Raw genomic sequence first — 56,610 nt, 5'->3', positions numbered from 1 at the left:
GCGGTCGCGCGATTGGGTGCGGGCGGGCGGATCGACGCGGTGATCGCGGGGACCTTGTGCGCTTATCTGGCGGTGCCGGCGGTCGCGATCTGGGCGTTCTTCGCGCGTGGTCCATGGCGGGCCTGGGGCGGGGTAGTCGTGCTGGCCGTTTTGTTCGGCGGGCTGGCCTGGATGATCGGGCCGCCGGCGCGATGAGCGCGATCCGTGAGGGGACGCGGCAGGTCATGGCCTGGCTGCACGGCTGGACCGGGCTGGTGCTCGGCTGGGTGCTGTTCGTGATGTGCCTGGCGGGCACGATGAGCGTGTTCAAGCCCGAGATCAGCCGCTGGATGCGCCCCGAGGCGACCGCGAGCGCAGGCAGGGTCGAGGCGATCGCGGCGGCGACCAACTGGCTGGCGGCAAACGCGCGGGGATCGACCGGCTGGTACCTGACCGCGCCCGACGATCGCGGCAACAGTGTCGAGGCGACCTACGATAATGGCGGCGATTTTGTCGCGCGCGCGCTCGACCCGGTCAGCGGCGCGCCGGTCGCGCGCGAGACGCTGGGCGGGGAATTCTTCTACCGCCTCCATTTCGAGCTTCAGCTGCCGTTTCCCTGGGGCCGCTGGCTGGCCTCGATCGCCGCTTTGGCGATGCTGACCGCGCTCGTCACCGGGATCATCGCGCACCGGCGCCTCTTCCGCGACTTCTTCACCTTTCGCCCGCGAAAAGGACAACGGTCCTGGCTCGACGGGCACAATGCGCTGGGCGTGCTGGCCATGCCGTTCCATCTGATGATCACCTTCAGCGGGCTGGTCACGCTCGCGTCATTGAACATGCCCTGGGGGATCGTCGCCAATTACGGCAACGATCTCGCCGCGGCCTATCGCGACCTCGCCCCCGGCGCGGTCGACCGGCCGGCCGCGGGGCGCCCCGCGACGCTGGCGCCGATCGCGCCGATGCTGCGAGAGGCCGAGCGGCGGTTCGGCGCCGCGCCGTTCTCGCGCGTTGCGCTGGCCAATCCCGCCGACGCCGCGTCGGTCGTCACCGTCTATCGCAGCGATGCGGCGCAGATCGGCGCGACCGTGGCAGAGGTCAGTTTCGACGGGCCGAGCGGCCGGGTGATCGGCGCCTGGAGCGAGGCGCGGCCGGCGGTCGGCACCTATGCGGTGATTTATGGCCTGCATATGGGCCGGTTCGCGAGCGGTTTGCTGCGCTGGCTCTATTTCCTCGGCGGCGCGATGCTGACCTTGGCGGTGGCCAGCGGGATGATCCTGTGGGTGGTCAAACGCCGCGAACGCGCGCCCTTGTCGCTGGCGAACCGGATCGTCGAGCGGCTCAATGTCGGGATCATCGCCGGGGTGCCGATCGGCTTCGCGGCCTATCTCTGCGCGAACCGGCTGCTGCCGGTCGGCCTGCTCGATCGCGCGCAACAGGAAGTGACGATCGCGCTCGACGCCGCCGGCCTCGCGCTGCTCGTCGCGCTCGCCGTGCCGCCGCGCCTGGGCTGGCCGTTGCTGCTGGGAGTCCTTGCGTTGCTGTGTCTCGCCGCACCGGTCGTCGGAGGAGGGCTATCCTATCTGTCGCAGGCATTGGCCCGCGGCGACGCGGTGCTGCCCGTGGCCGACGCGTTGCTCATCGGTGCCGCCCTGGCCGCTTCGGTTGGCGTGCGGACTGTAACACGCCGGCGCCCCGATACTCGCCGCACAGTGCGGGCGAGGGCGATCGCATGACCTTCGCGATGTTGGAATTCCTCGGCCTCTATCTGCTCGCCGCCTCGATGCACCCGCATCGCGGCGTCTTGCTCGGCGGCTGGCGCAGCATCGCCACGCCCCGTGCGACCGTGATCGCCGGCTGGTCGCTCGTCGCGCTGTCGTTCGGGCTTGCCGTCGCGGGACCTGCGCCGACCGATATCGTCACGTGGTTCGGCCTGCTCCCGATGGCGAGTGGCTCGATCCTGCTCGGCCTGAGCTTCGCCCCGCATCTGGTCCGCGCGGCGATGATCGCCGGACTAGCGGGCGGGTTGGCCGCGATGCTACTGCACTGATCCCGTCACCCTCGCGAATGCGCTGGCCCGGAAATCCGCGGCCTCCCCGTCAGGCGTCGCCCGGAATGGGCGCCTCCGGGTTGATGAGCCCCGCGCGGCGCAATTCCGCCCAGAAGTCCGCGGGCACGACTTCTTTCAGCGCGGCGCTGTCCTCGCCGATGCGGCTCGGGCGGCTGGCCCCGGGAATCACTGCCGCAACCGCCGGGTGGGCAAGCGAGAATTGCAGGCCCGCCGCCTTCATGCTGATGCCATATCGATCGGCGATTGCCTTGATCCGCGCGACCTTGTCGAGGATCGCGGGCGTCGCCGGCGCATATTCGAAGTTCGGCCCGCCGACGAGCGCACCCGAGCTGTACGGGCCGCCGACGACGATACCCAGGCCGCGCGCCTCGGCCTTGGGCATCAGCCGCTGGAGCGCGCGATCATGGTCGAGCAAAGTGTAGCGGCCGGCGAGCAGCGATCCGTCCGGGTGCGGCCCGTCGAGGTCGAGCAGCAGTTCGATCGGCTCGACCCTGTTCACGCCGAGCCCCCAGGCCTTGATCACCCCTTCGTCGCGCAGGCGGTCGAGTGCCTTGAACGCGCCCTTGCGCGCACTCTCGAACATCGACAGCCATTCGTCGCCATAGAAATCCTGCGCGACGTCATGGACCCAGACGATCTCGATGCGGTCGGTCTTGAGGCGCTTCAGGCTATCCTCGATCGATCGCAGCGTCGCATCTTCCGAATAATCGTTCACGATGCGGTTGGGGCGACCATATTTGAACACGTCGCCCTTCTCGCCGAGATCGCGCGCGCTGACGTCCTCGACCTCGTCGAGGATGATGCGGCCTACCTTCGTGCTGATGACATAGTCGTCGCGCGGACGCGCGCCGAGCGCTTCGCCCATGCGGATCTCGGCCAGCCCCGCGCCGTAGAAGGGCGCATTGTCGAAATAGCGGATGCCGTCGTTCCACGCCGCATCCACCGTCGCGAGCGCTTCGTCTTCCGGGATATCGCGGAACATGTTGCCGAGCGGCGCGGCGCCGAATCCGAGCCGGCTCGGAAGGATCTGCTTGAGAGACATGGTTTCGCTCCATTTTGCTGCGGCGGCCGGGGTTGCGGCAGCCGCCCGAACATTGCCCCTCTCGCCCGAATGCCGCCTCTTTCATCCTCCGGGCGACGAGATCTGCGCGATATGCTGCCGCAGGGCGTTGATGGTGTCGAGCAACTCGATCAGGCTGGGCATCTCATCCGGGCGGTGGCGGCCTGAAGTCGGTCGAGGCGATCCGGTTGCGCGCACCGGCGCGATGAAGCGATAGCCTCTGCCGACGACGGTCGCGATAAACCGCGGCACGCCAGGATCGTCCTCCAGGGCGCGCCGCAGGCTGGCGACATTCACCTTGAGATTGGTCTCCTCGACATAGACGTTCGGCCAGACTCGCGAGATCAGCGTGCGTTTGTCCACCAGCTCGCCCGGCTTCTCGACAAGAGCCGTGAGGATGTCGAGTGCGCGTCCCCCGATTCTGACCGGCGCCTTCCGCTTCAGCAGCAGCTGCTGTTCCGGCCTCAAAAGGAACGGGCCGAATGCAAAGCAGCGTTGCTCCGGCCCGGCGTGGTCGAAATCGGATGCGTATTCCTGTGATCGAATTATCCCGGGAACAGCTTCGGAAGCGGCAGTCGTCGGCATTTCGACACTCCTCGGGGCTTGGCGCATGGCAGACCGATCGGCATCTGGCCCATTACTGGAACGCGTTCGACAGCGGCGCCCTATCCGATAGCGGCAGGATAAGCTGCGGTTCCAACATCGGTCCATGGCCCAAACCGGGTAGGCCAGAATACCCATTTGGGTGATGGCGCAGGTTCGGCGCGCAAAGGGCTGCGACCAGTCGAGATCGCTTCCGGCCGATGCTTCCTCGATGGAACGCCAGGCTAAAGTTCGATGATCCCTCGCTTGGCGGCAACCGTCACCGCGTGCGTCCGGTCCGCGACCCCCAATTTGGCGAAGATGCGCTTGAGATGCGCCTTTACCGTATCCTCCGAAACACCCAGCCTCCAGGCGATCCGCTTGTTCGGATTGCCGGCCGCCACCAGCGACAGGATCTCGATTTCGCGCTCGGTCAGGGCGTCGCCGATCGCGTGCACCGCAATCTGCGTCGCGACCTCGGGAGGGATATGGCGCCCGCCGCCATGCACGGCGCGGATCGCGTCGATCAGGTCGGTCCGCATCGCGCTCTTGAGCAAATAGCCGTTCGCCCCCGCCTTGAGCGCACGCAGCGCTTTCGCGTCGCCGACATAGGTCGTCAGCACCAGAATACGCACCTGCGGATGGTCTCTACTGATCGTCTGGATCGCCTCGACTCCGTCGATGCCGGGCATTTGCAGGTCCATCAGCACCACGTCGGGCTTGGCGGCCTCGATCGCGGCGATCGCGGCGGCGCCGTCGCCGGCTTCCGCAACCACGATCATATCCGACTGCCGCGTGATCGACCCGACGACTCCGTCGCGCAGCATCGGGTGATCGTCCACGATCATCACGCGAATGGGATTGGCGGTCACTGAGTCATCCATCGCTGCGTTCCCTCGCGAACCGACGTCGCCAGGCTAGCCGGATCGGGGCGTGATGTATCGGCATGGGCAATGCCGGCCCTCGATCGTCACTTTGACTAACGTACCCGGGACTTAGCGCCTTCGCCTCACGCGCGTCGACAGCCAGCACCCGCCCTGGGCCGTCACGCTACCGGAATTAACCGCGCTTGACGGAGATGAACAACCGCAGGCCGCCGCGCACGTCATCTGCCGTGGCGCTTCACCCTTGACCGACGCCACCAGGCCAGCCACGCCCACCGGGGCCTGTCGGCATAGGCGATCTCGGCCCCGACCTTCATTTCCACCGACGTCCCGCCGGCGGGATCGGTCGCAATGGCCAGTTGTCCGCCGATCTTCTCCGTCCGCTCGCGCATGCCTACCAGCCCGAAATGGCCGGCGGCGCCGCCCTGGGCGACGATCTCGGATGGGATACCGATTCCGTCGTCGATGATGCGCAGGACAAGGGCCTGGGCGCCGTAAGCAATGGTGATCGAGACTTTGCGCGCGTGCGCGTGGCGGGAGACGTTGAACAATGCCTCATCCGTGATCCGCAGCAGCTCATCGGCAATCGCGGGGTAAATCTCCCGTTGCGGCCCTTCGACGCTTACGTGAATCTCGATCTTGTCCGGCAGAAGGAGCCGCTCGGCGGTGCGGGTGATGACGTCGGACAAGCTCTGGGCGCCGCTCCATCGGCGCAACTCGTGAATGCGGTCGCGCCCTTCGACCACGACGGCATCCGCACTGTCCAGCGCGTCCAGCATGTCGCGGTGCGCCGGCTGAATCGCGCTTATGTCCTGCGCGATGTTGCTGAAGCGCATGATCAGTCCTTGCACGCTCTGCAGCAGGGTATCGTGCAGTTCGCGCGCGATGCGATCGCGCTCGTCCAACCGCTCGATCATCCGTGTCCGGATACGCTCGGCGACGGCGCGTAATCGCAGCGAATAGGCCAGCCACAGCAGCGCCAGCACCACCACCGCCCATAACAGGTAGAATGGCCAACTCTGGAAGAAAGTCGGCGGAATTTCGAACTCCAGTGTCGCGCTCCGTCGATTCCAGACGCCGTCATCGTTCGCCGCCATCAGGCGGAATTTGTAGCGGCCCGGCTTCAGCCCGGTGTAAAAGGCCTCGCGGCGGGTGCCCGGGTCGACCCAGCCGTCGTCCACGCCGTCCAGCTGGTAACGGAACCGCACGCGCGACGGCACGGAAAGGCTCGGCGCGGTGTACTCGATCTGCAGATTGGAGGTGCCCTTGGGCAACTGAATGGGGGCAGTGGCTGCATAGATCCGCCTCCCGGAAACTAGGGACTTGATGATCACGGGCGGTGGGAGGGAATTGAAGGACAGCCGTTTGGGGCCGATGCAGGCGATGCCGAGCCTCGTCACGAACCAGAGACGCCCGTCGGATGCCTCCATCGCCGTTTGCGACGAGGAATCCTGCTGCGCCACGCCGGGCATCCCGTCGTCGCGATCGAACACGCGTACCTTCAGCGGGCGGTCGATATGCGCGAACGCATCGTCCAGGTCGGCGCTCTCGATGTTGACCACGCCGGCGACGGTGTTGAGCCACAGGTCGCCTTCGGACGTTTCGACGATCCCGGCCGTCCGGCTCAGATACGGATGGACGTCCGATCTGAGGGTGATGAAGCGCCGGCCGTCGAACCGCGCCAACCCGAAGTCGCCGCCGGCATAGACATGCCGTCCCCGGACGGCCATCACCACGACGGTTCCGAGCGCAAGATCGTGGCGAGCGGAGAACATGCGACGGGCGGAGCCATCGACCATCTCGATGCGGTCGCCTTCCGCGATCCATACGCGCCCGACCCCGTCGCGGAGCATCTGCATCGGCAGAATGCCTGGGGTCGCGAGGCGTGGCTCAGCCCTCCAGCCATGGCCTGTCCGACAGAACGCCCCTTCGACAGACGACACGCAGATCCGGCCCGCGGCCATTTCGAGGAGAGCAAACGGCCTGCTCCTCGCCCAGGGCAGCGGCACATCCCGTACCGTGGCGCCTGACAGAACGCCCAGCGTTCGGTCCGTGCCGATCCAGGTGCGCGACAGGGCATCCGTATGGAGTATCAATGGCCTCCGTGGAAGGCGGACCAGCTTTTGGGCGGCATGCTCCGAACTTGCTTTGAAGAGAGCGTCGTTCGACGTCACGTACATCGAGCCCGCAGGACCTGCCGCGATCCGGAAACCGTCCCGCGAATCCATGGGAAGCCCGGTGGCCACGACCGCGCTCGTCTCGCGAAACTGGTCGAGGCCGAGGTTGGTCCCCACCCAGACATTGCCTTCACGGTCCTGCAGGATCGGATTGGCGAGGTTGGAGGTCAGGCCACGCTCCGGGCCGAACCGCTCCGTCTTGGTATGCGCATCGAGCACGCCACCTCTCGAGCCAGCGCCGCCGAGACGGAAGAAGCCGCCACTTCCATAGGTTCCCCAAAGGCTACCGTGCCGATCGAAAAGAAGGCTCTGCGCTCGGGGATTGGGCGTTATCGGCGGCACGACCCATATCGTCGTGGATTGGGTAGCCGATCCCGTGATGCGCTGAAGACCGGGCCGGGCACCGGTGGTGAGCCATATCGCCCCGTCCGGCGACTGCTTCAGCTTTGGTCTGTTCCCGGCCGAGGCGGCGACGCGCGAAAAATCGATCGGCGCCTGGGCGCAGCACCCCGAGTTCGCCACCGGCCGCGATCCAGACCGACCCGTCGGCCGCGCCCAGGACGCTGGTCGCGGCGCCGGGAGCTACCCCGCGAGAAGGGCCGAAAATCTCCCATCGACCCTGACGAAAGCGCGCGACTCCGCCTCTGTCATCCTCGCCCAGGGCGGCCCAGACGCCACCCGCGCTGTCTTCGGACAGCTCCAACACGGGGACCGACGGCAGGCTAAGGTCGAACGTGGTGAGGTGGCCCTTACGGAGTCTTGCCAGGGCGCCGGATGCAAAGCCGATCCAAAGGTCACCGGAGCGGGTGGCAACCAGCGAATTGACGTTGAGCGAGGGAAGACTCTCGCCTTTGAGGGGTTGGAACTTCTCGAAACTCGCTCCGTCGAACCGGTAGAGTCCGCCCCCCGTGCCCAGCCAGAGGTAACCGTCGTTCGTCTGGGCGAGAGCCCAGATCTCCGGCGGAGCTCCTTCTCTCGAAGTCCAGGCGGTATGCCGCAATTGTTGCAGGCTGCGCTGCCCGTCCGCCGCGCGCGCGTCGCACAGGCTTGCAAGGACGGGCGCAAGCAACCCCAGCAGGAGGTATTTCCCAGCGGATGGCATGCCCCATATTTCACCCAAAGCCGACGCAGTGTCACGCTGGAGCGGGGGAGACTGGCAAGGTCGGCGGCTTTGCCGTCCGTGACGCCCGCGTCGGTTCCACCAGGCGCGTTGCGGCGACGGTGGCAAAGGGGAAGCAGGCGCCGCGCGATTTCACGCCATGCCGGCGGAAAACGGCGGCCGGTAGCGAGCTATGTTTCGCGCAGGAAGCTTCGCACGATCGCGTTATACGCTTTGGGCTGCTCGCACATCGTCAAGTGGAACAACCCGGCATCACCACTAATCTGGCCCGGCCGGACACGCCGTCGCGTATCGTCTCATGGCAGTCGAGCGTAATCTCGTCGAACGCTCCGGTGGTGAGCAGTAGCGGGTGGGTGATCGCCTTGAGGTCCGCGCGCCGGTCCCAGTCCTTGATCTTGCCCACGATCGTGAACTCGTTGGGGCCATTGAGGACGCGGTAGGCGATCGATTTGGACAGCGCGTCGAAAGAGGCCAGCGCATCCGGCGTCGGCGGCGTGCGCAGCACGAACGCGTCGTAGAAGCGCTGGGCGAGCGCGGCATATTCCGGCGTGTCGGTCTTTCCAGCCTGCTCCAGCGCGCGGATCTTGGTGCCGAAGCCGTCAGGCAGCGAGTCGATCCGCCGCTGCATGCCGGCGATAACCTGCGGCACGCTCGCCAGCGCACCGCCCAGGATCAGCTTCTCGACGCCCTTGCCGCGCCCCTGGCAAAGATACTCGATCGCCAGCAGCGTTCCCCACGAGTGACCGAACAGGATGACCCGGTCGAGACCCAGTGCGGCTCGAACCGCGTCCAACTCCTCGACCGATCGTTGGATCGTATAGATGCTCTCGTCGCTCGGCGCATCGGCCTTGCCGCACCCAAGCTGGTCGAAGAAGATGACCGGCCGCTCGTCCGCCAACGCCTGCATCGACAGCAGATAATTGTGGGCCGCGCCCGGTCCGCCGTGGAGCGTCAGGAGCGGCGTTCGTTTGCCGGATCCGAAGCGACGCCAATAGATCCGGCCGCCCGGTACCGGCGCAAATCCTTCAGCGCTGGGAATGCCCGCTGCCCGCGCGGAGCGCATGGCAGGGAACAACCCGGCCCCGAGCAATGCCGTCCCGCCCTGAACGGCTGCCCGTCGGCTAATCTTCCTGACCATCGTCGCGCACCTCCGTCCCTTGCGCCTCAGCCAACCACGACCGCTTTGAGGCTCAAGGCCCGGCGGTCCGCCAGCGCCCCGACGTTCGCGCGGTAGTGCTGAAAATGCGGGGACGCCTGATGCGCCGCGGCCGCATCCGCGTCTAGATAGAGTTCGTCGAGTACGAAGACGCCGGGCTCGGAGGAATCGGTCCAGAGGTCGTAGCGCAGATTGCCCGGTTCCGACCGGCTGGGCCCGATCAACCCTTCGAGGAGGCTGCGCAATTGGGCTTCCTTGCCCGGATGCGCCGTCAAGATGCCCACGGTTTTCACATTGCTGGTCATCTCGGTTCTCCCGCTACAGCCGATCCTCGTTGTGAAGCTCCGCCGCGGCGGAATCCTGCCCTAGACCAGCACGCCGCGCCGGCGGGGTTAAACGCGGTAAAACTCGGTCAGGCTCGGCTCGACACCGATCCTATCGCCGGTCGGCTGAGCCGGGGAAGTAAGCGGGAATCAAATTCGGAGGGGTCACTTTGAAATTTTGTCGAGCGATTGACCAGTTCGGGATTGAGGATCAGTTTCCGCATTTCGCCGCAATCGGAGGCCAGATGCCCGACGCCCGACAGACGCTCTTCCCCTATGGAATGCAAAAGAATCCCGATGGATCGTGGACGTTTTTCAACCGACGTTACAAGCCTGTAGGAGTTGTAGATGATCAATGGGCTTCTTGGGACGATCCTCGGCATAAGCTCCGATTGAAAGGCTTGACCCCGGCAAAGTTGGCGAAGCTCGATTGGAGCGGCGTTGTTACAGGGGACAGGGTTTATTTCTATAATGATACCTGCATACCAACGCATTCTGCTGCAAATCTGAAGTCGTATTTTGAGAAATTGAAGATTGTGATGGATCTTCGCGAAGAGAGTCCTGACTAGCTTGCGAGCTTTATATAAGACCCGCGCTTTTTGGGTGGTCCTTCCGCATCTGCAACCAACCGAGCAATGTCACCGATTTCCCAAAGGCGATCGGTGATGCCAGCGGCCATCGCCGGGGTGACGCGCAGCGTCTTATGGGTACGGAAAAAATTGTAATACATCATGTGCAGCGCGACCGCGCGGGCGTGGTTCTCAACCTTCCTTGAGAACGCGTTGGTCAGGCGCGTGAATCGGCGGATGTGCATCCGCATGGTCAGGTTTGGGCGATTAACGTAGCTGGTCGAAACGTCCGCGACGTTGGGGTTGCCGGTGACGCAAACTTTCTTTGCGGCGGTGCCGTAGCGGCACGGTGCGGTAATCGTCGGCCCATACATCTCGACCAACTCGTCATAGCCCAAGTCATCAACAAACGTCCCTTCGAACGCTTCGAGATAAGCGCGGTGCCCGTCGCTGGTCAGCAGCATGCGATTGGCAAGGCGCTCGCGCAAATCGTCCATAAACCACATGGCGTATTCCGCGTCTCGGCCGCCAACGAGATACGAGAGGATCATCTTGCTGTCGGCATCAAGCGCCGTCCACGTCCACGTATCGCCAGCGACTTTCGCCGCCTTCGTCTTCGCCACATTCTCTTGCTTGGCATACGTGAACGACCAGATTTCATCGACCAGCACACGCTTGGCTTTGACGTTCCGCACGTTGGCGTCGTGATAAGCGGCGCACGCTTCGCCAGCATCGAATAGTAGCTTCGCGACGGTATTTTTGCTCGCGCCGGTCAGCCGCGTGGTCGCGCGAATACTCATGCCCTCACACAGCATCTGGAGGATTTCGGTTCGGTCGTCGTTCGAGAGTCTGTTCACGGAACCTTCATCTGGTCCTTTCAGAGGCGCTAGTCAAGCATATATGTCAGTTTAAAGCATTTGTTCAATTCGCGTTGTTGACTTTTTGGCAAAGGTGTGCTAGCGGCTGTGGGAATGATGAAAGTAAGGTTCGGGGATGACCGTTTGGCGCTCGTCGAGACTAACCAGGCTCACCGGCTCAAGCTGCCGGTTCAGGTGGTCCAAGTCGCTCGTCGCCGCCTTAGGTTCATTCGCGAAGCGCAAGACGAGCGTGACCTCTACGCCATGGTCAGTTTGCATTACGAAAAGTTGGTTGGAGACCGCGAGAGCCAACGTTCAATCCGGTTGAATGACCAATGGCGGATTCTTTTGGAAATAGACCGAGATTGTCAGCCGTTAGAAGTTGTTATTCTGGAGATTAGTAATCATTATGAGTAAGGGAGACGTATTGTACAAGAATGGCGACGAGCCAATCTTCGACAATTTTGCCGAACCTCCCGGTGTTTACATTCGGGAAGAGTTGGAGGCGCGCGGGTGGTCGCAACGCGACCTCGCTTTCATTCTTGGCTATTCCGAGCAGACCATCACGAAAGTAATTTCCGGGAAGTCCGGTGTCAGTGCCGAGATGGCTAAAGCGTTAGGCGAGGCTTTCGGCACGTCTGCTTCGGTTTGGGCGGGCCTTCAAAAGGAATGGGAGCTTCGCGAAGCGCGCGATCCGGATCCATCCATCAAGGCCCGTGCAGGACTTCAAACCCGATATCCAATCCGCGAGATGATCAGCCGTGGTTGGTTGGAAGAGGCCGAGCAGAGCGTATTGGAAATGCAGTTCACGCGCTTTTTCGAAATGGCCGACAATGACAATGTCAGCTTCGTCGCGGCAGCGCGGAAGACGGATGAGCGGCATAGCCCCGAAGAGTTGGCGTGGCTCTTTCGAGTTCGGCAACTTGCCCGCGCGATTGCTGTTCCGGCCTATGATGCAGACAAGCTGAAAGCGGCGCTCTCCCGGCTACGAGCTTTAATGGTTGACGCAGAAGATATCAGGTTTGTGCCTGAAATATTGGCCGAATGCGGCGTTCGTTTTGTGATCGTGGAGAAGCTGCACAACTGCAAGATTGATGGCGTCTGCACATGGATTGGCGACGAACCTGCTATTGGATTAACCCTTCGTCACAACCGTCTCGATAACTTTTGGTTCGTGTTGATTCATGAGATTGAGCATGTCCTTCAAGGGCATGGCAAGAACGGTAATGAGATTATCGACAGTAATCTTGATGATCCGTTTGCTACTTCGAATTTGGATGCCGAAGTTGAAGCTCAAGAGGCCGTAGCGGATGACGCGGCGAAGAATTTTCCGTTTCCTCACGACAAACTCATTTCATTCTATCGGCGCAAAGCTCCTTACGTGGCCGAGAAGGACGTTATCGGCTTCTCGAGCCTGAACGAAGTGCATCCTGCCATCGTGGTCGGTCAAATTCAGTATTTGAAAGGCGATTACGCATGGCTTCGCAGGTGGTTGGTAGCCGTGAGGCAGCACATCCTACCCACCAGCGTTGTTGATGGGTTTGGGACCATCGCGAAGGCTTCGCTTTAGGATTTGAATAATGGCAACTCGCAGAGAACAAGGCGCAGACATTTTAGATCGTTATCTCGACGAGGTGACAAATGACCCTGCCTCGTTAGATGAGGTAGCCGAATGGGCGCTCGGCAAGGGTCTCTTCAGGCCCGCGCCGATGGACATCCGAAAAATGTGCCGCGAGATTATCGCGGAGGGCGCGCGAGCTCAAAAACGCTTCGACGGAAAACGGTGGTATCGCGCTAAGCACTCGGTTCGCACGAACGTCGGCGGCGTTCAGCTTAATCTGTGGGCAGATATCGACAAGAATGCCTCGCATTCCTTCATGTCGAAATCCATCGGCCAGCGCCGCCGCTCGATCGCAGATGACTGCTTTTCCATGAAAATGGATGCCGATCACTTTAGTGAGGCTCACCCTGACCAGCTCCCGATACAGCCAGTCTTAGACTTCACAGAAGACGTGGCGGAACGGGAGGCGGCCGAGAGATTGGCTCGAGACCGGCGGGATAAGGCGGCCGCTTAAGATTTCTTCCACCTGGCCTGCGCCGCAACACTAGCAATCTCGGAGCGCTGCGCGGGTGTTAACGCCTTTGCCCGTGCAGGTCCGCCTGCAGTCCCAGCCTTCGAAGCACGTTGGGCTGTGGCGCTGGGTTCGCCCTCTTCGACTTCGCCCGTCGCGATGTCGGCAATCAGCTTCGCCAACTGGTTAGGATCGCGTGGGCGCTTAGGCGTCTTGGTCATCCACGACGCCAATCGCCTTTGCCGTTGTCGCGCATTTCGTTCTGCGCGCGCTCGGTGGCCTCTTCCTCGGTCATCCCCTCTTCAACGTAACGCGCGATCAACTCGGCCTTACGCTTTAGAGCTTGCTCTGTGCGCCGCCGAAGCGGCGCGTTCGTTCCAGGTGATCTAACCGTCATGCGCGGCACATAGCGCAGCCAACGCTACTTTGCATGACTGATTTCAAACTGACCCGCTACTCAAGTCCGATCGCCGGGCGATTGATCTCGGGCACGGCTAGCCCGGCCGGCTTCCGGCGCCACGTTTTTCGCTTAACCCAAACTTACCGCAATTCACGACCGAGACCGACGCCGTGAGCGTATCAGACGTGTGACTGCTGTTTCGGCAGATCGCCACAACGGAGGGCGTCATGAGTAAGGGAAAGGTCGTCGTCATCGGCTCGAATGCTACGCGCATCGAGACCAGGGGCGGCTATTGGGGCGCCACCGGCCAGTATCTCAATGAAACGGTCGTGCCGGTGATGGCACTCATCGATGCCGGTTATGAAGTCGTGCTTGCCACGGCGAATGGCGCGCCGCCGACGATCGACAAGGCCTCGGATGCGCCGGCGCATTTCGGTGGCGACGTGCACGCCTATGAGCACGCCAAGGTCTTTTACGCCACTGACCCGTCGATGCAGGGGCGCACGCTGCGCTCGATCCTCGACGAGGGGCTGGACAACTATGATGGGGTCTTCATTCCCGGCGGCCAGGCACCGATCGTCGACCTGATGCAAGACCAGGAGGTCGGAGAAATCCTGCGTCACTTCCACGAGCATCAGAAGCCGACCGCGATGCTGTGCCACGGACCAATCTCGTCGACCGCGGCCATGCCCTATGCACGCGAGTTCCGCGCCGCCCTGATCGCCGGCGATCCGGAGAAGGCCAGGGAATGGGCCGGGGACTGGCAATATGCCGGGTACCGGATGACGGTCTTTCAGAAGAGCGAGGAGAAAGTGATCGAGGACAAGATCCTCCACGCCAAGCTCTATTTCGACATGCCCTACGCGCTCGAACTGGCGGGCGCTATCGTCGATACCGGGCCGGACTTCGAGCCCTATGTCATCGAAGATCGCGAGCTGATCACCGGCCAGAACCCGCGCTCGGATCATCCGATTGCCAAGGCCCTTATCGCCGCCCTGGATCGCAAGCTCGGCCACGCCTGACGGCGGACCGGACCCGATCCCAACCCGGTGATGCGCGCTTCCTGCCCCGGCATCTCCCCGGGGCATCCGGGCCGGAAGCGGGCGACCCGTTCAACCTGGAGTGACGTCAGTGAAACATCTTATTGCAGGAGTGCTTCTCGCCATGGCTACCACCGCTTCCTCCGCCGCTCAGGCCCGCGCGCCCGACAAGCCCGTTTCGATCGTCCTGGTGCACGGCGCGTTCGTCGATGCCTCGGGGTGGAAGTCGGTCTACGACATCCTGACCAAGGACGGTTATGAAGTGCTGGTCGTCCAGAACCCGACCGTCACGCTCGAGGGCGATGTCGAGGCGACGCGTCAGGTGATTGCCAAGGCGACCAAGCCGGTTCTGCTGGTCGGCCACAGCTATGGCGGCGCGGTCATCACCCTGGCTGGCGACGATCCGAAGGTGAAGTCGCTCGTTTACATCGCGGCTTATGAACCCGACGTGGGCGAGTCCGTCTACGATCTCGCGACGAGGCCCCACCCGGGTGAGGAAGCCGCACCCCTCCTGCCGCCGGCGGATGGATTCCTGCTCGTGGATCCCGCCAAGTTTCCAACGTCTTTCGCAGCCGACGTACCCGCCTCCACGACACGGTTCATGAACGCTTCGCAGGTACCCTGGGGCTTGGGAGCAGTTCAGTTCAAGCTCACCAAGGCAGCGTGGAAGAGCAAGCCTGTGCACCACATGCTGACGCTGGAGGACCACATGATTCCCCCCAGTCTCCAGCATTTCATGGCGAGCCGCGCGAAAGCCAAAATCGTGGAGATAAAGAGCAGTCACGCGGTGATGCTATCGCACCCTCAGGAAGTCGCGGCCTTCATCGAGACTGCGGCCGCCGACGCCAACTAGGCGCAACGTCCCGGGCGGCGGCGCGCGCGCCGACCGCCCGGAAACGCCGGTTGAGGGAAGATATTAGATGGTCGATATTTCGCACGCGCCGAACGCATTGACACGCCGCCAGGCAATCATCACCGGCGGTGGTGCGCTGCTCGGCTCGGCGCTACTCGCCGCGAACGTGTCGGCCAGTGCCGTCACCGAGCGTTCCACGCGAAGCGCGAGCCTGACCCAGGTGCGTAACGCGACCTTGCGCATCGACTATGGCGGAGTCCGCTTCCTGGTCGATCCGCTGCTGGGAGACAAGGACGCCTATCCCGGCTTCGAGGGAACGGCGAACAGCCAGCGGCGCAACCCGCTGGTGCCGCTGCCCATGCCGCTCGCCTCGATCGTCGATGTGGACGCCGTCATCGTGACGCACCTGCATCCCGACCATTGGGACGCGGCGGCGCAGGCCAAGCTGAACAAGTCGCGGCCGATCTTCGCGCAGAATGCCGCGGACGCCACCCAGCTCCGATCGGCCGGCTTCTCCGATGTGCGGCTGCTGGGCGAAAATACCGAGTTTCAGGGAGTGCGCCTGTCCCGTACCGGCGGCCAGCATGGCACCGACGCGGCGCTAAAGGCGCTGCCGCAGATCCTCGGCCCGGTCAGCGGCTTCGTCATGCGCCATCCCGCGCACAAGACGCTCTATGTCGCCGGCGACACGATCTGGAATGCCGAGGTCGAGCGCGCCATCGCCCGCTACGCTCCGGACGTGATCGTATTGAACGCGGGCATGGCGACGGTGATCGGATTGGACCCGATCATCATGGGCCCCACCGACGTCCTCGCCGTGCATCGTGCCGCGCCGAACGCCACGCTGATCGCCAGTCACATGGAAGCGGTCAATCACTGCATCCTCAGTCGAGCCGACCTGCGTGCCTTCTCGAAGCGCGATGGCTACGACCAGCGCCTGCTCATTCCCGCGGACGGGGAAACGCTGGCGATCTAGAACGCGTTCTATGAGCCCGCCGCGATCACGCTGATCTCCACCGCATATTCCGGCCCGGTCAGCCGCGCCTCGACCGTCGCGCGCGCCGGCATGGCGTCGCGCGCAACCCACGCGTCCCACACGCTGTTCATCTCGGCGAAGCTGGCGATATCGGCCAGATAGATGGTCGCGCTCAGGATGCGGCTCTTGTCGCTGCCGGCTTCGGCGAGCAGGCCGTCGATATTGCGCAGGATCTCGGCGGTCTGCTCCGCGACGCTCTTGCCGGCATTCTCCTCGGCGACCTGGCCGGCGGTGAAGATCAGGCCGTTATAGGCCGTCATCTGGTTCATGCGCGCGGTCGGGTGCCAGCGTTTGATCTCGGTCATGCGATTGTCCCTTTTGAAAAGCAGGCTCAGGCCCAAGCGGAGTCGGCGAGCTGATCGATGGCGCCGCGGACCGTGTCAACGACGAAGCTCCGCTCCTCGTCGATCAGCGAGAGGCGGGGCGAGCGGGTCCATTCGGGCGCGCCATAGACGATGTTCTCGGCGAGTTTGATGTACTGGACCAGCTTGACATGCGTATCGAGGTGGAAGCTCGGCGTGAGCATCCGGTAGAGCTCGCGCGCCTTGGCGAATTGCTCGTTGCGGCACAGCTCGAACAACGCGACGCACTGTTTCGGCCAGACATTGGTCATGCCCGACACCCAGCCGGTCGTGCCGAGCGCCATGCTCTCGACGATCAAATCGTCGACCCCGCAGAACACGCTGAACCGGTCGCCCAAGGCCACGCGCAGATCGGTGACGCGGCGGATGTCGCCGCTCTCTTCCTTGACGCAGACGATCTCGGGCACGTCGGCCAGCGTCTCAAGCACGGCCGGCGTGACGTCGACGCCATAAGCGATCGGGTTGTTGTAGATCATGATCGGCAGGTCCGACGCGCCCGCCACGCCGCGATACCAGGTGGCGGTCTCGCGCGGATCGCTCTTATAGCCCAGGCTGGGGAAGACCATCAGCCCTTGCGCACCCCAGGATTTGTAGAGCTTCGCATTGGCCCGCGCGGTGTCGAGCGTGATCTCGGCGAGTCCGGAGAGGACCGGGACGCGCCCGCCGACGGTTTCGACCGCGGTGCGGATGACGCTTTCGCGTTCGGCGAGAGTCAGCGAGGCATTTTCGCCGAGCATCGGCAGGACGATCACGCCCGACACGCCGTTGGTCACCAGCCGGTCGATACTTGCGCGAATCATGTCGAAATCGAGATTTCCCGCCTGCGTCATTTTCGTCGTCACCGCCGGGAAAACGCCCGTCCACGCCTCAGCCATGCCCTTTTTCTCCGTCAATTATTGTATTGGATACATATAAAATACAAACTAGGATGTCGATAGCGATTGCGGCAGGGGCTCGATTTCGGCACATCGGCTCCGCAAGCGGCGGCGTTTCGCCAAGGCAAAGGACAGGAAAATGGCAGTGCTGGAGTCGCCATCGGAGCGGCATGAGATCGAGCGGCGGAGCCTCCCCGCGGACATTCGCGAATCGCTGCAGGAACGGATCCTGAGCGGCGAGTTCCGCGACGGCGAGGCCCTGGTCCAGGATGTCCTGGCCGAGGAATATGGCGTCAGCCGGATGCCCGTGCGCGAGGTGCTGCGGCAATTGGAAGCGTGCGGGCTGGTGTCGATGCAGACGCACAAGGGCGCCGTCGTCACCTCGATCCCGACCGAGCAGGTGGAAGAATTGTTCGAACTCCGCGCCTTACTCGAAGCCGATATGCTGGTGCGGGCGATCAGGCGGATGACGGACAGCGATATTGCCGAGGCGCGCGACATCCTGGGCGAGCTCGAGCAATCCTATCGCCGCGGCGACATGGCGAGTTGGGGACGGCTCAACTGGGCCTTCCATCGCCGGCTCTACCTTCCCGCCGGGCGGCCGCAGACGCTGGCCGTCCTCCACGGCATCAATCTCCGTGTCGAACGCTATATCCGCCTGCATCTGTTGGTGACCGACGGCCTCGACACGGCCGAGCGCGAGCATCGCGAGATCCTGCGGCTTTGCGCGCTACGCGACGCCGAAGCGGCGGTCGCGTTCCTGAAGCTGCACATTCTCGATGCCGGGCGGACCCTCGTCATGGCGCTGCGCCAGGCCCGGGCCGCGGATCACTAAAATCGCTTCGCGCCTGAAATTGTATCTAATATCCAATCGGGAAGCTGAATTATGCGCTTGCAACACCTCATCACGGTCGTCGGCGCGCATGCCGAAGGAGAGGTCGGCCGGGTCATCACCGGCGGCGTCATCGCGCCACGCGCATCGTCAATGTTCGAGCGACAACAAGCACTTATGCGCGATCAGGACTGGCTGCGCGGCATGCTATTGTCCGATCCGCGCGGCAGCGTGAACGCCGCGGTCAACCTCGTGACTCCGCCGATCGCGCCCGAAGCGGATATCGGCATGATCGTCATCGAATCGGATTATTATCCTGCAATGTCAGGCTCTAACCTGATGTGCACCGTCACCGTCGCACTCGAAACCGGAATCGTGCCAATATTAGCACCAATCACGCATCTAATAGTCGATACCCCCGCAGGCCTCGTGCACGTCGAGGCCGAATGCGCTAACGGCAAATGTCGTCGCGTGTCGTTCCGCAACGTGCCCGCCTTCGTCATGCATCGCGACGCAGCGATCGAAGTACCCGGGCTCGGTATCGTCTCGGTCGACGTCTCTTATGGCGGGATGATCTACGTGATCGTCGACGCCGAAAAGCTCGGCTTCACCCTGGCCCGCGACGAGGCACGCGCGCTGGTCGAGATGGGCGAGCGGATCAAGCTTGCCGCGGCCGAGCAATTGCCCTCGGTCCATCCTGAGAATCCGGGTATCCACACGATCAACCAGGCCCTGTTCGCCGGGCCGCTGACCGAGCGCGACGGGGTCAAGACCGCGAAGAATGCCGTGGTCGTCTCGCCCGGCCGCATCGACCGCAGCCCGTGCGGCACCGGCAGCTCGGCGCGGATGGCGCTGATGCACGCACGCGGCGATCTCGCGGTCGGCGAGCGGTTCGTCCACACCTCGATCCTCGACACCGAATTCCTCTGCGGGATCGAGGCGGAGACCAAAGTGGGCGGCGGCCCCGGCGTGGTGACGCGGGTCGCGGGGCGGGCGTGGCTGACGGGCGTTTCCTATTACGGCGCCGATCCCGACGATCCGTTTCCGCACGGTTATCGTCTCAACGACACCTGGCTTGCTTGCTAGGCCATCGACAGAATATAGATTGTACTGTAACTGCCATTAGAACAATTCTAGTGAGGTGAAGGTGAGTTCGTCAGTCGGGACAATAGGCTTTGTCGGAACGGGAACGATCGCAGCGGCGATGATCGAAGGGCTGGCGCTCTCCGGCAACGAACCGATCATCGTCTCGCCGCGCAATGCCGAGATCGCCGCCGACCTCGCCGCGCGCTTCCCCAACGTGGCGGTCGCGGCCGACAACCAGGCGGTGGTCGATGCCAGCGACATGGTGGTCCTGTCGGTCCGTCCGCAGATCGCCGATGAAGTGCTTCGCCCTCTCAATTTTCGCTCCGACCATCACGTGCTGAGCCTGATCGCGACGATCTCGCTCGACTATCTCCACGACGTCACCGCGCCGGCCGCTACCGTGACTCGCGCGGTGCCGCTGCCGCCGGTCGCGCGCGGGCAGGGGCCGACCGCGGTCTTTCCGCCCAATGCGCAGGTGAAGGCGCTCTATGACCGGCTCGGCACCGCGATCGAGCTTGGCGACGAAAGCGAGTTCGACGTGTTCAGCGCCGCGACCGCGACGATGAGCAGCTATTTCGCCTTCGCGCGGACCGTGACGTCGTGGATGGAAGCGAACGGGGTCGATGCTGCCAAGGCGCACGCCTTCATGGCCCAGATGCTCGAAGGTCTCGGCAGCGCCTCGCCCGCCGCGCCCGAGCGGAGTTTTGCGCAGCTCGCCGACGAGTATCAGACGCGCGGCGGGATCAACGAGCAGGTGTTTCGCGCAATCACGCGTGACGGCGTGCTGCCCGATCTCGATGCCGCGCTCGACGGCGTGCTGGCGCGGCTGCGCGCGGGCCGCGGGATCAAGGATTGATGCGAGCGGCGCATGACCTGATCGGCGACGTGATCGGGGCGATCGGCGCGCCCGATTTCCTGGCCACGGCGGCCGACAGCGTGCGGCGCTTCGCCGGTTTCGATCTCGCCGCGATTGTCCTCCATCCCGAGGGCGAGCGGCCCAGCGTTCTATTCGACGATTTCGACAGGATCGGTCGGCGCGACGCGATCGAGACCTATGCACGCGTGACGCACCGCATCAACCCGATGCTGGCGCGGCCGGGCGTGGTCCGCGCGCGCGATTTCGCCGGCACCGCGCCCGATCGCATCGCGGCGTTGCGCCCCTGGTTGGTGCCGGCACCCGAGGAGGAACTCGGCTTCCGTACCGCGGGCTGGCCCGAGCGTCAGGAGGAGCTCGGCCTCCATTTGCGCGGCTGGGGCGGGACGATCGAACTGGGATTGTACCGCGAGCGCGGACGGCGGCCGGCGCCGGCGGCGACGTTGCGCGCGCTTGAGGCGATGGCGACGCCGATCGCCGCGGCGTTCGAGCGGCATCGCGTGCTGACCGGCGAGGGTGCCGCGTTGCGCGCCTGTCTGTCGCCGCGCGAGAACCAGGTGTGCGATCTGCTACTGCTCGGCTGTTCGAGCGACGCCATCGCGCTCAGGCTCGGGATCAGCCGGCATACGGTCAAGGATCACCGCAAGCAGATCTTTCGCAAGCTGGGGATCGCGTCGTTGGCGGAGCTGTTCGCGTCGGTGCATTGAGGCGGAGAACCCAATAAGCCGGCGTTCTTAAATCGGATACATTCTCATAACTCGTCATCCCAGCGAAAGCTGGGATCTCAAGCCGTATCGCGTCACTGCCAGAGACCCCAGCTTTCGCTGGGGTGACGGAAGGGCGCGCTGGGGCGACGGGAGGATTCCTCGGATGACGAGGGAAATACGAGTCCCATATCTAAGGCGGCCCCCCTCCCGAGAGGGATGGTATCGCCACCGCAATCCGGCACAATCGCGCGTGCCCGCACGGGGCCAGGAAAGGGAAGACGATGCGCTACGTCCGGATGCCGATCGAGGTCGAATCGCCCGAGGAATATGGGTACGGCAACATCCGCAACAATCTGTCCGAGAGCTCGATCGTCGATCAGTCGATCGGTAGCCTGGGCCTGACCGTCCCCGACCTGACCCTGCTGTACGGCGAGCACCGCGGCAGCGAGCGGTTGCGCTCGCTGATCATCGACGAAGCGCCGAGCCTCGCCATCGACGACGTGCTGATCTGCGGCGGCGCGGCGGGGGCGTTGTTCATCATCGCCACCGCCTTGCTGAGCAAGGACGATCACCTCGTCGTCGTCCGTCCCAATTACGCGACCAATATCGAGACGCCGCGCGCGATTGGCTGCCAGATCGGCTTCGTCGATCTCGAGTTCGCGAGCGGCTTCGCGCTCGACCTCGACAAGGTCGCCGCGGCGATCACGCCCGCGACCAAATTGATCAGCGTGACCTGCCCGCACAATCCGACCGGCGTGATGATCAGCGAGGCCGACCTCTCCGCGCTGGTCGCGCTGGCGGCGGAGCGTAACTGTCTGTTGCTGGTCGACGAGACCTATCGCGCCCTCGCCATCACCACCCGGCTGCCGATCGCGGCGTCGCTGGGCAAGCATGTCATCAGCGTCGCGTCCTTGTCCAAGGCGTTCGGCGTGCCCGGCATCCGCGTCGGCTGGATGATCAACAGCGACCCCGCGCTGATGGAAATATTCCTCGCCGCCAAGGAGCAGATCAGCATCTGCGGCAGCGTGATCAACGAATGGGTCGCCGAGGAAATCCTGGCGAAGCGCGACGCTTTCCTGACCCCGACGCTCGCCGAATGGCGCCGCCGCCTCGACCGCGTCGCCGCATGGATGGCGGGCGAGGAATTGCTCGAATGGGTGCGTCCGTCGGGCGGCGTGGTGTGCTTCCCGCGGATGAAGGCCGACCCGCCGGGCGGCACCGACGCTTTCTATCGCCGCCTGCTCCAGGATCACGGCACCTATGTCGGACCGGGCCATTGGTTCGAGATGTCCGACCGCTATTTCCGTGTCGGCTATGCGTGGCCGACCGCCGACCAGCTCGAAGCCGGGCTCGTCGGCATTTCCGCCGCGCTGCGCGGCTGACCTCCAAATCCAAGGATCGACATGACCGCCCTGATCGACCGCATCCGTGACGCCCATGTCGCGATCCGCCCGCACGTCCTGGTCTCGCCGCTCCAGCGCAGCGACGCGCTGTCGGACGCGCTCGGGTGCGACGTGCGGCTGAAATGCGACCATCTCCAGCCGACCGGATCGTTCAAGCTGCGCGGCGCGACCAACAAGGTGCGGCTGCTCGCGCCCGATCACGCCGAGGTGTTCACCGCCTCGACCGGCAATCACGGCCGCGCCGTCGCCCACGCCGCCGCCGCGTTCGGGATCGGCGCCACCGTCTATGTCAATGACAGCGCGCCGCAGATGAAGCTCGACGCGATCCGCGCGCTGGGCGCCAGATTGGTGACGGTCGAGGGCAATTCGCTCAACGGCGAGTTGCAGGCGCGCGCCGAGGCCGAGCGGCGCGGCGTGCCCTACATCCCGCCGTATAACGACTACGACACGATAAGCGGGCAGGGAACGATGGGGCTCGAACTGATCGAGCAGGCCGACGACCTCGACGCGGTGTTCATCTGCACGGGCGGTGGGGGGCTAACCGGCGGCGTCGGGACGGTGTTCAAGGCGCTGTCGCCAAAGACGCGGATCGTCGCGGTATCGCCCGCGGCCTCGACCTGCATGCTCGACTCGCTCGAGGCTGGCGAGATCGTAGAGACGCCCGAAAGCCCGACCTTGTCCGACGGATCGGCGGGCGCGATCGAGCCGGGATCGGTGACGTTCGAGGTCTGCCGGCAAGTGATCGACGAGACGGTCCGGGTCAGCGAGCTCGAGATCGCCAGGGCGATGCGGCGGCTCGCCGAGAGCGACCGCTGGATGGTGGAGGGCGCTGCAGGGGCCGCGCTGGCCGGGCTGGTCCAGGCAGCGGATCGCTATCGCGGCAAGAAGGTCGCGGTGGTGTTGTGCGGGCGGAATGTGGCGCTCGACACGTATCTGGGGGCGCTGGAGATGGGGCGGGGGTGATTGAGGCCGGCGGGTCCGTTCGCCTGATCGCTAGCTAGGGCGTGGACTCATAAAGCGGTCTGTCGGCAAGCGACCCGGTTGCGGTCGTTCGATCGCCGCCAAAAGGAATGGCGGGAAGTGGGCCGGTTGCTGACAGGCTGCTTTGGGAGGCGGGTCATGACGAAGCGGACAATCGAAACCCGGACCCTCTCGGTGTAAACGAGAGGCTCGATTTGGGCCGGAAAGCCGACATGCAGGTTTCCGAGTGGCGGGCCTATTGAAGCAGACCCCCACGCCGACCTGCTCATCGCAAAAAAAAGCAGCGAGGCTAAGCCCACTCCGCCCACTTAGAACGGTACGTCATCATCCAAATCGTCCGAGAAGCCCCTGGGCTCCGGCTTCGGCATAGCCTCTTGAGGCAACGGGATCGTGCTCGTGGCGAACAGGTCGACGATCTCAAGACGGTCCATAAAGATTATGTGACGACGGCTCTCACGATCCAGTTCACCAATGATGAACATGCGTGCGGGAGGTGTGATCGTTCCGCCCGCGATCAAATAGACGTGATCGACCAGCACTTGCTTGTTCGTCTCGGGGTCGTGAACGGGGTGCTTAAGCGCCATCTGGGCTTGGGTGAGAAGCTCGGCGGCGTTGACGTTCTCGCCCCGGGTCTTTCCCCTAGCGTCAACGGTGCCCTTCTTGACCTGCACCGCAAAAAAGATGCTGTGCCCGGTAGGCAGACGATAGCGCATCCACATATCCTTCCCGAACTCGAGCATATTCGGGTGACCCGGTACACTGATGCGTTGGAAATTCAGTTGCTTGAATAGCGGCGTGAGCACCTTCTCGATCAGATCGTCTTCAGAGCAGACGTCGAGATAGGCGATGAGCAGCTTCTCGCGCTCACGCTCCTTGTCAGTCATCGCCCGACGCCCTTGATGGATGTCGAAGACGACCGCTGTCTTGGTGTTTCTCACATAGCAGTTCTCATCTTCGCCATAGAACGCTTCAAAGCCTTCTGGTCGAAGATGCCGGTTGAGCTTGGCGAGGGCTTCGGGGCGCGCCCGGTCGCCGCCCTCCGCCGTATCATCCTTGAGCATAAGCTCCCGGATCACGAGAAGGAACCGCGTTGGCAGCGAATTTGGTGGTGCGGGATCGGACAGCAACAATCGCAGTTGCTCGGCTGTCCACGGAACGCGGCTACTATTATCGAAAGGTACATCGTGCCCGCAGTCTTGGAAAAATTCGGTGAGTTTCCACGCACTCCGGTACTGGAAATATTCTTCCTGCACGTTCGGATTTCCGCCCGCAACCATGCTGGCCAGCGCATTGAGGTTTCGGTTCGAGAACATTCCCCCAGCCTACCCGATCCGGTAGGAGGCTCAAGAACGTCAACTTCAAGGATCGACGGCCTATTTGCTCGGCGATCGAAATTGGGGCACGTTTCCGATTGGACTTCGTTCGATCACTTCGCCAAGCGCATGTTATGTGGCGACGATGAGCACCATATTTTGGTCGTGGCAAAGCGACCTCGACGCCCGCGTTACGCGCAACCTTATCCGCGACGCGCTCGCCGCAGCGATTGACGACTTGCATGCCGAACTCGACGAGCGGCATGAACTCACCTCCGATACCCAAGGTGTCGCCGGGTCACCTGACATCGTCGCGACGATACTTGCAAAGATCGACTCCGCGGCGGTGTTCGTGGGCGATGTTACCCCAATAGCAGTCGCCATCAGTGGCAAGGCAGTCGCCAATCCGAACGTGCTGATTGAGCTCGGCTACGCGAAGAAGGCGCTCGGCCTCGCCCGTGTGATCATGGTGTGGAACACCGCGTTCGAGGGTGCGACGATCGATCGCCTTCCATTTGATATGCGTGGACGGCGCGCACCCGTGTCATTCCACCTCCCCGTCGGAGCAACGCTCGGAGAATTGAGGAGTGCGCGCGACAACCTGCGTAAGGTCCTTAGAGAGGCGCTACGTTTATCGATCGCGGACGCGGCCCCTGCGCCAGTTCCGGAGGCGATTCCGGAATGGCAGCCCTCAGGGCCGACTAGCGCGGCGTTCTGGTTCGACGACAGGAACCCATTGACTATCAACGAGGGCGGAATACCAGGCTCCAAGGCGGTCCACGCCGGTCCCTACGGATACGTGCGAATCCTTCCCCGCAGGTGGACGGCTGGAGCGGACTTTGCCGAGTGGGGCCGCTATCCAAAAATCCTCGGCGATACCGAGGGTTTTAGCTGGGGAATGACGCGCGGCGGGCAAATCACTTACTCGGGCAGTCTGCGTGCTGCGGAGAAGCGACCTCTCACGAACTTCGTCATGCACTTCAAGACAAACGGCGAGATTTGGGGCGTTACGCCCTTCGTGACGGACGGTGAGCCGGGCGGTAGGTTCTTTGCTGACGCCTTCATTCGGAGCGCGTACCAGTTCATCGAAGCTAATATCGGCTATCTTGGGGCGTCCGGCGCCAACGGCCCGTACGATGTCAGAATGGGCTTGACCGACATCAGCAGCATGCGCTGGACAACGCCAACAGAATGGGGCGGCCGACCAGTTGCGCTTGAGGAGTCGGCGGAAGCGAAGTTGAGTTTAGCTAGCAACACCGAGGAGGAGATCTTGGTCGCCCTAGACAGCGCCTGGGGCCAGATCGCCGAGGCGTTCGGTCTCCCGCAGCCGCCAAGGTCAATACTCGTTAAGCAGATTCGAGGGTTCTGAGCTTTTCCGCGATAAGAGATTGCAGATTGTCGCGAAACCCGACTGATCGAACGGCGGCTATTGGGATCGACCAAACTAAACACGAACGTCCGGAATTGGGGCGCATTGCGGACGATCTGATCCGTACTGGTCGAAGCGCGGCTCCCGACCCAATTGCCGACCTCCCCGGGTCGGCTAGAAAGCGACGATGACGAGGAAGCCAATGTTACTTGCCCTGAGAGGCCGCAAAGATCGCATGTGGCTTCGACTGACGTTCTGTAGGCGCGCGGGGTTATCCGTTCGCCGGCAAAGAATCCGTTTGCGATTTGGGTTCGTCGCGTATTTTGTTGACGTCCCGCCTGAATTATCGACTGCGCAAGCAATGCGAGTTGCGCGCTCGATCGAGCGGCATCGACGATTGTTGAAACTCACCCACGTAACAAAACGCCTGTTGCAGCAGGCTGGAAAGCAAGCATTTCGTGGCCGCCTCGGCTTCCAGCGAGCGCGGAGGCCGAAAGGCAGGTAACCACTCATTCCCAGGCGTTAGCCGGCGATCATCGACGTGGCCGCCCTGAACGGCGGTAAGTGGTGGGTAGCGGACTTAGGCCCGAACGCGACGATAGACCCCGCTAAACCGGACATTCGTGCCGCCGCACCTGCTATTGTCACTGGCGATTAGAATGTCGCCGATCAAGGTGAAATCAATCTTGCAATAATCGTCGTAGCGCGCGCGGTTATCATCACCGTAGCGCGCGCGGTTACCGAGCAGCGTGAGTTTGCCGTCAATTTGTCCAGAATGACGTGGCGGCAAGTCCGTATCGGGGTCGGGTCCCGGCCAATATGCTTCGCCTCCTACGTGTATCATCCCACGCTTGTTCGTGATGCGCACGCTTGGATTTCCCGCAGCCGACCACCGACCAAGCCACGAAGAACGCGCTGGTTTGCTGTTGACCGCGAGCGCGCGAAGCCTGGACTTTTCCACCCATCCCGCCGATCCCGAGTTGCTGAAGAAATAGATACAAACGTAATTGCCCTTCGCGCGTCCGGTGACGACTCGCGCTCCTGGCATAACGTGACCCGGACGCGCTTTTTCGCAGCGGGACGGGTTCAAACAATCGTCCAAATCGTAAAGATAAGCGCGATTTGCGCCGTTTATCACGGCCAGGCCAAAGTTTGCATTTTCATCCGCAAACGTGCCGTTGCGGCAGAGGTACTCATGCCCCCCGGCCGAGGCCGGCGCAGCGACTAGAAGCGCGGAAACAAGGAATGCGCTCGTTAAGACGCTCTCTCTCTCATTGGTAGAGCGTAACCGACTCTAACAGGTGTTCGCAACCGGGGTCGTTAGCCGTCATTCCCGGAGGTCCGCGGCTGAACGGCAGCTATCTCGCCTTCGGCCCCCAGGAGCTGCCGGTCGGCAAACCACCATTTCAGCCGCTCAGCCCTTGTGTTTATGCGGGCGTTAATGGGTTCACGGCCCAGATCGCTCCCAACTTCCCCCGTCACCCCGGACTTGTTCCGGAGTCCAAGCCTCCCAAACGGACTCCAGCCGTTGCGGCACGTTGGATGCCGGGACAAGCCCGGCATGACGAAGTGAGACCGCCGCTATCGATCAGGCCGCCTCTACATTCCGCTTCCGCACATTGGCGATCGACCACAGCGCCGCCGGCAGGAACAGCAGCACCAGCGGCACCGCAGCCACCAGCCCGAAGATGATCGCCGTCGCCAGCGGCTGTTGCAGTCCCGCTCCCCGGCTCACCCCCAACGCCAGCGGCGCCAGGGTCAGTACCGCGATCAGCGCCGACATCAGGATCGGCCGCAAGCGCTTGGCGCCCGCCTCGCGCAGCGCCTCCAGCGTCAGCGGGGCGTCGCGATCGATTTCCGCGAGGAAGAAGATCACCAATTCGGTGACCATCCCGACCACCATGGTCAGCCCCATCAGCGCCGAGATGTTGAGCTCGATCCCCGTCGCCCAGAGCCCGGCGAGCACCGCCGCGGCGGACAACAGGATCGTCGCCAGCGCCGCTCCGGTCCAGGCGAGGCGCTCGAACAACAGGGTCAGCAGCAAGGCGGTGAGCAGGACGGCGGCGGCGAAGACCAGGCTGAGGTCTGCGAAGCTCTTCTGCTGCTCCGCATAGAGCCCGCCATAATCGACTCGGACCGAGGCGGGCAGGTGCAGCCCGCCGACGGTCGATTTCACGTCGCGCATGCCCGAACCGAGATCGCGTCCTTCGAGCCGCGCGGTCACCGCGATGAACGGCGCAAGATCCTCGCGGGTCAATTGCTGCTGGCCGGGGTCGATCGAGACTTTCGCGATCGCGCCCAGCCGGACGGCATGGCCGTCGGGCGCGGTCAGGACGAGCGCCGCAATCTGGTCGGTGCGGCGGCGCAATTCCTCGGGCGCGCGGACGCGGACGCCGACCAGTTGCTCGCCGGCGCGGACATTGGTCGCGGCCGATCCGCCGACCAGCGCCTCGACCTGGCTCGCCACCGCATCGGGATCGAGCCCCTGTTGCGCGGCCATGCCCGGGTCGACGCGGACGCTGACCGCATCGCCCGCGACGCGCAGGCCGTCGACCACTTCGACCACACCGTCGATCTTGCCGATCGCGGCACCGACCTTGGCGGCGGCGTCGGCGAGCTGCTTGGGATCGTCGCCGAACAATTTGATCTCGATCGGTTGGGGCACCGCGGTGAGGTCGCCGATCAGGTCTTCCATCAGCTGGATCAGTTCGACCTCGAGCCCCGGTACCTTGGCGGCGATCTGCTGGCGGATATCGGCCATCACCTCTTCGATCGGCCGCCGCGATCCGCCCTTGAGGCGGACGAAATAATCGCCTTCGTCGGCCTCGGTCAGCCCGCCACCGAGCTGCAACCCTGTGCGCCGCGAATAGCTCGCGACTTCAGGCGTGGCGCGGATGATGTCCTCGACCTGACGGAGCAGGCGGTCGGTATCTTCGAGGCTCGCACCGGATTGCGCTTTGTAATCGAGCACGAAGCCGCCTTCGTCCATCGCCGGCATGAAGCCGGAGGGGACGTGGCTCCATGCCAGGACGCCGAGCACGACCAAAACGGCGGCGACGATGCCGGCGAACAAAGCCGGCCGCTTGAACGCGCGATCGCCCGCCGACGCATAATATTTGCCGAGCCGCCCCATGAATCCGCCGGCGCGCTCGGCGGCTTCGGCATCCTTGTCACGCAGCCAGTGGGCGGCGATCAGCGGGATGACATAGCGGGCGTAAAGCAGCGACACCGCGAGTGCCGCGACCATTGTTACCGCGAGCGCCTGGAAGAAGCCGCCAGTGACTCCGCTGACGAAGGCGAGCGGCAGGAAGACGATGATCGTGGCCATGGTCGATCCGACCAGCGGGCGGCCCATTTCGGCGGCGGCCTCGAGCAGGGTCGGCGGCGTTGTCGCGCGTTTTTCCTGCATCCTCCGCATGATGTGTTCGAGCATCACCACCGCGTCGTCGACGACGAGCCCGACCGCGGCGGCCATGCCGCCCAGGGTCATCATGTTGAAGCTCATATGGAGTGCGAACAACGCCAGGCAGGTCGCGGCGAGCACGGCGGGCAGCATCAGCCCGGTGATCAGCATCAGCCGGCCCGAGCGCAGGAACAGGAACAGCACCAGCCCCGCCAGGATCGCGCCCAGGATGATCGCGTCGCGCACCGCGTCGGCGGCGCCGGTGACGAGCTCGGACTGGTCGTAAAAGGGGGTCACCTTGACGCTCGGCGGCAGGCCGGCCTGCTTGAGCCGCGCGTCGACCGCCTTGACGATCGTCACGGTGTCGCCGGTCAGCGCCTGGCGGACGTTGACCAACACGGCGTTGGCGCCGTTTGAGGTGACCTTGGTGAAATTGGGCGCGGCGGCGGGATGGATGCCTGCGATCTGGCCGAGCGTGACCAGGCCGGCGCCGCTGGTCTGCCCCGATTTGACCGGGATCGCCGCGATATCGGCGACCGAGGCGACGCGGTTTTCGACCAGCACGAGGTAGAGCCGGTGGCGGTCCTCCATCTTGCCGACGCCGCGCACGCTGTTGGCCTTGCCGATCGCGGCGGCGACATCGGGGAGGGTGAGGCCGAGCGCCTGGAGGCGGCCGGGGTCGATATCGACGGCGAATTCGCGCGGGGACCCGCCGAGCACGTCGACACCGGCGACGCCGGGCACCGTCGATAACGCGGGCAGCACCTTGAGCTCGGCGATCTGGCGCAGCGCCTGCTGGTCGAGATTGTCCGAGGTCAGCGCGACACCGAGCACCGGGAAGATCGTCGGATCCGAGCGGCGGACGTCGAAGCGCGTGCCGGCGGGCAGATCGGGCAGGATCGTCGCGATCGCGCCCTGTGTGGCGAGCGTGGCCTGGGCCATGTCGTCGCCCCAATTGAAATTAAGCGCGACCTCGGCCGCGCCGCGGCTGGTGGTCGAGCGGATCCGTGTGACCCCGGGGACGGCGCGCAACGCGACCTCGATCGGACGGGTGATCTCGGCCGCCATCTGCGCGGCGTCGCGATCGCCGGCATCGACCGCGACGACGACGCGCGGATAGTCGATATGCGGGAACAGGCTGACCGGCAGCTTGGTCGCGGCGAGCAGGCCGCCTAGCGTGAGCAACGCGACCGCAAGCCAGATCGACCGCGCGTGCCGGGAGAGCGCGGCGCTCATTTGGTGCGCACCTGCATGCCGTCCTCGAGCGCGGTGCCACCTTCGGTCACGACCTTTTCACCGGGCTTCACGCCCTTGACGATGACGATACGGTCACCGCTGACCGCGCCGGTCGCGACGTCGCGGCGATGCGCGACGCCTTTGCTGACGACGAAGACGAACGGCTGCCCGGCATCGTCGAGCAAAGCGGCATAGGGAATGGTCAGCGCCGCGCCGCCGCCGTTGCTGCCCAAGGTCAACTGGCCGTTGAGCGTGGAATTGGAACCGATCCCCGCTCCCGGCGGCACATTGATGAATAGCGACGCGAGCTTGGTCGTCGGGTCGACCACCGGATCGACCGACAGTACCGGCGCGGAGAAGGGAATGCCGCTTGGCGGCGTGACGCGGAGCGCCATGCCGGGCCTGACGCGAGAGGCCTGGGCAGGGTCGATCCCGAAGCGCGCGCGCAGATTGCCCGACCCGGCGATCGACGCGACCGCCGTGCCCGGCGCGACCAGGTCGCCGGGCGCCGAGGCCACGCTTTCGACGAAACCCGCAGTGGGAGCGCGTAAGGTCAGGGCGCCGTTGCGGGCGCCCAGGCTGGCGCGGGTCGCACCGGCCGTCTGCGCGGCGGCACGCGCGGTTTCGACATCGGCGTCGCTGACCAGCCCATCGGCGCGCAACCGCTGCGCGCGGGCGTAAGCCGCCTGCGCCGCCGCGGCATCGGTCGCCGCCTTGGCGTAATCGAGCTTGCTGGTCGGGCTGGGCGCGAGACGGACGATCACCTGTCCGGCACCCACCCTGGTGCCGACCGGCGCCTCGATTGCGACGACGGTGGCCTCGGCCGGAGCGGCCAGGACATGCTTGCCCATCGCACCGGCCTCGACTGCGCCATAGACGGTCAGCGTCTCGTCGACCGCGCCTTGTTGCGCGGGGGCGAGCGCGACCAACGCGACCGGCTTGGCCTCGCTATCGGCGGCGTCCCCGCCCGAACCGCAGGCGGCGAGCAGGATCGCCAGGGTCAATGCGAGTCCGGCCTTCATTTCCAATCCTCCCTGGGCACGCCCGTCAGCAATTCGAGTGCGATCGTCGCTTCGTCGATCGTCTGTTCCGCTGTCGCCAGCTCGACTTTCTTGTCGCTCAGCGTCCCCTCGGCAGCTTCCGCCGTGGCACGCGAGACGTCGCCGCGGGTTGCGGCGGCACGACTGACGCGGGCCAGCCGGTCGAGTTCGGGCAATTGCGCGCGGATTGCGTCGCGCTGACGCCGCGCCACCGTCACCGCGCTGGCGGCGGCGGCGATATCGGCCCGGGTCTGGAACAGGCGCGCGTCATATTCGGCCTTGAGCTGCTCGCGCGTCGCGCGCTCCACCGCGATCCCGCCGCGATTGCGGTTCCATAACGGCAAGGTGAAATCGACCGTCGGCCCGAGGACCTTGTTGCCGCTGGTGTCGCGCGTGAAGTTGAGATTGAGCGCGAGGGTCGGGAATTGATCGAGGATCGCTTTGTGCACCGTAGCTTCCTGCGCGTCATAGCCTGCGCGCAGCGCCAGCAGGTCCGATCGGTTATCGAGCGCGACTTGCGTCAGCTTAACCGTGTCGATCACCGGGTCCATCTCGGGTGACGGAGCCAGCCGCAGCGTGGTTTCCGGCGGCAGTCCGAGCAGCTTGACCAGTTCGAGCCGCGCCGCGTCGAGATCGCGTTCGGTGGTACGGAGTTTGTCCGCCGTTGCGACCGCATCGGCCCGCACCGCCTGGACATTGGTCGAGGCGACATCGCCCCGCGCCGCCGCGCGCAAATTGCGATCGAGCAAAGATTGCGCCCTGCCGACATCGACCTTGAGCAAAGCGATCGCCACGTCGAGCCGGCGGATGCGCACCGCCTGGAGCCGTGCCTGGCCGGCGGTCTGCCACTCGGCCCAGGCGAGATCGAGCCGGACTTGCTTGGCTTGCGCCTCGGCCGCCCGGCGACGCACCTTGCCGGTGCGCAACGCATTGAGGTCGAGGCCGAGCCCGCTGGTAATCTCGTTTAACGGGTCGGGACCGGCAAGGAGCTTTCCGAATCCCAGGCTGAAGGTCGGATCGGGCAGCAACCGCGCGGCGAACACCTGAGCATCCGAGACGCCAGCCTTGGTCCGCATAGCCTTGAGATCGGGATTGCCGAGCACCGCGATCACCGCGATGGCATTGTCGTCGAGCGGCGCGGCCAGATCGATATTGGTCGGCTTGAGAAAGGGCCGGTCGATCGTCGCGGCATCGCGACTCAGCGCGGCGATATCGGCTTCGGACGGAGTCGTCGCGAGCGGTCGCGGCGTATAGGAAGCGCACCCGGCCAGCAGCAGCAGGGCGAGCGCCGGGCCGGAACGAGGGGCGAGCGATTGCAACATGACTCCTCCCTAGCAAATCTCTACTGACACGGTCCTGACGAATGCGAAAATACAATCTGTCAGCCGAGTGTCAGTGAACCAGGCGCATAGGAGGCTCCGATGACGATCAAAAGGCATCTTGAGGAGCGGCGCTGATGCGCGCGCTGGTGGTCGAGGACGATCCCGATATCGGGATCGACGTCGAACACGGCCTGGCCGATGCCGGGCTGGTGGTCGACCGCATCACCAATGGTCCCGATGCCTGGTTCGCCGGCGATACCGAGGATTATGCGATCGTCGTGCTCGATCTCGGGCTGCCGGGGCTCGACGGACTGACCGTGCTGCGCCGCTGGCGGGCATCGGGGCGGACGATGCCGGTGCTGATCCTGTCGGCGCGCGGCGACTGGACCGAGAAGGTCGAGGGGATCGAGGCGGGGGCGGACGATTATCTCGCCAAGCCGTTCCAGCTCGGTGAACTCGTCACGCGGGCGCGGGCACTGCTGCGCCGTGCCGGCGGCCATGCCGCGCCGGTGCTCGAAATCGGGCGGCTCAAGGTCGATACGCGCAATCGCCGCTTGCTGGTGCGCGATGTCGAGACGCGCGTTTCGCCGCTCGAATTCCGCCTGATCAATTTCCTCGCGCACCAGGCCGATCGCACGATCGCGGTGGGGGAAATCGCCGACCATCTCTACGGCACGTCGGAGATCGGCGACGTCAATGCGATCGAAGCCCTGATCATGCGGCTGCGGCGCAAGATCGGCAGCGACAGTATCGAGACGCGGCGCGGCTTCGGCTATCGGCTGACCGGCGGAGCGGGCTGAGCATGCGGTCGATCCGCCTCCGCCTGATCGCCTTTGCCGCGCTGGCGATCGCTGTCGCCTTGTGGGCGGCGTGGCACGTCATGGGGCTGCTGTTCGAACATTATACCGAGCGCCGCATGGCCGACGCGCTGGTCCGCGACGGCAATGCCGTGGCGGCGGCGGTGCGGGTGGATGCGAAAGGGCGGCCATCGGTCGATCCCGGCGATCTCGACGCGCGTTTCCGGCGGCGCGCGAGCGGCCTCTATTGGGAAGTGCGCGCGCCGGGCGGCATCGCGGGATCGCCGTCGCTCGGCGGCAAGACGCTGTCGGCGGACGAGGACGATCGCGAAGCGACCGGCACGGCCTGGCAGGAAGCCGAGGTACCGGGCCCCTATGAAGACGATCTGATCGTGGTCGAGCGGCGCGTGACGGTCGGCGGCACCGCCGTGTTGGTGCGGGTCGGCGAGGATGACGAGCCGATCGATCGCGCCGGTGCTGCGTTCGCGCGCGAAATGGGGATGTTCCTGCTCGCCTTGGGAATCGCGCTGGCGCTGGCCGCCTGGGTGCAAGTCGAGCTGGGGCTATGGCCGCTGCGGCGCGTCCGGCGCGAACTGGCGGCGATGGCGCGCAACCCGGCGCAGCGCCTGTCCGCCGACCATCCGCGTGAGATCGACGATCTTGCCCAGGCGATCAACACGCTCGCCGATGCGCGCAGCGACGATCTCGGGCGCGCGCGCCGCCGCGCCGCCGACCTCGCCCATGCGCTCAAGACACCGCTCGCCGCGCTCGCCGCGCAAAGCCGGGTAGCGCGCGCGGCCGGTGCTACCGCTGCCGCCGATGCGATCGACCAGACGTTGAGCGCCGCCGCGGCGGTGCTGGAGTCCGAACTGGCGCGCGCGCGCGCCGCCGCCAGCCGGGTAGGCGAGGGGGTGACCGCGACGCGGCCCGCAGCGCTGATCGAGGGCCTGTTCGCGGTACTCGAACGCACCGATCGCGGGATGAGCCTGGTGTTTGACGCGGACATTCCCGCCGATTGGGAAATCGGCATCGACGCCGGCAGCTTCGCCGAGATTTTCGGTAATTTGCTCGACAATGCCGCGCGGCATGCGCGCCGTGTCGTTCGCGTCGATGCATCGCTCGACGCCGGGCGATTGCGCTTCACGGTCGACGATGACGGCCCCGGCATCCCCCCCGACCAGCGCGACGGCGTGCTTCGCCGCGGCGTCCGCCTCGACGAGACCGGCACGGGACATGGGCTTGGACTGTCGATCGTCGCCGATCTGGTCGAGGCGACCGGCGGCACGATCACGCTCGGCGACGCGCCCGATCACGGTCTCCGCGTCACGCTCGATTGGCCGGACACTCTTCTCACCCGCGCCGAGCCGAACTGATCGGCACGCGCCTTCTTTCCCCTTCAAGGAGCTTCCCATGCAGATTGCCCATATTCCGAAGGCCAACGCGCGCTATTGGTCGGCGATCACCTTCGCCAGCCTGTTCGGCACCAATATGGGCGATCTCTATTCGCACGAACTCAAGCTGGGCATCGTGCTCGGCACTTCGATCCTGGCGGCGCTGGCGGCAGCCGTGTTCCTGGTCGAGCGGCGCGATCATGGTCCGCGCGAACTCTATTACTGGCTGGTGATCATCATCATCCGCACCGGCGCGACCAACATCGCCGATTATTTCAAGAAGATCATCTATTGGCCGACCTTCGCCGCGATCCTGACCGCGTTGCTCGCCGGGTTCGCCTGGCTGTCATCGCGCAGCGACGCCAAGCGCGAGGCCGAATCCGAGGCGCAGGGCATGCCCGCGACCGGCACGGCATACTGGCTGGCGATGCTGAGCGCGGGCGTGTTCGGCACCTTTATCGGCGACGTCTGCTCGAAGCTGATCGGCAAGGGCTTCGCCTCGCTCAGCCTCGGTGCGTTGCTGATCGTCGCGTTGTTCGCTTGGCGGCGCGACAGCGGCAACCGCTTCTGGTTCTACTGGATCGCGCTTGCGGTGGCGCGCACCGCCGGCACCGCAATGGGCGACTGGCTCGCCGAGACCGAGGCTCTGGGCATCGGCCTGCCGCTGTCGACGCTGATCACCGGATCGATCTTCGTGCTGATCCTGCTGCTGTGGCCGCGCAAGGGCGGCGCCGCGGTGCCGATCCACGCCTGATTCCCTTGCCGCCTCGCTCGCTCGCGGGGCGGCTTCCTTTTCGAAAGAAGACGCCATGGCTGTCCGTTCTTCCCTGTTGGCCCTCGCTCTCGCCGTCCTCGCGCTGCTTGCCGCTTTTCCCGCTGCCGCGCAGGACGAGTTGCAGGACGGCCCGAAGTCGCTGGTGATCAGCTATCGCGCCAGCGCCGCGCATCGCGTCGCGTTCCGGCGCTATCTCGCCACGAACCTCGCGCCGCGGCTACGCGCGATGAAGGCGAAGGGCGAGATCAGCGATTTCCGCATCTTCTACAGCTGGTATCGCCAGCCGGCGGTGTGGGACGGGCTGGTCATCCTGCGCTTCCCGACCTTCGCCGCGGTGAGCGGGTGGAACGCGATCGAGCATAGCGAACCGGGCGGACTCGACGCGGCCGGGATCGCGCTGGCCGATCCGGTCGCGAGCTATTCGAGCGACCTCGCCTGGTCGCGCAATCCCGACGAGCTGAAGGACGGCGACGTCTATTACGTCATCCCGTACGAATACCGGAACGAGGGCGAATATCGCGATTACGTGAAGGCCTATGTGCTGCCGCAATTCGACGGCTGGATCCAGACCGGCGCGCTGCGCGGGTACGAGATCTACATGAACCGCTATGGCACCGGATCGCCCTGGGATTCGCTGTTCATCCAGCATTATCGTGGGCTGGCGGCGTTCGGGAAACGCCAGCAGATCACTGCGAGCGTGCGCGACACATTGCGCAACGACCCGGTGTGGAAGGCGTGGAGCGACAAGAAGGCCGGCATCCGCAGCGAAAGCGAGAACAGCATCGCGGAGTTGGTTGCGCATTGAGGTGGGAGGTGGTGGGTCCGCAATGCGCCCCAAGTTGGTCGTTTACCGCTGGCCGAAAAAGCGCCCAGAGTGGACGTTAGACAGCGGATCTACATAGGCGATTCGGGCAGACACTCACCTTCGCTGGCCTCTAGCTCACAACGATGGCGCATTTGTCCTGACAGCGCCCGCAGGGTATCGCCAATGCGGATTTAGGTCTTGAACGCCCGAAACCGCTACCTAGATTTTCGCCGCCGGGCGCCGTGTTCGGGTCCGGTGGGTCATAGAGGGCGCCGGCTCAAATTCCGGTGCTCCTCGTGCCCAGATCGCTTCAACTGGAGGATTTGGATATGAGGAACTTCGACTTCGCGCCCTATCGGCGCTCCACGGTCGGCTTCGACCGTCTGTTCGACCTGATGGAAACCGGGCTGCGCACCGATGCCGCCGACGGTTACCCGCCCTTCGACATCGTGCGGGAGGGCGAGGACAGCTATCGCATCACGCTCGCCGTGGCGGGTTTCCGCCCCGACGACATCGAGATCGTCGCGCAGCAGAACCAACTCACTGTCACCGGCAAGCGCGCCGACGATGCCGATACGGGCGAATTCCTGCATCGCGGCATCGCGACGCGGGCATTCGAGCGGCGTTTCCAGCTGGCCGACTTCATCGAGGCCGGCGACGCCCGGTTCGAGAACGGCCTGCTCTCGATCGAGCTCAAGCGCGTCATCCCCGAGGCGATGAAGCCGCGCAAGATCGTGATCGGCGGCGGTGTCACGCCTGCCAACGACCGGCTCGAAGCCCCCAAGAAGGGCGAAGAAAAAGCGGCCTGATCTGACCGTCACTGGCTCGCCGGCGCCATCCCCTCCGGGGAGACGACCGGCGAGCAACGCCTTTTGATCCCCGATGATTCACGTTGCCCCGAGTATCCTGTCGAGCTTCGTCACCCTGCTCGCGACGATCGGCCCGATCGAGACCGGCGTCATTTTCGCGAGCCTGACCACGGGCACACACCGCGCCGCGCGCGCGAGCCTCGCGTTCCGCTCGACTACGATTGCCGGCATCGTCCTGCTGCTGTTCGCGCTGGCGGGAAATCTCGCGCTCGACTTACTTCACATTTCGCTGCCCGCTTTCCGCGTCGCCGGAGGGCTCTTGCTGTTCCTGCAAGCGCTCAGCCTCACCTTTTCAGGGCCAGGCCTGTCGTCGATCAGCGAGCGCGAGCGGCTCGACGCCGAGGAACCCGGAGACATCGCCGTCTTTCCGCTGGCCTTTCCGCTGATCGCCGGGCCGGGCGGCATGGCCGCGGTGGTGCTGTTGATGGGCCGGACGCAAGGCGCGCTCGAAGGCGCCGGCGTGGTGGCGATGATCGCAGTCTGCCTCATTCTCACCTATGGCGCGATGCGCGCGGCGGACCGCCTTGTGCTGCTGCTCGGGCGCACCGGCGCCGATGTCGTGCGCCGGATCGCGGGCGTGTTACTGGCCGGTCTCGCCGTTCAGTTCATCTTCGACGGTCTGCAGGCGGCCCCGTTTCTGCGATAACTCACCGCGGCAATGTCAGGGCGATGCGAGGCCGCATCGAGCGCAGAGAGCACCCGGTCGATGACGCCCGCGTTGCTCGCGGCTTTGGGGAGTTCGCGACGCGCAAAGAGCTGCAGTCGCTCGACATCGCGCTGCGGCATGCCAAGCTCAATGGGCGTTTTTGCCAGCCGCCCGGGATCGACGCCCTGCGCCGATTTGCCCGACGCGAGAAAGTGGTCGAGGAGACGTTTGCGGTCGGCGAACGACCAGCCAAGAGCCTCAAGCTCGGCGGGCGACAAAGCTAACAAAGCGAGCGCAAATTCCATGATGTCGTCGAAGGTCAGGAGGAGGCGGACGATGCGCCCGCCTCGCCTGCGCCATCGTTGAGCAAGGCCACGTGTCATTGCAGCGGGATGATGCCGTCGATGGCTCGCCACTCGGCCGGGCGGATCAGCGTTCCATGGGCAATCCGCACGGAGTGGAGCGACGCCTCGATCTCGCAGTGCCAATGGTCGAGGAACCCGAACAGGACCGGGAAATCCGGCGCCCGGTCATAGTCCTGCCAGATGAAGAGTTGCAGGAGCGAGGGGGCGTCGGGCCGGTAATAATGGATTTCGGCCGTGGTAAGGCCATAGCCCTCCAGCTGGGCAACGAAGGCACGATCGCTCATTGCAGAGATGCACCGCCAAGGGGCGGCTCGTCCAGCGCTCGCATCGCGGCAAAAACGTCGTCGATCGAGACGGGGCGCTTCGCGCCAGGCGGCCGGCGCATCGCCGGCTGATCTTTTACCGCCGCGCGGTCGGACGCCCATGATGCCAATATCGCGCGCTTCACTTCCGGCTCCAGGCTCGGATGACGCGCAACGTCGAAGGGATGAAGAAACCGGGAAAATGGCTGCGACATTGGTGCCTCCTTTCCTGCTGTCGCTCCTTTCTCGTGGGCGGCCGTGGCGCCGCCGTTCCAGATTTTGGGAGGATGCGGCCCGGCGTCAAGACCGGAATGCGGGGCTTGGCCGGCGGTTGTTTCCGATGCTGGCACTCAGAAAGGAGGAGCGCCAAAATTTTTTGATTGCGCCTCTTGAACCGAAAATTGCCTTTTCCTAATTCGCCGCCGCCTGCCGTTCGTTACGGGCGCGCAGGCTTTCACATTGCAACTGCAACTGGAGGTTTTGCCATGCATTTCCGCCCCTTGCACGACCGTGTGGTCGTCCGCCGCATCGAGGCTGACGAGAAGACCGCCGGGGGCATCATCATTCCCGACACCGCTAAGGAAAAGCCGCAGGAAGGCGAGATCGTCGCCATCGGCCCGGGCCTTCGTGACGACAGCGGCGCGCTGGTCGCATTGACGGTCGAGGCCGGCGATCGCGTGCTGTTCGGCAAGTGGTCGGGCACCGAAGTTAGGATCGATGGCGAGGATCTGCTCATCATGAAGGAGAGCGATATCCTCGGCGTGCTCGACGCGGCCGTGCCGCTGAAGAAGGCGGCCTGATCGCCCGCAACCCCCCCTTCGAAAATGGCATTCAAAGAAAGGAGTTGAGCCACGATGGCTGCCAAGGAAGTGAAGTTTGCGTCAGACGCGCGTGATCGCATGCTGCGCGGCGTGGATACGCTTGCAAACGCAGTGAAAGTCACGCTGGGGCCCAAGGGCCGCAACGTCGTGATCGAGAAGTCGTTCGGCGCTCCGCGCATCACCAAGGACGGCGTCACCGTAGCCAAGGAGATCGAACTCGCCGACAAGTTCGAGAATATGGGCGCGCAGATGTTGCGTGAGGTTGCCAACAAGCAGAACGACAAGGCCGGCGACGGTACCACGACCGCGACCGTGCTCGCCCAAGCAATCGTCCGCGAGGGTTCGAAGGCGGTTGCCGCCGGCATGAACCCGATGGACGTGAAGCGCGGTATCGATCTCGCGGTCGGCGCGGTGGTCAAGGACCTCGAGGGGCATGCGAAGAAAGTCAGCGCCAACAGCGAAATCGCGCAGGTCGCGACGATTTCGGCGAATGGCGATGCCGAAGTCGGCAAGATCCTCGCCGAGGCGATGGAGAAGGTCGGCAACGAGGGCGTGATCACGGTCGAGGAAGCCAAGAGCCTCGAGACCGAGCTCGAAACGGTCGAGGGCATGCAGTTCGACCGCGGCTATCTGTCGCCCTATTTCATCACCAACGCCGAAAAGCTCAAGGTCGAGCTCGACGATCCCTACATCCTGATCCACGAGAAAAAGCTCGGCAACCTGCAAGCGCTCGTGCCCGTGCTCGAGCAAGTCGTGCAGGGCGGTCGACCGCTGCTGATCATCGCCGAGGACGTCGAGGGCGAGGCGCTCGCCACGCTCGTCGTCAACAAGCTGCGCGGTGGCCTCAAGGTCGCGGCGGTCAAGGCTCCGGGCTTCGGCGATCGCCGCAAGGCGATGCTCGAGGACATCGCGATCCTGACCGGCGGCAACGTCGTGAGCGAGGAACTCGGCACCAAGCTCGAGAACGTGACCATCGGCATGCTGGGCCGCGCCAAGAAGGTGGTGATCGACAAGGACAATACGACGATCATCGACGGCGTCGGCACTAAAGGCGACATCGACGCGCGCGTGGCGCAGATCCGCCAGCAGATCGAGACGACGACCAGCGACTATGACCGCGAGAAGCTCCAGGAGCGGTTGGCCAAGCTGGCCGGCGGTGTCGCCGTGATCCGCGTCGGCGGTGCGACCGAGGTCGAGGTCAAGGAGCGGAAGGACCGCGTCGATGACGCGCTCCACGCCACCCGCGCCGCGGTAGAGGAAGGCATCTTGCCCGGCGGCGGTATTGCGCTGTTGCGCTCGATCGCGGCGCTCGACGGCCTCAAGGCAGCGAATGACGATCAGCAGTCGGGGATCGACATCGTGCGCCGCGCGCTGCGTGCGCCGGCGCGCCAGATCGCCGAGAATGCCGGCGAGGACGGTGCTTACGTCGTCGGGAAGCTGCTCGAGAACGGCGATTACAACTGGGGCTTCAACGCCGCGACCAGTCAATACGAGGATCTGGTCTCGGCGGGCGTGATCGACCCGGCGAAGGTCGTGCGCACCGCGCTGCAGGACGCGGCGTCGGTGGCCTCACTGCTCATCACCACCGAAGCGCTCGTTGCCGAGCTGCCCAAGGAAGACAAGCCGGCCGCGATGCCGGCCATGGACTACTGAGCGGGGTGGGCCCGGCCTAATGGCCGGGCCCTTCTCGTTTGTGGTTCGGAGACACCTCGCCCTCCGAGATAAATCCAGTCGGACCTGAGGCTAAGGTTGCGACTGCTCAGCGGCCCAATTTCAGTCATTGGGCAGGCGCGCCGGTCAAGCCAAAGGCTGCCATCGTTGTAAGTGGCGTGTTGGTGACGGCAATTAGGTGATGGGCAGACATTCTGCTTAAATGTCACGCCTCACGATCACGAAACCTTTCGACCAAAGTGCTGAAAGCACGGCCTCAGTAATTAGACGGGTGTCGCGAAGAGGGTCAGCATCCCAAGTTGCGACTTTGAACACCACGGGCGCGACACCGTCACGTATCGCGGACCTCACCGCCGCCAAATCACCCGTCGCCATATCGTGCGTCATGAACGTCGAATTGACGGCGCCCGGCATTCGTTCCTTTGCCCAGGTCAATAGGTTTATACTTGAGCAGGTGATTGTCCGGCAGATCGCTAGCTGCCAGTCGCGACCGCTCGCCTCGCACAGTCGGCAACGCGCCCCATAGTCGGCCGTTCAGCTCGGCTCCGCGCCACCCCGGAACCGGCCGTTCATTCGATTTTGCGGTGGCTGCGATACGGGTGACCAACCGCTGGAAGCTCTACCGCGTCGCAATAGGAGCGCGGCATCGCATCGGCTCAGTCTGATCCCGGCGGCTCAGCGAAAGACGGGCGGCCAACACCGCGGAAGTAGGTCAATCGCCCGTGGATCCCGTGAATCGCGACACGTAACTTGCTCCGATGGTCCGCTCCGCCAAGCTCCCGGCGGGGCAGACCCAGTGCCAAGAGCGCCGCGATTGCCGCCCAACACCGTGGCGCCGGGCTTTGCTTGGCGAAAGACGTGGTGATAACGGCCGTCGGCTAACCCGTGAGGCTCTTGGCCAAGGCTTGCCAGGAGGGCGTCGCGTTGAGGGCGATGCGGACAAGCTGCGTGGCGAGGAAAAATCCGCCGCCCCAGATCGTCGCGGGATGCAGCTTGCCACGCGCCCGCACGTCATAAATGACCAGTGCCGCCAGCAGCACATCGGTCAGGATCATCCCGCCAAAAGCCGGGGTCAGCCCGATATGCGTGAAACGCGTGACGCGCGCGAGCGGCGTTGTCAGGATCGCCGCCGTGCCCAGCAGCATCAGCCGCTTGTGCCAGGCGGATCGCTTGCGCATCGCGATGCCGGCGCCAACCAGCACGGCGAAGGTCAGGATCGCGCCCAGCGGAAACACCACAGGCGGCCCCTGCGCCGGCAAGTGATACGCGGCGGCGACTTGCTTGGTGATGATCGCGGTCGCGATGCCCAGCGGCACCATGACGACCGCCAACACCACCCCGGCGGGCCCGACGATCCGGTGGATGTCGCTGCGCCCGGCCGAGATCAGCACGGTCTGGGCGACATAGAGCAAGATCCAGGCAGTGAAGGCTACGCCATGGACGTGGAGCAGGAGCGATAGCGGCTTGGCGTGGAAGACCGGCGCCAGATAATAGCTCGGCGCGAAGCCGATGAAGGTCGCCACCGCGATGACGAACGCCATCGCCGCAAAAAAGCGGCGCTCGGTACTGGGATTCCTACCTTCAACCTTCGCGAGAGACTCCACACCGATTCTCCTCGAGCGACGGTAAGCGGACCAGTCGTGCCGTTCGCTCGTCCAGGTTAAGACTGCCTGATTTGATCAATCTGCGTGAACCGCTGATGCATCGGATCATTGTCATCCGCATCCAACGAAAGGTGGATATGGCTCCGTTTCCCCGTTTGCTGAAGCGGCCCCCGGTAGCACCAAACGCGCGATTGAAAGGACGCAGTTGCGCTCCAACACAATCGGCCTATCGACGATATCTCCGCGGGTGTGCAGCTATCGACCGCCTTTTCCGTATCCGCTGAGTCAGATCATGGGCTTGAACCATGCGTCAACAATGAATCTCATTGTAAACTCGACAATATCAATTTTGGACGTCGATCGACTAATGCGCGCGCCGTAGGTGCACAGCCACTTGGTGAGGTAACAAGCAATATGGCGTCCGATTCGGCAATAAATGCGCTTTATGCCGATTTGCGGCAAGCGGCGCAGCGTGAGCGATTCCGTGCCGGACGACCGAATACGTTGCAGACCACCGCTGTGTTGCACGAGGCCTATATCAAGCTCAGCAATCGCGACTCCTGGGAAAGCAGGGAGCATTTTCTTGCTACGGCGGCCACGGCGATGCGGCATGTCCTGATCGACGCCGCGCGCGAACGGATGAGCGCAAAGCGCGGAGGCGGTGTTCGCCCGGTCACGCTCGACGATATGGACGCTGTTCCCGATCTTAATCAAGACGATGATGAGCAATTGCTGGCAATGGGGGCGGTATTGCAACGCCTGGAGCATTTCGATCCGGACTTGGCGAAGTTGGTCGATTGCCGGTTCTTCGTCGGGTTGAGCGAGCGCGAGACGGGCGAAGTATTGGGGTTCAGCGAACGGACCGTGCGTCGGCGCTGGTTGCAGGCGCGGGCATGGATCCATCGCGAGCTTTCAGCCGATTGAGGTTGGCGCGAAGCCGCGCGATATCTGCCAATCCCCGGGGAGCGGCAACTCTCTTGAACGCGGTGGTCGCGGCGTCGAGGTCGTTGGTTGCCTCTCCCAACCTGCCTTGCGCGATACGTAATACCGCCCGGGCGCGAAACAACAGGCCCTCATTCAGCTGTCGACCGGGGATGTCGGATAGATTGATGGTCGTGGTCGCCAGCAGCCGCTCGGCTTCGCCAATTCTGCCTGACTTCGCCAATGCTTCTATTCTTGCGGTATCGATTTTACTCGAAAGGCGGCTATTACTCGAATCGAAGGTCTTCGCGATTTGTGACGCCTCGTCCAGCGCGCGTAACGCCTCGTTCGATCGATCCATCATCGTCAGCAGCTGGCCGTGGCGCGAAAGATAATCCGCCAAGACGAGCGAGCGACCATACAACCGGCGCTGGATCGCGACGCTGCGCCGTATGAGGGATTCGGCCTTTGCGAAATCAGCCTTCTGAATCGCGATCTCCGATCGGGCCATATAAACGATCGCAATTCCGTCGGGGCGGTCGCCGCTCTGTTCGATAATCTTTTCGCCGTGCTGCAGTAAGGCGTCGGCTTCATCAAGGCGGCCAACCATCGCCAAGTACATGGACTGATAGGAATATCGCCAAGGAAGATCGTAATAATAAAATTTATATGCTCGCTCTGCGTCGGATTGATTCTCATTCAATAGGGCAATGGCTTGGTCGTATTTTCCGGACACTCGAAGCCAATATGCCCTTATATCCACCGTGTCCGCGGATTCCTTGAGGAATCGGTCCGGGTCGGATTTCCATGTCCGCTCCGCTTGATCGAGAAGTTGCCCCGCCGCAGCCGTATTGTCCTCTCGTATATGCACGATGGCCAGCTTCACCTTCAGGCGCGCGGCGCCGATCGGGTCCGTCCGTTCGATCCCGCGTGCCAAGGCGCCGAGCAGAAGCGGTTTAGCGCCCTGCCAGTTACCACTGCCGATATAGATGTCGGCTAAAGTTTCGATCCTGACCGCGACATCCGACGACTGCGCGGGCAGCGAATGGACTAGGTTCCGCGTCGTTATGTCCATCATGTCACCGACCGATGTCGACCGCGATTTCTTTTGGTCATAGGCGTCGCGCAGCATGATTAGCATGGTCTGGCTGGCCGCGCGTTGGCGGGTCGCTTGGCCTCGGGCGATATCTCTTTCCCAGGCGGTTTCTCGCGCTTTAAACGATATGCCGGTGATCGCCGCGATCAACGCGAGAGCGACCGCGACGGTCGAGCCCACCGCGACCCGGTTTCTGCGCAAGAATCGCTGTACCCGGTACGTGCGGGAACCCGTACGAGCGCGCACGGGCTCGAAGGCAAGATGGCGTCGGATATCGGCGGAAAGGTCGGCGACGCTGGGATATCGGTCGGCCGGCGCATGTCGCATCGCCTTCATGACGATGGCGTCAAGGTCGCCGGCGATTGATCGTGCAGGAACGGGCGACCCGCCATTCGGCGCGGACACCGAACTGGGGGAGGGCGGATCGCCGCGCAAGATTCGCAGCACGGTGGAAGAGAGGGTGGCATTTTCGGATTGCCATGGACCGCTGCCGGTCAACAGTTTGAACAAGACGGCCCCGAGCGAGTAGACGTCGGTTGCGACGGTCACCGCCTTATTTTCCAATTGCTCCGGTGCGGCATAATCGGGGGTGAGCAGGGTTCTGGTCAGCGATAGGTCGTTCCCCTCATCGACAATTCGCGCGACCCCGAAGTCGAGCAACCGTACCCGGCCGTGGCGATCGACCAGGACATTGTTCGGTTTGAGATCGAGGTGGACCACCAGCCTGCCATGCGCATAAGAAACCGCGTCGCAGACATCGAGGAACAGCTTCAGCCGCTGCGACAGGGTAGCGCGCCTGCTCTCGCACCAATCGTGGATCGCTTCTCCTTCGACATATTCCAATGCCATGAACGGACGGCCATCGTCGGCGGTGCCGCCGTCGATCAGGCGCGCGATACCGGGATGCTCGAGATCGGCGAGTATGCCGCGCTCGAGCCCGAACAACGCGGCGCTAGTCACCGCTTCGGGCCGCAGCATCTTGAGCGCAACTCGCTGGTCGAACCCGCCCTGTGCCCGTTGGGCGAGATAGACCTCCCCCATCCCGCCGCGGCCGATCAGGCGGAGGATGCGGAATTGTCCCACCATCGTTCCGGGCGCTAGCGAGGCGTAGCCGCTCATGAGTTCGGCATCGGAAAGTCCAATGGCGCGATCGAGGAAGCCGTTCCCCTCGCTCGACCTCAACAGGCTTTTCACTTCCTCGACGACCAGGGCGTTACCGCCCGCGGCGCGAAGCCGCTGTACGCGTTGCGGTGCAGATAGGACGGATAAGGCGTCGAACAATTTCCAGATCGCGACCCATTCGGCCGGGGACGGTTGACGAGGAGCCGCCGACACGCCGCCTTCGCCCGATGACGTGGCCAACTCCCTATTCCGGCGCCGCATTTCGAATGCCGCCCTCCCTACCGCCAATAGGCGCCCATACCCCAATAGCGCATACATTACCTCGACGATAAGCGGGAGCGCGAACGCTCCGCATCCTCAACTCGTTGGACCAGAGAAAATTTTCTGGCCGGTTTGGTCGTCGGTTTCCGTCTCTCGGATTGCACAATGCAATCAGGGGAACGTGAATGGCATCAGCGCAAACGCTGTTTCGGACTATCGAACGGACGACGCCCGGCCCCGCGACACCAGCGAACACGCCGGCCTTGATCTGGATCGACCGGCAGCGGGCCGTCATCGACCGAAACGCCGCGGCCGAGGAAATTCTGGAAAAGGCCAATCCGCTCGAACTCGCTTTTGGTCGCCTGCACGCGCGATGCCGGCGCGACATGGTCAAGTTGGAAACGGCGATGGCGCAGGCGCAAGCGGGAGGGTATGCGACGATCGTGCTGGGCGAGGCCGGGCTGGGCGTTGAAGTGTTGCGCACTGCCCCCGATGCGGCCGAGCAATGCCTGATCCTGCTGCGCGATCCGGCGAAGGAACGTGAGGCGCAGATTGTCGATGCTACGCGCCATTTCGGATTGACCAAAGCCGAACAGGGGTTGCTCGACATCCTGGCCCGAGGCGCTTCCTTGCCAGATGCGGCACAGATGCTGGGTGTCGCGCGCAGCACGGCCCGTACGCACTTGCAACGGCTGTTCGACAAGACCGGCAAGCGGCGTCAGGTCGATTTGCTGCGGATGGTCGCTTCACTGTGACGCGGGAGCGTCCGCAACCGTTGCTCGAAGGACGTCGCGACCGGATCGATCGACGTTGCTGATATCGCCAAGTTCCAGGCCAGCCACCCAATTGTCGCCGCCGTGCGTCGACGTCGCGTCCTTGTCCATCGTTCGGTGGACGCGGGTCGCGACAAGCCGCGCCATCCTAGAGGCCAAGCAGAGAGTCGAGATCGCAGCCGATCCCGATTGCCTGCCGGATCAATAGAAAGGGTTCCTCAATGAGTAGATTTTGGCTTCGACTCCGAAATGCTCGCTTGATCGGGCTGGTCAGCGCAGTGTTGGCTTCTCTTCTCATAGCCGCACCGGCGGCCGCGCAAGTCCGTTTCACGGAGAATTTTATCGAGGGCTTTCAGGCAGTCTGCCTAGATGACGGGGAACTCGCCATTCCGGAAGACGATGATTGCAAGACGGGATTGGTCGGTCATGATTTCGACGCCGTTGTTGGCGTCTACACCGGCACCCCCGACAATCACTCTTTCCTTAAATCTAACGGCGATGCGGAATTCGACGGCCAAGTGGACTTCTACAAGAGCACGACCTTTCACGGTCCGGTCACCTTTGCCGGCACGACAAATTTCACCGCCGCTACCCTGGGTACCACGACTATCAACAACACGGGCCTGATCACGACCGGCGGCATCCATGTGACGAGCGGCTCGCAGTTCGACGGCCCGGCGATCTTCAATGGCGCGGTCAACTCGCAATTTCTGTTCACTGGATCGGCACAAACGATCACGCTTACGGCGACCGGTGCGTCCAAACTCCTCGGAGGCGCGACGGTTGACAAAGGGCTCGCGGTCACCGGAGGTACCACCAGCGATACGCTGACCGTCACCACGGCGCTCACGGCCGCTCCCGGTGCGACAGTCGATATGGGCGGCAACCGCGTACAGAATGTCGGCACCCCAATCGCCGGGACCGACGCGGCGAATAAGGACTATGTCGATACCGCTGTGAGCGGCGTGCAAGGCAATGTGACGGCGCTGACCAACCAAGTCGCGGGCCAGGCGACGCGCATCACGGCCGTAGAGAACGTCAACAATGTTCAGGACACCCGCCTGACAGCGATCGAAAACGTCAACAGCGTGCAGGACACGCGTCTGGGCGCGGTGGAGACCGAAAATACCGTGCAGAATACGCGGCTGACGTCGGTGGAAAACGTGAATGCCGGCCAGGACGCTAGGATGACAGCGATCGAGGCGGTGAATACGACGCAATCCAACCAGATCAGCACACTGCAAGGACAGGTCGGTAGCCTGCAGACTTCGGTGAAGGGGCTGCGTCGGAACATCAAGGAGGCCAATGCTGGCATCGCCGCGGCCGTGGCGCTGGGTGGCACGATGATCGTTCCCGATAGCGCGGTGTCGGTGTCCTTCAACCTGGCGACGTATCGCGGTCAGCAGGGCTTTTCAGGTTCCCTGGTGGGGCGGGTGAATCCGCGGATCTACGTGAATGCGGGCGTTGCGGCCTCGACTGTGCGCGGTTCGACGACCGGACGCGTCGGCATCAGCTTCGGTCTGTAGAAGCGCGATGAGGACATTAGGAAATCTGGCGATCGCAGCCTCGGTCGCTGGAGGTCTCTTCACCGCACTAACTCTCACCGAAGCGAGTGCCGACGGCCTCGACCTCGGCATGACCAAATTCGTGCTGCCAATGGTGCTCGGCTCGGGATTGTTCGCCGGACTGAATGCGCGCTCGGCCAATCGTCGGGTGCCGTTGGCGAACGATGACCGAAAGGCGGAGCTACTTGCCTTTACGCCGCGTCCGGGGATCGGCTGGGTCGTCGTGATGCGCACCAAGAAGAATGCCGGAGGGGCGCTGGGTTTTGATGTGTCGATCGACGGTAAGGTGATCGCGCAGCTGATGCCCAAGCGCTTTACCGTCGTCGCGCTGACGGCGGGCGAGTACCGTCTCGTTGCCGACATGCCGGGCGCCCCGGGTTCGGTCGTTCCGCTCGACATGCTGGTCGGCCCCGGTACGATTCAGATCTTCGCGATCGAAACGTCGATGGGGCTGATGCGCGCCAATATCCGGCTCGATCCTGTCGCTGACACGCCCGCGGCGCGCGCTGCTCTCGCCCGGATGTCGTTGGTGGAAGCCGAGGCATGATCTTGAACGCAATGATTACGCAGGCCGTCATCACCGCCCTGCCGTTGCTGGTATTTGCGGTGATTGGCATCGTCCTGTCGCGAAGGAATGCACGGCAGACGATGTCGTCCGCACCGATCGAGGTCGCGGCGGACGGAACGATCGCCGTGCCGATACACGGCCTCTATCTACGCCGCACCGGCATTTATGGGGGCGATTCGAACAATAGTATCAACCCACGTTTCGCCATCGGACCGGAGGGCATCCGTTATCGCGTGTTTCGACAGAGCCGGCTGCCCTTTTCGGCGATCGATCATGTTGAGGTTCGCGAGAGGTTCGGTTCCGTACATCTGCTGTTCTTGAACACCTCCGGTCCCCACTTGCTCAGCGTCAATGTCGGGAACCGCGATCGCGCGAAGCAAGTGCTGAATGCTTTGCCCCATACCGTGGCGCTCACGCCAGAGGCAGCGACGATCCGCGACGGCGCGGCCGACGCGGCGACGTTGGGTCTTCGCGTATATCACGGCCGCTTCGCCTAGCGCGCCTCCGCGGTATTTGCGTCCGCTAAGGCGGGCTGCTCGCCCGATAGCCGTCTGGCCGCTTTCGGCCCACTTCTTGCCATTACTTTTGGCGGCGATCGAATTGCCCCAACTGGATCGATAACCGACCGGCCGCTTGATCCGCCTACGCCATGCTTGCGGATCGTATTATTGGGCGTATGAGTGCAATATCGAATTGAACGCGAGGTGATCGATATGCGGTGGCGGCTCCTGGCATTGGCTTTGGCGGCTACCCCCGGCTTCTCGGCGGCGGAAATTGGCAGGCAGCCGGCAATCTCGGCCAAGTCGGTGCGCGACGATACCTTTCCCACGGTCGAGGCGCGCTATCCCAGTGGGATCGTCGCGCGCGGGCATGTCGAATATGCCAATTATGTCGGCTATCGGCCGCTGCAGCTCGACCTCTATCTCCATGCCGATCGCGCGACGGCGAAGCCGCGGCCGCTGGTGATCTGGGTGCATGGCGGGGGCTGGAGCCGGGGCGATGCGCGGCAGTCGGGGGCGTTTGCCGACTGGCCGGGCGTGCTCGCGATGCTGGCGGCGCGCGGCTATGTCGTCGCCTCGGTCGATTACCGGTTGAGCGGGGAGGCGAAGTTTCCGGCGCCGGTGCAGGACGTGAAAGCGGCGGTGCGGTTCCTGCGCAACCAGGCGGGCGCTTACGGCATCGATCCGGCGCGGGTCTATCTGTGGGGTGGATCGGCGGGCGGGCATCTGGCGGGGCTGGCGACGGTGACGTGCGGGGTGGCCGCGTTCGATCCGCCGGCATCGACCGGGCGGTTGCCTGGATCGCAAGCCAGGACCGCGAAGCCCTTGCCGCAGTCGGATTGCGTGCAGGGCGCGGCGCTGTGGTACGGCGCTTTCGATTTCGCGCTGGGCGGCGGGACGGCGCTCAACGCCAAGACGCTGACCGGCTTGCTGGGCTGCGATCCGGCGGCGTGCCGCGATACGGCCGCCGCCGCGAGCCCGATCCGCTATGTGAAGCGCGGGACGCCGCCGCTGCTGCTGATCCACGGCACTGCCGATGAGGAAGTCGGCTTCGGCCAGAGCGAGGCGATGGCGGCGAAGATGAAGGCGGCGGGCGCCCCGGTCGAGTTCGTGCCGGTGGCCGGCGCCGATCACGGCTTTATCGACGCGACGCCCGAGGCGACCAAGCGGGACAGCCTGTTGGCGCTGGATCGGACGTTCGCGTTTTTCGACCGGCTGTCGAAGCGCTGATCGAGGCTCGGGGCGAACACGCGATACGCCTCCCCGACCTTCGCCCAGAGCTATCGCATATGGGAATGGGTTTGCTGTGTCGGGGTATGATGTCGGGTAGGTTCAGCCTTAACCGTCATGCCGGGCTCGTCCCGGCATCCACCGTCCCGCATACCCATCGGCCCTTGGTGACGCGGCCCGGTGGACCCCGGGACGAGCCCGGGGTGACGCAAGGTAATTCGCGCCATCCCGGTTCACGGCACGAGGTTCCATATGCAATTCCCCCCCCCCCGGCCTTCGCCGCGGAAGCGTGCGTTGGCGATCGGAGCGGCTATGCCTTAAAGTTGCGCACTTCGCCGAGGATCAGCGGGATGATGCCGCCGGCGCGCAGCACCGAGAGTTCGAGCGCGGTTTCGACCTGGGCGGCGGCGTCGAACCGCTCGACGCCGCCGTCGCGGCGATGGATCGCGACCGGCACGGTCGCGCGCGGGGTGAGCGTCTCGGCGGGCGTGTCGATCTCGATCCGGTCTTCGGGGGCCAGCGCGAGCGTGGAGGGATGGCGGTCGGGCGGCAGGCGCAGCGGGAGGATGCCCATGTTGACCAGGTTCGAGCGATGGATCCGCTCGAAGCTCGCCGCCAGCACCGCGCGCGCGCCGAGCAGGCTCGCGCCTTTCGCCGCCCAGTCGCGCGACGACCCCATGCCGTAGCGCTCGCCGGCGACGATCACGACGGGCTGGGCGGTCTCGGCATAATGTGCGGCCGCGCGCCACAAGGGCAGGGGCGCGCCGCCGGTCGCCGTCACCGTGCTGCCCGGCGGGATCGCCTCGCCGAGCAGGTTGCGGACGGTGCGGTTGGTGAACAGGCCGCGCACCATCACTTCCCAATTGCCGCGCCGCGACGAGAAGACGTTGAGGTCGGCCGGGTCGGCGCCGTGCTCGATCAGCCAGCGCGCGGCGTCGCTGTCCGCCGGGATCGCGCCGGCGGGGGAGATGTGATCGGTCGTCACGTCGTCGCCGAGCACGATCAGCGGTGCGGCGGAATAATGACCCAGCCGGTCGTCGCGCTCCATCCGGGCGAAGGGCGGCGGGCGCAGATAGGTCGAGCCGGGATGCCAGGGATAGAGCGGGGTGTCGGGCGCGGGCAGCGCCGCCCAGGCCGCGCTTGCCTCCGCCTCATTGAACGCCGCGGCATAGTCTTGCGGCCGGATCGCCATCGCCGCGGCGGCATCGATCTCCGCGCCCGTCGGCCATAGCCGGTCGAGCGTGACCGGCGCGCCGTCGGCATCCTGGCCGATCGCGTCGCGGGCGATATCGATCGCGGCGTTGCCGGCCAGGGCGTAAGCGACGGTCAGCGCGGGCGAGGCGAGAAAGGCATCCTCGATCTGCGGATGGACTCGCCCCGGAAAATTGCGGTTGCCTGACAGGATGCCGACCGGACGCGCGCTACCCGCCTCGATCGCCTGCAGCATCGGTTCGGCCAGCTTTCCCGAATTGCCGATGCAAACGGTGCAGCCATAACCGACGATCGCGAAGCCGACTGCCTCGAGGTCCCCGAGCAGGCCGGCACGGATGAGCAGCCGCTCCGCGCTCGGGGAGCCCGGTGCCAGGCTGGTCTTGACCCAATCGGGCGGCGTCAGCCCCAGTGCGCGTGCCTTGCGCGCGACCAGGCCGGCGGCGAGCAATTGGCGCGGGTCGGACGTGTTGGTGCAACTGGTGATCGCCGCGATCGCGACCGGCCGCTCGGGCATCACCGTTGCCGGGCCCGCACCGAGCAAGGCAGGCACGTCGGCCGTCGCGACCAGGTCCTGCGGACGGCGCGGACCGGCGAGCGAGATGCCGATCGCGGACAAGTCGATCTCGATCGTCTCGGCATAGACGGGCGAAGCTTCGGCCTCGAACCACAATCCGGTCGCGCACGCATAATCGTCGACCAGCGCGATCTGCGCTTCGCTCCGTCCGGTCTGACGCAGGTAATCGAGAGTCGCGCCATCGATCGGGAAATAGCCGGTCGACGACCCATATTCGGGCGCCATGTTGGCGACGACCGAACGATCCCCCGCCGACAGGGTCGCGACACCGGGGCCGAAGAACTCGACGAACCGTCCGGCCAGCTCGATCCGGCGCAGACGATGCGTGACGACCAACGCCAAATCGGTCGCGGTCACGCCCTCGCGCAGCCGCCCGGTCAGCCGTACCCCGACCACGTCGGGGACGCGCATCATCACCGGCATGCCGAACATCACGCTTTCAGCTTCCAGCCCGCCGACGCCCCAGCCGAGCACGCCGATGCCGTTGATCATCGGCGTATGGCTGTCGGTGCCGATCAGCGTGTCGGGCATTGCCCAGCGCGTGCCGGCACGATCTTCGCTGGTGACGATGGTCGCCAGTTGTTCGAGGTTGATTGTGTGCATGATGCCGGTGCCGGGGGGATGCACGGTGAAATTGTCGAGCGTTGCCGATGCCCATTTCATGAAGCTGTAGCGCTCGGCATTGCGCTCCAGCTCGCGGGCCATGTTGCGCGCGGCGGCGTCGCGGCTGCCGTAGACATCCACCGCCAGGCTATGGTCGGTCGAGACGTTGACCGGGAGCATTGGATTGAGCGCATCGGGGTCGCCGCCGGCATCGGCCAGCGCCTGGCGCGCGGCGGCGATGTCGACCAAAGCAGGGCCGCAGGTCGTGTCGTGCATCATCACCCGGCCGGGCCAGAAGGCGATCTCGGCATCGCTCGTGCCTTGCGCGATCCACTGCTCGACCAGCGCGATCGTCGCCGGATCGTTACCGCTCCGCCGCAACAGATTCTCGATCAGGATACGATGGACGACGGGCAGCCGGGCCAGGCCGAGCGCGGCGAGATCGACGATCGAATAGCCGGTGCCGTTGCTGGTCAGCGCGCGGGTCGGGACGGTCATGCGGACTCCTTGCGCGAGGCCAGCGGCGCGGTGAGCACCATCACGAACGCGACCAGGGTGAGCCCGGCCAGGAATACCAGCCCGGTCGGGGGCTTGCCGCTCGCCTTGGCGACCACGCCGACGACATAGGGCCCGACAAACCCGCCGAGATTGCCGATCGAGTTGATCGCGGCGATCGAGACCGCGGCGGTGGCGCGCGACAGGAAGATGCCCGGCAGGGTCCAGAACGGCGCCTTGAACGCATAGAAACCAGTCAGCGCCGCCGCGAGCAGGATCGTCGCCGGCACCGGGCCGGCAACCCAGGCGACGCCGCCCAGGGTCGCACCCGCCAGCAGCAGCGGCCAGGCAGTATGATAGCGCCGCTCGCCGGTGCGATCCGATCGCCGCGACCACAGCACCATGCCGATCGTCGCGACGATATAGGGCAGGGTGGCGATCAATCCGGTCTCGACATTGCTGAGCGACTTGCCCGAATGTTTGACGATCTGGGGCAGCCAATAGCCGACGCCCAGGCTGCCGGCCTGATAGACGAAATAGATCGCCGCCAGATACAAGACGCGCGGCTCGGTGATCGCGCGCCAGGTATTGAGATGGCGCACGCCGGTCGCGGCATGCTCGCGCGCGATCTCCGCTTCCAGCCAGTCGCGCTCGTCCGCCGCCAGCCAGCGCGCATTGGCCGGGCGATCGACCAGCAGCCGATAGGTGAACAGCCCGCCGATCACCGCGGGCAGGCCCTCGATCAGGAACATCCAGCGCCACCCGGTCAGCCCCAGGCCCTGGACATGATCGATGATCCAGGTGCTGACCGGCGTGCCGATGATGTACGATACCGGGATCGCCGCGGTGAACATCGCCACCACCGTTGCCTGTTCGCGGCCGCGGAACCAGGCGGTCAGATAGATGATGATCGCGGGGAAATAGCCTGCCTCGGCGACGCCGAGCAGAAAGCGCAGGCCATAGAGCTGCGAGGTCGATTGGACGAAGGCGGTGGCCATCGACACCGCGCCCATGCCGATCAGGATGCGCGCGATCCAGATGCGCGGGCCGTAGCGGGCCATCAGCATGTTGCTCGGCACTTCGAACAGGAAATAGCCGATGAAGAAGATGCCCGCGGCGAATCCGAACGCTTCGTCCGAAATCCGCAGCTCGGCATTCATCTGGAGCGCGGCGTAGCCGATATTCGCGCGGTCGATATACGAGACGATGTAGAGCACGAAACACAGCGGCACGATCCGCCAGAACACCCGGCGCATGATCCTGCGGTCGTCGGCCTCGGTCAGGGGCGGGGGTGCGTTGCTCTCCATAATATGTTCTTTGACATTCAGAAATACAAAGAGCAAGGATTACCTATCTCGAGACGGAGTTCGCCGATGCAATCCAAGTCCGCACCGCCCGCCTGGCGCGCGTCGCGACGGACGGTGATCGCCGGGCTGGCCGCGGGGATTGCGATGGGAAAAAAGGCCGCTTGGGCGGCCGGGGGAGGATCGATGCCGGGTTTCGCTTATGTCGGGTGCCGCACCAGCCGCGAGCGCAATGCCCGGGGCGACGGCATCTCGGTCTATCGGATCGGCACGGACGGCGCCTGGGCGCGCGTCCAGTTGGTCGGCGACCTGGTCAATCCATCCTATCTCGCCTTCGATCGCACGCGCCGCTTCCTCTACACCGTTCATGGCGACGGCAGCGAGGCGAGCGCGTTTCGGATCGACCCGGCATCGGGCCAATTGACCTTCCTCAACCGCGTCACCACCGGCGGCCGCAACCCGGTGCATTTGACGCCCGATCCGACCAATCGCTTCATGGTGATCGCCAACCATGTCGTCGCCGACGGCGTGAAGTCGGGCATCGCCAGCCTGCCGATCCACGAAGACGGACGGCTGGGCGCGCCGGTCGACATGGTGCCGTTCGACGGCAAGATCGGGCCGCATCGCGTCGAGCAACCCTTTCCCAAGCCGCACCAGGTCGAATTCGATCCCAGCGGCCGGTTCATCGTCGTGCCGGACAAAGGCTGCGACCGCGTATTGGTCTTCACCATCGATGCCGCGGGCAAGCTGCACGAGGCGTCCGCGACCCCGGCGCGCGAGACGTCGGGCCCGCGCCACGTCGCTTTTCACCCGACCGTTCCTTATGCTTATGTCGTCAGCGAGCTCGATTCGACCGTCGTCGCCTATCGGCTCGATCGCCAGTCGGGCTCGCTCAAACCGTTCCAGATCGTCTCCACCCTGTCGGAGGATTTCACCGGCAACAGCCGCGGATCGGAGATCGCGGTGTCGCGCGACGGGCGCTACCTCTATGCCTCCAACCGCGGTGCCGATACCGTCGCCGTCTTCGCGATCGACCGCGCAAACGGTCGGCTTGAGTGGAGGGGCTCCGTCCCTGCCGGAGGAAAGACGCCGCGCTTCTTCGCGCTGAGGCGCGACGCGATGTTCGTCGCCAACGAGGAGGGGCACAACGTCGTGCGCTTCGCGATTGGGGTGGACGGCATTCCGCGCGATCCGGTGGTGGTCGCCGAGACCGGTAGTCCGACTTCGATCGTTTTCAGCTTGTAGGGCTAAGCGCTCCCGTAGCCGTCATCCCCGCGAACGCGGGGACCCATCACCTGGCTGGGCGGCGCATCGCACCGGTAAGGTTTAGAGGAAAGCGTTGGAGCTGGGTCCCCGCGAAA

53 protein-coding genes (1 of these 53 only partly in view) are annotated in these 56,610 nt (G+C 64.5%); 31 read left to right on the top strand and 22 right to left on the bottom strand.

Features of this window, described 5'->3' with window-relative positions; genetic code table 11:
* The 3 genes in view from SAS01S_RS06475 to SAS01S_RS06465 are tightly spaced (each overlapping or abutting the next) and all read left to right on the top strand, a layout consistent with a single transcriptional unit that may run on beyond the window.
* Nucleotides 1-195, top strand: the 3' portion of a protein-coding gene (locus SAS01S_RS06475) for a DUF3649 domain-containing protein (protein ID WP_066806370.1). 111 nt of this gene lie to the left of the window's left edge; 195 of the gene's 306 nt are visible here — the last part of the coding sequence; the start codon falls outside the window, past its left edge; its stop codon occupies nt 193-195.
* On the top strand, nt 192-1,712 hold the full coding sequence (locus SAS01S_RS06470) for a PepSY-associated TM helix domain-containing protein (RefSeq protein WP_066806368.1): 1,521 nt from the start codon (nt 192-194) through the stop codon (nt 1,710-1,712). The genes SAS01S_RS06475 and SAS01S_RS06470 overlap by 4 nt, the downstream gene beginning before the upstream one ends.
* Nucleotides 1,709-2,026: a DUF3325 family protein gene (locus SAS01S_RS06465; protein ID WP_066806366.1), complete on the top strand. Its 318-nt coding sequence runs from the start codon at nt 1,709-1,711 to the stop codon at nt 2,024-2,026. Before SAS01S_RS06470 ends, SAS01S_RS06465 begins: the two co-directional genes overlap by 4 nt.
* Nucleotides 2,027-2,075: 49 nt before the next feature.
* Here SAS01S_RS06465 and SAS01S_RS06460 read toward each other — a convergent pair whose 3' ends face one another.
* The 9 genes from SAS01S_RS06460 to SAS01S_RS06425 form a co-directional block, all read right to left on the bottom strand.
* Nucleotides 2,076-3,089 (bottom strand): aldo/keto reductase, encoded by a 1,014-nt coding sequence (locus SAS01S_RS06460; RefSeq protein ID WP_066806364.1) that lies wholly within the window; start codon nt 3,087-3,089, stop codon nt 2,076-2,078.
* An 81-nt stretch (nt 3,090-3,170) separates the two neighbouring features.
* A complete protein-coding gene (locus tag SAS01S_RS06455) occupies nt 3,171-3,692 on the bottom strand; it encodes a winged helix-turn-helix domain-containing protein (RefSeq protein ID WP_066806362.1) in 522 nt (173 codons plus the stop codon).
* A 242-nt stretch (nt 3,693-3,934) separates the two neighbouring features.
* The gene (locus SAS01S_RS06450; RefSeq protein WP_245656767.1) at nt 3,935-4,561 is read right to left on the bottom strand and encodes a response regulator; all 627 of its coding nucleotides are present in this window, start codon (nt 4,559-4,561) and stop codon (nt 3,935-3,937) included.
* Nucleotides 4,562-4,794: 233 nt separating this feature from the next.
* Complete coding sequence (locus tag SAS01S_RS06445) at nt 4,795-6,969, bottom strand: sensor histidine kinase (RefSeq protein ID WP_066806358.1); 2,175 nt, start codon at nt 6,967-6,969, stop codon at nt 4,795-4,797.
* Nucleotides 6,970-7,033: 64 nt separating this feature from the next.
* Nucleotides 7,034-7,870 carry a ligand-binding sensor domain-containing protein gene (locus tag SAS01S_RS06440; RefSeq protein WP_157082689.1) on the bottom strand — a complete coding sequence of 279 codons (837 nt, stop codon included), beginning with the start codon at nt 7,868-7,870 and terminating at the stop codon, nt 7,034-7,036.
* A 232-nt stretch (nt 7,871-8,102) separates the two neighbouring features.
* The gene (locus tag SAS01S_RS06435; protein WP_218016259.1) at nt 8,103-9,008 is read right to left on the bottom strand and encodes a proline iminopeptidase-family hydrolase; all 906 of its coding nucleotides are present in this window, start codon (nt 9,006-9,008) and stop codon (nt 8,103-8,105) included.
* Nucleotides 9,009-9,034: 26 nt separating this feature from the next.
* On the bottom strand, nt 9,035-9,331 hold the full coding sequence (locus SAS01S_RS06430; RefSeq protein WP_066806354.1) for a putative quinol monooxygenase: 297 nt from the start codon (nt 9,329-9,331) through the stop codon (nt 9,035-9,037).
* Nucleotides 9,332-9,438: 107 nt separating this feature from the next.
* Entirely contained in the window at nt 9,439-9,705 is a 267-nt protein-coding gene (locus SAS01S_RS22425) for a hypothetical protein (protein WP_157082688.1), read from the bottom strand.
* Nucleotides 9,706-9,914: 209 nt separating this feature from the next.
* Nucleotides 9,915-10,775, bottom strand: coding sequence for a DDE-type integrase/transposase/recombinase (locus SAS01S_RS06425; RefSeq protein ID WP_066806352.1), 861 nt, complete (start codon nt 10,773-10,775; stop codon nt 9,915-9,917).
* 144 nt (nt 10,776-10,919) lie between these two features.
* Between SAS01S_RS06425 and SAS01S_RS06420 the strand changes: the two genes are divergently transcribed.
* The 6 genes from SAS01S_RS06420 (at nt 10,920) to SAS01S_RS06395 (ending at nt 16,116) form a co-directional block, all read left to right on the top strand.
* Nucleotides 10,920-11,192, top strand: a complete 273-nt coding sequence (locus SAS01S_RS06420; protein ID WP_169804904.1) for a type II toxin-antitoxin system RelE/ParE family toxin — start codon at nt 10,920-10,922, stop codon at nt 11,190-11,192.
* 10 nt (nt 11,193-11,202) lie between these two features.
* Nucleotides 11,203-12,345: a HigA family addiction module antitoxin gene (locus tag SAS01S_RS06415; RefSeq protein ID WP_169804903.1), complete on the top strand. Its 1,143-nt coding sequence runs from the start codon at nt 11,203-11,205 to the stop codon at nt 12,343-12,345.
* 10 nt (nt 12,346-12,355) lie between these two features.
* The gene (locus SAS01S_RS06410; RefSeq protein WP_066806348.1) at nt 12,356-12,850 is read left to right on the top strand and encodes a hypothetical protein; all 495 of its coding nucleotides are present in this window, start codon (nt 12,356-12,358) and stop codon (nt 12,848-12,850) included.
* Between the two features lie 624 nt (nt 12,851-13,474).
* Nucleotides 13,475-14,269: a type 1 glutamine amidotransferase domain-containing protein gene (locus tag SAS01S_RS06405; protein WP_066806347.1), complete on the top strand. Its 795-nt coding sequence runs from the start codon at nt 13,475-13,477 to the stop codon at nt 14,267-14,269.
* Between the two features lie 142 nt (nt 14,270-14,411).
* A complete protein-coding gene (locus SAS01S_RS06400) occupies nt 14,412-15,140 on the top strand; it encodes an alpha/beta hydrolase (RefSeq protein WP_066806346.1) in 729 nt (242 codons plus the stop codon).
* Nucleotides 15,141-15,207: 67 nt separating this feature from the next.
* Nucleotides 15,208-16,116, top strand: coding sequence for an MBL fold metallo-hydrolase (locus tag SAS01S_RS06395; RefSeq protein WP_084238582.1), 909 nt, complete (start codon nt 15,208-15,210; stop codon nt 16,114-16,116).
* A gap of 8 nt (nt 16,117-16,124) precedes the next feature.
* Here the strand turns inward: SAS01S_RS06395 and SAS01S_RS06390 are convergent, their stop codons facing one another.
* Nucleotides 16,125-16,481: a RidA family protein gene (locus SAS01S_RS06390; RefSeq protein ID WP_066806397.1), complete on the bottom strand. Its 357-nt coding sequence runs from the start codon at nt 16,479-16,481 to the stop codon at nt 16,125-16,127.
* A 26-nt stretch (nt 16,482-16,507) separates the two neighbouring features.
* On the bottom strand, nt 16,508-17,413 hold the full coding sequence (locus SAS01S_RS06385; protein WP_066806344.1) for a dihydrodipicolinate synthase family protein: 906 nt from the start codon (nt 17,411-17,413) through the stop codon (nt 16,508-16,510).
* A 139-nt stretch (nt 17,414-17,552) separates the two neighbouring features.
* Between SAS01S_RS06385 and SAS01S_RS06380 the strand changes: the two genes are divergently transcribed.
* The 6 genes from SAS01S_RS06380 to SAS01S_RS06355 all read left to right on the top strand — a co-directional run bounded on the left by SAS01S_RS06380 (nt 17,553) and on the right by SAS01S_RS06355 (nt 23,278).
* Nucleotides 17,553-18,248 (top strand): GntR family transcriptional regulator, encoded by a 696-nt coding sequence (locus tag SAS01S_RS06380; protein WP_066806342.1) that lies wholly within the window; start codon nt 17,553-17,555, stop codon nt 18,246-18,248.
* 51 nt (nt 18,249-18,299) lie between these two features.
* Nucleotides 18,300-19,331, top strand: a complete 1,032-nt coding sequence (locus tag SAS01S_RS06375) for a proline racemase family protein (protein WP_066806340.1) — start codon at nt 18,300-18,302, stop codon at nt 19,329-19,331.
* A 61-nt stretch (nt 19,332-19,392) separates the two neighbouring features.
* A complete protein-coding gene (locus SAS01S_RS06370; protein WP_218016258.1) occupies nt 19,393-20,187 on the top strand; it encodes a pyrroline-5-carboxylate reductase in 795 nt (264 codons plus the stop codon).
* A complete protein-coding gene (locus SAS01S_RS06365; RefSeq protein ID WP_066806336.1) occupies nt 20,187-20,912 on the top strand; it encodes a helix-turn-helix transcriptional regulator in 726 nt (241 codons plus the stop codon). The genes SAS01S_RS06370 and SAS01S_RS06365 overlap by 1 nt, the downstream gene beginning before the upstream one ends.
* Before the next feature lie 281 nt (nt 20,913-21,193).
* On the top strand, nt 21,194-22,294 hold the full coding sequence (locus SAS01S_RS06360) for a pyridoxal phosphate-dependent aminotransferase (protein ID WP_066806334.1): 1,101 nt from the start codon (nt 21,194-21,196) through the stop codon (nt 22,292-22,294).
* A 21-nt stretch (nt 22,295-22,315) separates the two neighbouring features.
* Nucleotides 22,316-23,278, top strand: a complete 963-nt coding sequence (locus tag SAS01S_RS06355; RefSeq protein ID WP_066806332.1) for a threonine/serine dehydratase — start codon at nt 22,316-22,318, stop codon at nt 23,276-23,278.
* Nucleotides 23,279-23,604: 326 nt separating this feature from the next.
* Here the strand turns inward: SAS01S_RS06355 and SAS01S_RS06350 are convergent, their stop codons facing one another.
* Nucleotides 23,605-24,609: a hypothetical protein gene (locus SAS01S_RS06350; protein ID WP_218016257.1), complete on the bottom strand. Its 1,005-nt coding sequence runs from the start codon at nt 24,607-24,609 to the stop codon at nt 23,605-23,607.
* Nucleotides 24,610-24,754: 145 nt separating this feature from the next.
* Here SAS01S_RS06350 and SAS01S_RS06345 point away from each other — a divergent pair, with 145 nt between their 5' ends.
* On the top strand, nt 24,755-25,978 hold the full coding sequence (locus SAS01S_RS06345; protein WP_066806330.1) for a hypothetical protein: 1,224 nt from the start codon (nt 24,755-24,757) through the stop codon (nt 25,976-25,978).
* Nucleotides 25,979-27,566: 1,588 nt separating this feature from the next.
* Here SAS01S_RS06345 and SAS01S_RS06335 read toward each other — a convergent pair.
* The 3 genes from SAS01S_RS06335 to SAS01S_RS06325 are packed head-to-tail and all read right to left on the bottom strand — an operon-like array spanning nt 27,567 to nt 32,979.
* Complete coding sequence (locus tag SAS01S_RS06335) at nt 27,567-30,617, bottom strand: efflux RND transporter permease subunit (protein ID WP_066806326.1); 3,051 nt, start codon at nt 30,615-30,617, stop codon at nt 27,567-27,569.
* On the bottom strand, nt 30,614-31,639 hold the full coding sequence (locus SAS01S_RS06330) for an efflux RND transporter periplasmic adaptor subunit (RefSeq protein ID WP_066806323.1): 1,026 nt from the start codon (nt 31,637-31,639) through the stop codon (nt 30,614-30,616). The genes SAS01S_RS06335 and SAS01S_RS06330 overlap by 4 nt, the downstream gene beginning before the upstream one ends.
* On the bottom strand, nt 31,636-32,979 hold the full coding sequence (locus SAS01S_RS06325) for a TolC family protein (RefSeq protein WP_066806322.1): 1,344 nt from the start codon (nt 32,977-32,979) through the stop codon (nt 31,636-31,638). The genes SAS01S_RS06330 and SAS01S_RS06325 overlap by 4 nt, the downstream gene beginning before the upstream one ends.
* 134 nt (nt 32,980-33,113) lie before the next feature.
* On the opposite strand from SAS01S_RS06325, the gene SAS01S_RS06320 reads away from it, so the two are divergent.
* The 6 genes from SAS01S_RS06320 (at nt 33,114) to SAS01S_RS06295 (ending at nt 38,262) form a co-directional block, all read left to right on the top strand.
* A complete protein-coding gene (locus tag SAS01S_RS06320; RefSeq protein WP_066806320.1) occupies nt 33,114-33,779 on the top strand; it encodes a response regulator transcription factor in 666 nt (221 codons plus the stop codon).
* 2 nt (nt 33,780-33,781) lie between these two features.
* Nucleotides 33,782-35,149: a sensor histidine kinase gene (locus SAS01S_RS06315; RefSeq protein WP_066806318.1), complete on the top strand. Its 1,368-nt coding sequence runs from the start codon at nt 33,782-33,784 to the stop codon at nt 35,147-35,149.
* Between the two features lie 37 nt (nt 35,150-35,186).
* Nucleotides 35,187-35,921: a COG4705 family protein gene (locus SAS01S_RS06310; RefSeq protein ID WP_066806316.1), complete on the top strand. Its 735-nt coding sequence runs from the start codon at nt 35,187-35,189 to the stop codon at nt 35,919-35,921.
* Between the two features lie 55 nt (nt 35,922-35,976).
* Nucleotides 35,977-36,747: a hypothetical protein gene (locus SAS01S_RS06305; RefSeq protein ID WP_157082687.1), complete on the top strand. Its 771-nt coding sequence runs from the start codon at nt 35,977-35,979 to the stop codon at nt 36,745-36,747.
* Between the two features lie 329 nt (nt 36,748-37,076).
* Entirely contained in the window at nt 37,077-37,556 is a 480-nt protein-coding gene (locus SAS01S_RS06300) for an Hsp20 family protein (RefSeq protein WP_066806312.1), read from the top strand.
* A gap of 73 nt (nt 37,557-37,629) precedes the next feature.
* Nucleotides 37,630-38,262 carry a MarC family protein gene (locus SAS01S_RS06295; RefSeq protein WP_245656766.1) on the top strand — a complete coding sequence of 211 codons (633 nt, stop codon included), beginning with the start codon at nt 37,630-37,632 and terminating at the stop codon, nt 38,260-38,262.
* Here the strand turns inward: SAS01S_RS06295 and SAS01S_RS06290 are convergent.
* The 3 genes from SAS01S_RS06290 to SAS01S_RS06280 are packed head-to-tail and all read right to left on the bottom strand — an operon-like array spanning nt 38,217 to nt 39,144.
* Nucleotides 38,217-38,645 carry a hypothetical protein gene (locus tag SAS01S_RS06290; RefSeq protein WP_066806311.1) on the bottom strand — a complete coding sequence of 143 codons (429 nt, stop codon included), beginning with the start codon at nt 38,643-38,645 and terminating at the stop codon, nt 38,217-38,219. The genes SAS01S_RS06295 and SAS01S_RS06290 overlap by 46 nt on opposite strands.
* On the bottom strand, nt 38,642-38,911 hold the full coding sequence (locus SAS01S_RS06285) for an usg protein (protein WP_066806309.1): 270 nt from the start codon (nt 38,909-38,911) through the stop codon (nt 38,642-38,644). Before SAS01S_RS06285 ends, SAS01S_RS06290 begins: the two co-directional genes overlap by 4 nt.
* Entirely contained in the window at nt 38,908-39,144 is a 237-nt protein-coding gene (locus SAS01S_RS06280; RefSeq protein ID WP_066806305.1) for a hypothetical protein, read from the bottom strand. The genes SAS01S_RS06285 and SAS01S_RS06280 overlap by 4 nt, the downstream gene beginning before the upstream one ends.
* A gap of 270 nt (nt 39,145-39,414) precedes the next feature.
* On the opposite strand from SAS01S_RS06280, the gene groES reads away from it, so the two are divergent.
* Together groES and groL are read left to right on the top strand one after the other, a co-directional pair.
* Complete coding sequence (groES, locus tag SAS01S_RS06275; protein WP_066806303.1) at nt 39,415-39,729, top strand: co-chaperone GroES; 315 nt, start codon at nt 39,415-39,417, stop codon at nt 39,727-39,729.
* Between the two features lie 54 nt (nt 39,730-39,783).
* The gene (gene groL, locus SAS01S_RS06270; RefSeq protein ID WP_066806301.1) at nt 39,784-41,403 is read left to right on the top strand and encodes a chaperonin GroEL; all 1,620 of its coding nucleotides are present in this window, start codon (nt 39,784-39,786) and stop codon (nt 41,401-41,403) included.
* 896 nt (nt 41,404-42,299) lie between these two features.
* On the opposite strand, the gene SAS01S_RS06260 is transcribed toward groL, so the two are convergent.
* The gene (locus tag SAS01S_RS06260) at nt 42,300-43,025 is read right to left on the bottom strand and encodes a hypothetical protein (RefSeq protein ID WP_157082686.1); all 726 of its coding nucleotides are present in this window, start codon (nt 43,023-43,025) and stop codon (nt 42,300-42,302) included.
* A 249-nt stretch (nt 43,026-43,274) separates the two neighbouring features.
* On the opposite strand from SAS01S_RS06260, the gene SAS01S_RS22115 reads away from it, so the two are divergent.
* Entirely contained in the window at nt 43,275-43,949 is a 675-nt protein-coding gene (locus tag SAS01S_RS22115; protein WP_218016256.1) for an ECF-type sigma factor, read from the top strand.
* Here the strand turns inward: SAS01S_RS22115 and SAS01S_RS06250 are convergent.
* Nucleotides 43,876-46,404 (bottom strand): serine/threonine protein kinase, encoded by a 2,529-nt coding sequence (locus SAS01S_RS06250; protein ID WP_066806292.1) that lies wholly within the window; start codon nt 46,402-46,404, stop codon nt 43,876-43,878. The genes SAS01S_RS22115 and SAS01S_RS06250 overlap by 74 nt on opposite strands.
* 206 nt (nt 46,405-46,610) lie before the next feature.
* On the opposite strand from SAS01S_RS06250, the gene SAS01S_RS06245 reads away from it, so the two are divergent.
* The 5 genes from SAS01S_RS06245 to SAS01S_RS06225 all read left to right on the top strand — a co-directional run bounded on the left by SAS01S_RS06245 (nt 46,611) and on the right by SAS01S_RS06225 (nt 51,061).
* A complete protein-coding gene (locus tag SAS01S_RS06245; RefSeq protein ID WP_066806290.1) occupies nt 46,611-47,180 on the top strand; it encodes a helix-turn-helix transcriptional regulator in 570 nt (189 codons plus the stop codon).
* A gap of 275 nt (nt 47,181-47,455) precedes the next feature.
* Nucleotides 47,456-48,724: a YadA C-terminal domain-containing protein gene (locus tag SAS01S_RS06240; protein ID WP_066806288.1), complete on the top strand. Its 1,269-nt coding sequence runs from the start codon at nt 47,456-47,458 to the stop codon at nt 48,722-48,724.
* Nucleotides 48,725-48,731: 7 nt separating this feature from the next.
* Nucleotides 48,732-49,310, top strand: coding sequence for a hypothetical protein (locus tag SAS01S_RS06235; protein ID WP_066806286.1), 579 nt, complete (start codon nt 48,732-48,734; stop codon nt 49,308-49,310).
* Complete coding sequence (locus SAS01S_RS06230) at nt 49,307-49,828, top strand: hypothetical protein (RefSeq protein WP_066806284.1); 522 nt, start codon at nt 49,307-49,309, stop codon at nt 49,826-49,828. Before SAS01S_RS06235 ends, SAS01S_RS06230 begins: the two co-directional genes overlap by 4 nt.
* Nucleotides 49,829-50,011: 183 nt before the next feature.
* Complete coding sequence (locus SAS01S_RS06225) at nt 50,012-51,061, top strand: alpha/beta hydrolase (RefSeq protein WP_066806282.1); 1,050 nt, start codon at nt 50,012-50,014, stop codon at nt 51,059-51,061.
* A gap of 310 nt (nt 51,062-51,371) precedes the next feature.
* Here the strand turns inward: SAS01S_RS06225 and acnA are convergent, their stop codons facing one another.
* Together acnA and SAS01S_RS06215 are read right to left on the bottom strand one after the other, a co-directional pair.
* On the bottom strand, nt 51,372-53,948 hold the full coding sequence (gene acnA, locus SAS01S_RS06220; RefSeq protein WP_066806280.1) for an aconitate hydratase AcnA: 2,577 nt from the start codon (nt 53,946-53,948) through the stop codon (nt 51,372-51,374).
* Nucleotides 53,945-55,252 carry an MFS transporter gene (locus SAS01S_RS06215; RefSeq protein WP_066806278.1) on the bottom strand — a complete coding sequence of 436 codons (1,308 nt, stop codon included), beginning with the start codon at nt 55,250-55,252 and terminating at the stop codon, nt 53,945-53,947. The genes acnA and SAS01S_RS06215 overlap by 4 nt, the downstream gene beginning before the upstream one ends.
* Nucleotides 55,253-55,318: 66 nt before the next feature.
* On the opposite strand from SAS01S_RS06215, the gene SAS01S_RS06210 reads away from it, so the two are divergent.
* Complete coding sequence (locus SAS01S_RS06210) at nt 55,319-56,494, top strand: lactonase family protein (protein WP_218016255.1); 1,176 nt, start codon at nt 55,319-55,321, stop codon at nt 56,492-56,494.
* The last annotated feature ends 116 nt before the right edge of the window (nt 56,495-56,610 follow it).

Source organism: Sphingomonas asaccharolytica NBRC 15499 (assembly GCF_001598355.1).
GTDB classification, from domain to species: domain Bacteria; phylum Pseudomonadota; class Alphaproteobacteria; order Sphingomonadales; family Sphingomonadaceae; genus Sphingomonas; species Sphingomonas asaccharolytica.
Note: the sequence above shows the minus strand (reverse complement) of the source record. Positions and strands in the feature narration are given on the sequence as shown.

Excerpts from the sequence above, each read along its gene's own strand:
- SAS01S_RS06320 (WP_066806320.1), top strand. The coding sequence starts at position 33,114 with ATGCGCGCGCTGGTGGTCGAGGACGATCCCGATATCGGGATCGACGTC.
- SAS01S_RS06465 (WP_066806366.1), top strand. The coding sequence starts at position 1,709 with ATGACCTTCGCGATGTTGGAATTCCTCGGCCTCTATCTGCTCGCCGCC.
- SAS01S_RS06455 (WP_066806362.1), bottom strand. The coding sequence starts at position 3,692 with ATGCCGACGACTGCCGCTTCCGAAGCTGTTCCCGGGATAATTCGATCA.
- SAS01S_RS06230 (WP_066806284.1), top strand. The coding sequence starts at position 49,307 with ATGATCTTGAACGCAATGATTACGCAGGCCGTCATCACCGCCCTGCCG.
- SAS01S_RS06395 (WP_084238582.1), top strand. The coding sequence starts at position 15,208 with ATGGTCGATATTTCGCACGCGCCGAACGCATTGACACGCCGCCAGGCA.
- SAS01S_RS06325 (WP_066806322.1), bottom strand. The coding sequence starts at position 32,979 with ATGTTGCAATCGCTCGCCCCTCGTTCCGGCCCGGCGCTCGCCCTGCTG.
- SAS01S_RS06215 (WP_066806278.1), bottom strand. The coding sequence starts at position 55,252 with ATGGAGAGCAACGCACCCCCGCCCCTGACCGAGGCCGACGACCGCAGG.
- SAS01S_RS06375 (WP_066806340.1), top strand. The coding sequence starts at position 18,300 with ATGCGCTTGCAACACCTCATCACGGTCGTCGGCGCGCATGCCGAAGGA.
- SAS01S_RS06400 (WP_066806346.1), top strand. The coding sequence starts at position 14,412 with ATGGCTACCACCGCTTCCTCCGCCGCTCAGGCCCGCGCGCCCGACAAG.
- SAS01S_RS06210 (WP_218016255.1), top strand. The coding sequence starts at position 55,319 with ATGCAATCCAAGTCCGCACCGCCCGCCTGGCGCGCGTCGCGACGGACG.
- SAS01S_RS06365 (WP_066806336.1), top strand. The coding sequence starts at position 20,187 with ATGCGAGCGGCGCATGACCTGATCGGCGACGTGATCGGGGCGATCGGC.
- SAS01S_RS06280 (WP_066806305.1), bottom strand. The coding sequence starts at position 39,144 with ATGTCGCAGCCATTTTCCCGGTTTCTTCATCCCTTCGACGTTGCGCGT.
- SAS01S_RS06315 (WP_066806318.1), top strand. The coding sequence starts at position 33,782 with ATGCGGTCGATCCGCCTCCGCCTGATCGCCTTTGCCGCGCTGGCGATC.
- SAS01S_RS06290 (WP_066806311.1), bottom strand. The coding sequence starts at position 38,645 with ATGACACGTGGCCTTGCTCAACGATGGCGCAGGCGAGGCGGGCGCATC.
- SAS01S_RS06235 (WP_066806286.1), top strand. The coding sequence starts at position 48,732 with ATGAGGACATTAGGAAATCTGGCGATCGCAGCCTCGGTCGCTGGAGGT.
- SAS01S_RS06380 (WP_066806342.1), top strand. The coding sequence starts at position 17,553 with ATGGCAGTGCTGGAGTCGCCATCGGAGCGGCATGAGATCGAGCGGCGG.
- SAS01S_RS06285 (WP_066806309.1), bottom strand. The coding sequence starts at position 38,911 with ATGAGCGATCGTGCCTTCGTTGCCCAGCTGGAGGGCTATGGCCTTACC.
- SAS01S_RS06410 (WP_066806348.1), top strand. The coding sequence starts at position 12,356 with ATGGCAACTCGCAGAGAACAAGGCGCAGACATTTTAGATCGTTATCTC.
- groES (WP_066806303.1), top strand. The coding sequence starts at position 39,415 with ATGCATTTCCGCCCCTTGCACGACCGTGTGGTCGTCCGCCGCATCGAG.
- SAS01S_RS06305 (WP_157082687.1), top strand. The coding sequence starts at position 35,977 with ATGGCTGTCCGTTCTTCCCTGTTGGCCCTCGCTCTCGCCGTCCTCGCG.
- SAS01S_RS06350 (WP_218016257.1), bottom strand. The coding sequence starts at position 24,609 with ATGTTCTCGAACCGAAACCTCAATGCGCTGGCCAGCATGGTTGCGGGC.
- SAS01S_RS06335 (WP_066806326.1), bottom strand. The coding sequence starts at position 30,617 with ATGAGCGCCGCGCTCTCCCGGCACGCGCGGTCGATCTGGCTTGCGGTC.
- SAS01S_RS06460 (WP_066806364.1), bottom strand. The coding sequence starts at position 3,089 with ATGTCTCTCAAGCAGATCCTTCCGAGCCGGCTCGGATTCGGCGCCGCG.
- SAS01S_RS06330 (WP_066806323.1), bottom strand. The coding sequence starts at position 31,639 with ATGAAGGCCGGACTCGCATTGACCCTGGCGATCCTGCTCGCCGCCTGC.
- SAS01S_RS06300 (WP_066806312.1), top strand. The coding sequence starts at position 37,077 with ATGAGGAACTTCGACTTCGCGCCCTATCGGCGCTCCACGGTCGGCTTC.
- groL (WP_066806301.1), top strand. The coding sequence starts at position 39,784 with ATGGCTGCCAAGGAAGTGAAGTTTGCGTCAGACGCGCGTGATCGCATG.
- SAS01S_RS06360 (WP_066806334.1), top strand. The coding sequence starts at position 21,194 with ATGCGCTACGTCCGGATGCCGATCGAGGTCGAATCGCCCGAGGAATAT.
- SAS01S_RS06385 (WP_066806344.1), bottom strand. The coding sequence starts at position 17,413 with ATGGCTGAGGCGTGGACGGGCGTTTTCCCGGCGGTGACGACGAAAATG.
- SAS01S_RS06355 (WP_066806332.1), top strand. The coding sequence starts at position 22,316 with ATGACCGCCCTGATCGACCGCATCCGTGACGCCCATGTCGCGATCCGC.
- SAS01S_RS06405 (WP_066806347.1), top strand. The coding sequence starts at position 13,475 with ATGAGTAAGGGAAAGGTCGTCGTCATCGGCTCGAATGCTACGCGCATC.
- SAS01S_RS06245 (WP_066806290.1), top strand. The coding sequence starts at position 46,611 with ATGGCATCAGCGCAAACGCTGTTTCGGACTATCGAACGGACGACGCCC.
- acnA (WP_066806280.1), bottom strand. The coding sequence starts at position 53,948 with ATGACCGTCCCGACCCGCGCGCTGACCAGCAACGGCACCGGCTATTCG.
- SAS01S_RS06435 (WP_218016259.1), bottom strand. The coding sequence starts at position 9,008 with ATGGTCAGGAAGATTAGCCGACGGGCAGCCGTTCAGGGCGGGACGGCA.
- SAS01S_RS06310 (WP_066806316.1), top strand. The coding sequence starts at position 35,187 with ATGCAGATTGCCCATATTCCGAAGGCCAACGCGCGCTATTGGTCGGCG.
- SAS01S_RS06390 (WP_066806397.1), bottom strand. The coding sequence starts at position 16,481 with ATGACCGAGATCAAACGCTGGCACCCGACCGCGCGCATGAACCAGATG.
- SAS01S_RS06295 (WP_245656766.1), top strand. The coding sequence starts at position 37,630 with ATGATTCACGTTGCCCCGAGTATCCTGTCGAGCTTCGTCACCCTGCTC.
- SAS01S_RS06430 (WP_066806354.1), bottom strand. The coding sequence starts at position 9,331 with ATGACCAGCAATGTGAAAACCGTGGGCATCTTGACGGCGCATCCGGGC.
- SAS01S_RS06470 (WP_066806368.1), top strand. The coding sequence starts at position 192 with ATGAGCGCGATCCGTGAGGGGACGCGGCAGGTCATGGCCTGGCTGCAC.
- SAS01S_RS06345 (WP_066806330.1), top strand. The coding sequence starts at position 24,755 with ATGAGCACCATATTTTGGTCGTGGCAAAGCGACCTCGACGCCCGCGTT.